Source organism: Aeromonas sp. ZOR0002, assembly GCF_963866995.1.
GTDB classification, from domain to species: Bacteria; Pseudomonadota; Gammaproteobacteria; order Enterobacterales; family Aeromonadaceae; genus Aeromonas; species Aeromonas caviae.
This window is the reverse complement of sequence record NZ_CAWMFQ010000386.1, coordinates 31,870-73,916: the sequence shown is the minus strand read 5'-3', so window position 1 is coordinate 73,916 and position 42,047 is coordinate 31,870. Positions and strand designations below refer to the sequence as shown.

The 42,047-nt window shown below is 61.4% G+C and carries 38 protein-coding genes; 17 read left to right on the top strand and 21 right to left on the bottom strand.

Annotated features, from left to right (window positions below):
• Together AACR77_RS21335 and AACR77_RS21330 are read right to left on the bottom strand one after the other, a co-directional pair.
• On the bottom strand, window positions 1-947 hold a 947-nt coding region (locus AACR77_RS21335), incomplete at its 3' end, for a dihydroxy-acid dehydratase domain-containing protein (RefSeq protein ID WP_231563240.1).
• Between the two features lie 60 nt (window positions 948-1,007).
• The gene (locus AACR77_RS21330; protein ID WP_039039504.1) at window positions 1,008-1,517 is read right to left on the bottom strand and encodes a gluconokinase; all 510 of its coding nucleotides are present in this window, start codon (window positions 1,515-1,517) and stop codon (window positions 1,008-1,010) included.
• Between the two features lie 165 nt (window positions 1,518-1,682).
• Between AACR77_RS21330 and AACR77_RS21325 the strand changes: the two genes are divergently transcribed.
• The 4 genes from AACR77_RS21325 (at window position 1,683) to AACR77_RS21310 (ending at window position 9,107) form a co-directional block, all read left to right on the top strand.
• Window positions 1,683-3,044, top strand: coding sequence for a GntP family permease (locus AACR77_RS21325; RefSeq protein ID WP_223918078.1), 1,362 nt, complete (start codon window positions 1,683-1,685; stop codon window positions 3,042-3,044).
• A 152-nt stretch (window positions 3,045-3,196) separates the two neighbouring features.
• Window positions 3,197-4,546 carry a CDP-diacylglycerol--serine O-phosphatidyltransferase gene (gene pssA / locus AACR77_RS21320; RefSeq protein ID WP_042864592.1) on the top strand — a complete coding sequence of 450 codons (1,350 nt, stop codon included), beginning with the start codon at window positions 3,197-3,199 and terminating at the stop codon, window positions 4,544-4,546.
• A 176-nt stretch (window positions 4,547-4,722) separates the two neighbouring features.
• Complete coding sequence (recG, locus tag AACR77_RS21315; protein WP_042015251.1) at window positions 4,723-6,792, top strand: ATP-dependent DNA helicase RecG; 2,070 nt, start codon at window positions 4,723-4,725, stop codon at window positions 6,790-6,792.
• Between the two features lie 254 nt (window positions 6,793-7,046).
• Window positions 7,047-9,107: an AsmA-like C-terminal region-containing protein gene (locus tag AACR77_RS21310; RefSeq protein WP_042882267.1), complete on the top strand. Its 2,061-nt coding sequence runs from the start codon at window positions 7,047-7,049 to the stop codon at window positions 9,105-9,107.
• Between the two features lie 46 nt (window positions 9,108-9,153).
• Here the strand turns inward: AACR77_RS21310 and AACR77_RS21305 are convergent, their stop codons facing one another.
• Window positions 9,154-10,062, bottom strand: a complete 909-nt coding sequence (locus tag AACR77_RS21305; protein ID WP_010672532.1) for a bifunctional GNAT family N-acetyltransferase/hotdog fold thioesterase — start codon at window positions 10,060-10,062, stop codon at window positions 9,154-9,156.
• A gap of 173 nt (window positions 10,063-10,235) precedes the next feature.
• Here AACR77_RS21305 and AACR77_RS21300 point away from each other — a divergent pair, with 173 nt between their 5' ends.
• Window positions 10,236-10,916, top strand: a complete 681-nt coding sequence (locus AACR77_RS21300) for a methyltransferase domain-containing protein (RefSeq protein ID WP_010672530.1) — start codon at window positions 10,236-10,238, stop codon at window positions 10,914-10,916.
• Window positions 10,917-10,964: 48 nt separating this feature from the next.
• Here AACR77_RS21300 and dtd read toward each other — a convergent pair whose 3' ends face one another.
• The 3 genes from dtd to typA form a co-directional block, all read right to left on the bottom strand.
• On the bottom strand, window positions 10,965-11,402 hold the full coding sequence (gene dtd, locus AACR77_RS21295) for a D-aminoacyl-tRNA deacylase (protein WP_010672529.1): 438 nt from the start codon (window positions 11,400-11,402) through the stop codon (window positions 10,965-10,967).
• Between the two features lie 126 nt (window positions 11,403-11,528).
• Window positions 11,529-12,401, bottom strand: coding sequence for a virulence factor BrkB family protein (locus tag AACR77_RS21290; protein ID WP_039039511.1), 873 nt, complete (start codon window positions 12,399-12,401; stop codon window positions 11,529-11,531).
• 177 nt (window positions 12,402-12,578) lie between these two features.
• The gene (gene typA, locus AACR77_RS21285; protein WP_042882265.1) at window positions 12,579-14,390 is read right to left on the bottom strand and encodes a translational GTPase TypA; all 1,812 of its coding nucleotides are present in this window, start codon (window positions 14,388-14,390) and stop codon (window positions 12,579-12,581) included.
• Between the two features lie 350 nt (window positions 14,391-14,740).
• On the opposite strand from typA, the gene glnA reads away from it, so the two are divergent.
• The 5 genes from glnA (at window position 14,741) to add (ending at window position 20,624) form a co-directional block, all read left to right on the top strand.
• The gene (gene glnA / locus AACR77_RS21280; protein ID WP_010672526.1) at window positions 14,741-16,150 is read left to right on the top strand and encodes a glutamate--ammonia ligase; all 1,410 of its coding nucleotides are present in this window, start codon (window positions 14,741-14,743) and stop codon (window positions 16,148-16,150) included.
• 191 nt (window positions 16,151-16,341) lie between these two features.
• Complete coding sequence (locus AACR77_RS21275) at window positions 16,342-16,911, top strand: DUF4124 domain-containing protein (protein ID WP_010672525.1); 570 nt, start codon at window positions 16,342-16,344, stop codon at window positions 16,909-16,911.
• 86 nt (window positions 16,912-16,997) lie between these two features.
• Complete coding sequence (gene glnL, locus AACR77_RS21270; RefSeq protein ID WP_010672524.1) at window positions 16,998-18,053, top strand: nitrogen regulation protein NR(II); 1,056 nt, start codon at window positions 16,998-17,000, stop codon at window positions 18,051-18,053.
• Between the two features lie 9 nt (window positions 18,054-18,062).
• Window positions 18,063-19,481 carry a nitrogen regulation protein NR(I) gene (gene glnG / locus AACR77_RS21265; protein WP_010672523.1) on the top strand — a complete coding sequence of 473 codons (1,419 nt, stop codon included), beginning with the start codon at window positions 18,063-18,065 and terminating at the stop codon, window positions 19,479-19,481.
• 141 nt (window positions 19,482-19,622) lie between these two features.
• Complete coding sequence (gene add, locus AACR77_RS21260; protein ID WP_041212164.1) at window positions 19,623-20,624, top strand: adenosine deaminase; 1,002 nt, start codon at window positions 19,623-19,625, stop codon at window positions 20,622-20,624.
• A gap of 67 nt (window positions 20,625-20,691) precedes the next feature.
• On the opposite strand, the gene hemN is transcribed toward add, so the two are convergent.
• From hemN to AACR77_RS21240, 4 genes are all read right to left on the bottom strand, one after another.
• Complete coding sequence (gene hemN, locus AACR77_RS21255; protein WP_042882262.1) at window positions 20,692-22,065, bottom strand: oxygen-independent coproporphyrinogen III oxidase; 1,374 nt, start codon at window positions 22,063-22,065, stop codon at window positions 20,692-20,694.
• A gap of 28 nt (window positions 22,066-22,093) precedes the next feature.
• Window positions 22,094-22,534, bottom strand: a complete 441-nt coding sequence (locus AACR77_RS21250; RefSeq protein ID WP_042882260.1) for a DUF2489 domain-containing protein — start codon at window positions 22,532-22,534, stop codon at window positions 22,094-22,096.
• Between the two features lie 11 nt (window positions 22,535-22,545).
• The gene (gene yihI, locus AACR77_RS21245; protein WP_042882258.1) at window positions 22,546-23,127 is read right to left on the bottom strand and encodes a Der GTPase-activating protein YihI; all 582 of its coding nucleotides are present in this window, start codon (window positions 23,125-23,127) and stop codon (window positions 22,546-22,548) included.
• Window positions 23,128-23,927: 800 nt separating this feature from the next.
• Window positions 23,928-24,545, bottom strand: a complete 618-nt coding sequence (locus tag AACR77_RS21240; protein ID WP_042882257.1) for a c-type cytochrome — start codon at window positions 24,543-24,545, stop codon at window positions 23,928-23,930.
• Between the two features lie 143 nt (window positions 24,546-24,688).
• Between AACR77_RS21240 and yihA the strand changes: the two genes are divergently transcribed.
• Complete coding sequence (gene yihA, locus AACR77_RS21235) at window positions 24,689-25,342, top strand: ribosome biogenesis GTP-binding protein YihA/YsxC (RefSeq protein WP_042882255.1); 654 nt, start codon at window positions 24,689-24,691, stop codon at window positions 25,340-25,342.
• Window positions 25,343-26,322: 980 nt separating this feature from the next.
• On the opposite strand, the gene aroE is transcribed toward yihA, so the two are convergent.
• From aroE to AACR77_RS21200, 7 genes are all read right to left on the bottom strand, one after another.
• Window positions 26,323-27,144 carry a shikimate dehydrogenase gene (gene aroE, locus AACR77_RS21230; RefSeq protein WP_042882253.1) on the bottom strand — a complete coding sequence of 274 codons (822 nt, stop codon included), beginning with the start codon at window positions 27,142-27,144 and terminating at the stop codon, window positions 26,323-26,325.
• 103 nt (window positions 27,145-27,247) lie between these two features.
• Window positions 27,248-28,156, bottom strand: a complete 909-nt coding sequence (hemF, locus tag AACR77_RS21225; protein WP_041214091.1) for an oxygen-dependent coproporphyrinogen oxidase — start codon at window positions 28,154-28,156, stop codon at window positions 27,248-27,250.
• A gap of 100 nt (window positions 28,157-28,256) precedes the next feature.
• The gene (locus AACR77_RS21220; RefSeq protein ID WP_042882251.1) at window positions 28,257-28,817 is read right to left on the bottom strand and encodes a Sua5/YciO/YrdC/YwlC family protein; all 561 of its coding nucleotides are present in this window, start codon (window positions 28,815-28,817) and stop codon (window positions 28,257-28,259) included.
• Window positions 28,818-29,095: 278 nt separating this feature from the next.
• The gene (locus tag AACR77_RS21215) at window positions 29,096-29,653 is read right to left on the bottom strand and encodes a DNA topoisomerase family protein (protein WP_042882250.1); all 558 of its coding nucleotides are present in this window, start codon (window positions 29,651-29,653) and stop codon (window positions 29,096-29,098) included.
• Between the two features lie 55 nt (window positions 29,654-29,708).
• The gene (locus AACR77_RS21210) at window positions 29,709-30,182 is read right to left on the bottom strand and encodes a DUF494 family protein (RefSeq protein WP_010672510.1); all 474 of its coding nucleotides are present in this window, start codon (window positions 30,180-30,182) and stop codon (window positions 29,709-29,711) included.
• Window positions 30,175-31,290 (bottom strand): DNA-processing protein DprA, encoded by a 1,116-nt coding sequence (gene dprA, locus AACR77_RS21205; protein ID WP_042882248.1) that lies wholly within the window; start codon window positions 31,288-31,290, stop codon window positions 30,175-30,177. Before dprA ends, AACR77_RS21210 begins: the two co-directional genes overlap by 8 nt.
• 1 nt (window position 31,291) lies before the next feature.
• A complete protein-coding gene (locus AACR77_RS21200; RefSeq protein ID WP_042882247.1) occupies window positions 31,292-32,380 on the bottom strand; it encodes a LysM peptidoglycan-binding domain-containing protein in 1,089 nt (362 codons plus the stop codon).
• A gap of 108 nt (window positions 32,381-32,488) precedes the next feature.
• Between AACR77_RS21200 and def the strand changes: the two genes are divergently transcribed.
• From def to AACR77_RS21175, 5 genes are all read left to right on the top strand, one after another.
• A complete protein-coding gene (gene def, locus AACR77_RS21195; protein WP_010672507.1) occupies window positions 32,489-33,001 on the top strand; it encodes a peptide deformylase in 513 nt (170 codons plus the stop codon).
• Window positions 33,002-33,013: 12 nt separating this feature from the next.
• Window positions 33,014-33,958 carry a methionyl-tRNA formyltransferase gene (gene fmt / locus AACR77_RS21190; RefSeq protein WP_010672506.1) on the top strand — a complete coding sequence of 315 codons (945 nt, stop codon included), beginning with the start codon at window positions 33,014-33,016 and terminating at the stop codon, window positions 33,956-33,958.
• Window positions 33,959-34,018: 60 nt separating this feature from the next.
• On the top strand, window positions 34,019-35,311 hold the full coding sequence (gene rsmB / locus AACR77_RS21185; RefSeq protein WP_042882245.1) for a 16S rRNA (cytosine(967)-C(5))-methyltransferase RsmB: 1,293 nt from the start codon (window positions 34,019-34,021) through the stop codon (window positions 35,309-35,311).
• A gap of 74 nt (window positions 35,312-35,385) precedes the next feature.
• Window positions 35,386-36,762, top strand: a complete 1,377-nt coding sequence (gene trkA, locus AACR77_RS21180) for a Trk system potassium transporter TrkA (protein WP_010672504.1) — start codon at window positions 35,386-35,388, stop codon at window positions 36,760-36,762.
• Between the two features lie 93 nt (window positions 36,763-36,855).
• Window positions 36,856-38,298 (top strand): TrkH family potassium uptake protein, encoded by a 1,443-nt coding sequence (locus AACR77_RS21175; RefSeq protein WP_010672503.1) that lies wholly within the window; start codon window positions 36,856-36,858, stop codon window positions 38,296-38,298.
• A gap of 82 nt (window positions 38,299-38,380) precedes the next feature.
• On the opposite strand, the gene rmuC is transcribed toward AACR77_RS21175, so the two are convergent.
• Together rmuC and AACR77_RS21165 are read right to left on the bottom strand one after the other, a co-directional pair.
• Window positions 38,381-39,712 carry a DNA recombination protein RmuC gene (gene rmuC, locus AACR77_RS21170; RefSeq protein ID WP_052224814.1) on the bottom strand — a complete coding sequence of 444 codons (1,332 nt, stop codon included), beginning with the start codon at window positions 39,710-39,712 and terminating at the stop codon, window positions 38,381-38,383.
• Entirely contained in the window at window positions 39,709-39,924 is a 216-nt protein-coding gene (locus AACR77_RS21165) for a hypothetical protein (RefSeq protein WP_010672501.1), read from the bottom strand. The genes rmuC and AACR77_RS21165 overlap by 4 nt, the downstream gene beginning before the upstream one ends.
• Before the next feature lie 137 nt (window positions 39,925-40,061).
• Between AACR77_RS21165 and AACR77_RS21160 the strand changes: the two genes are divergently transcribed.
• On the top strand, window positions 40,062-40,574 hold the full coding sequence (locus AACR77_RS21160; protein WP_010672500.1) for a ferredoxin-type protein NapF: 513 nt from the start codon (window positions 40,062-40,064) through the stop codon (window positions 40,572-40,574).
• A gap of 52 nt (window positions 40,575-40,626) precedes the next feature.
• Here AACR77_RS21160 and AACR77_RS21155 read toward each other — a convergent pair whose 3' ends face one another.
• Window positions 40,627-41,079 (bottom strand): Rrf2 family transcriptional regulator, encoded by a 453-nt coding sequence (locus tag AACR77_RS21155; protein WP_010672499.1) that lies wholly within the window; start codon window positions 41,077-41,079, stop codon window positions 40,627-40,629.
• Window positions 41,080-41,354: 275 nt separating this feature from the next.
• On the bottom strand, window positions 41,355-42,047 hold a 693-nt coding region (locus AACR77_RS21150), incomplete at its 5' end, for a PfkB family carbohydrate kinase (protein ID WP_042882243.1).

Below are 42,047 nucleotides of genomic sequence, written 5' to 3'. Positions count from 1 at the left end.
CCGGCGGCGCGGGCCAGCACCACCATGTGGATGCTGTGGTTGGTGCTGCCGCCGGAGGCGAGCAGGGCCACCAGGCCGTTGACCAGGGCGCGCTCGTCGATCACCGCACTCAGGGGACGATAGGCCGGGGAGCCCGGGATCATGGCGCTGATGCGGCGGGCCGCTTCCTCGGTGAGGGCGTGGCGCAGCTCGCTGTGGGGATGCACGAAGGCGGAGCCCGGCAGCATCAGGCCCATGGCTTCGAACACCAGCTGGTTGGTGTTGGCGGTGCCGTAGAAGGTGCAGGTGCCCGCCGCGTGGTAGGCGCCGCACTCCATCTTGAGCAGGGCGTCGCGGCCCACTTCACCGGCAGCGTACTGCTGGCGCACCTTTACCTTCTCGTCGTTGCTGATGCCGCTCGCCATGGGGCCGGCAGGCACGAAGGCGGTGGGCAGGTGGGCGTGGGAAAGCGCCCCCATGATCTGGCCCGGGGCAATCTTGTCGCAGATACCGAGCAGCAGGGTGGCGTCGAAGGTGTTGTGGGAGAGGGAGACCGCGGTGGCCTGGGCGATGAGATCCCGGGAGAAGAGGGACATGTCCATCCCCGGCTGACCCTGGGTCACGCCGTCGCACATGGCGGGCACGCCGCCGGCGACCTGGGCGCTGTGGCCGAGCTCGGCCAGGGCGCCCTTGATGATGTCCGGGTAGCCCTGATAGGGCTGATGGGCACTCAGCATGTCGTTGTAGGCGGTGACGATGGCCACGTTGGCGCGGGTCATGTCGAGGATCCGCCCCTTCTCGTCACAGCTCGAGGCGGCCACGGCGTGGGCCAGGTTGCCGCAGGAGAGGGAGGCACGGGTCTTGCCCTGATCGGCCTGGCGCTGGATGCGGGCCAGGAAGCGGGCACGGCGGGCGGTGCTGCGCTCGCGGATGCGGTTGGTCACCTGGGTGATCACGGGATGGGTCATAGCTTTCTCTCCAACTCTATATACGGGCGCGGTCGGCTGCAGCCGGGCGCGCGACATGGCTCATTGCGCCTGCGTCAGCGCGGTGACGGCACGGTCGACCACCTGTTCGAAGGTCCCGTCGATATCGATGCGAAACACGCCGGGCTCGCCATCCGGTCGCTCCAGGGTATCAAACTGGCTTTGTACCATGGCTTCGCGCATGAAGTGGCCCTGCCGTGCCCGCATCCGTTCGAGAATGAGGGACTGGCTGCCATCCAGAAACAGGAAACTCACCGAGTCGTTGCCCTCGCGGATCTGGTCGCGGTACTGCTTCTTGAGGGCCGAGCAGACGATGACGCCGAGCTCGTTCTTGCGCTCCAGGCTGTAGGCCGCATCGCGGATCCGTTCCAGCCAGGGGGCCCTGTCTTCATCGTTGAGCGGGTTGCCCGCCGCCATCTTCTGGATGTTCGCGCGAGGGTGCAGATCATCGCCGTCGATGAACTTGGCCCCCAGAGCATTGGCCACCTTGAGGCCGATGCTGGACTTGCCGCTGCCACACACACCCATCACGATAATGCACTTGCCCGCCATTATTTGACCTCTCTCTCACTTTTCAAAAAACGTTCGCCTGATGGGTTCTAAGCTACCACGTTACCGGTAACATGTTACCGGTAACGTTTCGCAATGTGAAGTGCAGCACAGAAATGTGCAGAACAACAACTAGAACCATTTGAGGACAATTTTATGGACGGAGCAATGAACACACCCGATGTCGCCTATCTGCTCTCGGTAGCGGGCGGAGCCATTGTCATGTTGCTGGTGCTGATCATGCGATTCAAGGTACATGCCTTCGTGGCATTGACCCTGGTCAGCATGCTGACGGCCCTGGCCACCGGGGTCACCTATGACCAGGTGATCCCCACCATGCTGACCGGTTTCGGCGGCACCCTGGCCTCGGTCGCGCTGCTGGTCGGCCTCGGCGCCATGATAGGCAGGATCCTGGAGATGACGGGGGGCGCCAAGGTACTGGCCGATACCCTGATCAACCGCTTCGGCTCCCACCGCGCCCCCTTCGCGCTGGGTGTGGCCTCCCTGCTGTTCGGCTTCCCGATCTTCTTTGACGCCGGCCTCATCGTCATGCTGCCCATCATCTTCAGCGTGGCGAAGCAGTTCGGCGGCTCCGTCCTCAAGTATGCCCTGCCCTCCGCCGGTGCCTTTGCGGTGATGCACGCCTTCCTGCCGCCCCACCCGGGCCCGGTGGCCGCCAGCGAGCTGCTGGGTGCCAACATCGGTCTGCTCACCATCGTGGGCCTGCTGGTCGCGCTGCCCACCTGGTATCTGGGTGCTTACCTGTTCGGGCTCTGGTCCGGCAAGAAGTTTGAGCTGCCCCTGCCCCCGAGCTTCACTGCCAGTGCCGAGCAGCTCTCCGACAAGGCGCCGAGCTTCGGCCAGGTGATCTCCATCCTGCTGCTGCCGCTGGTGCTCATCTTCATGGATACCGGCCTCAATACCCTGAGCGTCATGGGCGTCATCGACAAGGGTGCGGACTGGGTCAACGTGCTGCGCATGGTCGGCAAGACTCCGGTCGCCCTGCTCATCACTGTGCTGTACGCCCTCTGGATGTTCCGCCAGAGCCAGGGCAAGGTGCAGCTCGAGAAGTTCTGCAACGACGCCCTGGCCCCGGTCTGCGCCGTCATCCTGGTCACCGGTGCCGGCGGCATGTTCGGCGGCGTATTGCGGGCGAGCGGCATCGGCACCGCGCTGGCCGACGTGCTCTCCGATACCGGCATGCCGGTGATCCTCGCGGCCTTCCTGGTGTCCGCCGCGCTGCGGGTGGCCCAGGGTTCCGCCACCGTGGCCCTGACCACCACCGCCGCCCTGATGGCGCCGACCGTGGCCGCCACCACCGGCCTGAGCGAGCTGGACCTGACCTTCATCGTCATCGCCATCGCCGGGGGCGCCACCGTGCTCTCCCACTTCAATGACTCCGGCTTCTGGCTGGTCAGCCGCTTCCTCAACATGGACGAGAAGACCACCCTCAAGACCTGGACCGTGATGGAGACCCTGCTCGGTACCATCGCCTTCCTCATCGTGGCCACGGCCAGCGCCATCCTCTGACGGAAACACATCGGGGCCGCATCCGTCGGCCCCGATGTGATATTGCACCGACTTTTTACGGATTCTTGCTTGGGCCCATCGCCACAGATTGCTAGAATTGCCTATTCTTCGCCCCGAGTGGAACGCTTCATCCCGTGATTTCAGGCTTCTCTATGCATTCATCGGCACATTATCGACAGTTGCTGACCCGCTTACCCCAGATCGCGGTTGCCGCGGATCAGTTCCAGATACTCAGCAGCGCCAAAGACTTCAAGAGCCGGATCCTGTCGCTCATCGCCCATGCGACCCAGCGCATCTATCTGATCGCGCTCTATCTGCAGGATGACGAGGCGGGACGGGAGATCCTCTCCGCCCTCTATGCCGCCAAGCAGCGCAATCCCTCTCTCGACATCAAGGTGTTCGTCGACTTCCACCGCGCCCAGCGCGGCCTGATCGGCAAGGGCAAGCAGGGGGGCAACCACCTGATGTACCAGGCCATGGCCGCCAGCCACCAACACCAGATCGAGATCTACGGCGTGCCGGTCAAGGGCCGCGAGCTGCTCGGGGTGCTGCACCTCAAGGGCTTCATCTTCGACGACACCCTGCTTTACTCCGGCGCCAGCCTCAACGACATCTACCTGCACCAGCAGGAGCGCTACCGCTTCGATCGCTATCACCAGATCCACAGCCCGGCACTGACCCGCAGCATGGTCAACTACGTGGATGACGTCTTCCTCGGCAGCGAGGCCGTCCAGCGGCTGGATCGCACCGGCATCCCCGGCGCCAAGCAGCTCAAGGGACCGATCCGCCGCTTCAAGCAGCGTCTGCGCCTCTGCCAGTACCGCTTCGAGAGCATCCAGCCCAACGATCGGGAGATCGCCGTGACCCCCATGGTGGGCCTGGGCAAGCGGGGCAACCAGCTCAACCGGATGATCCGCAACCTGGTGCGGGCCACCGAGCGGGAGATCTTCATCTGCACCCCCTACTTCAACCCCCCCAAGGAGTTGAACAAGGACGTGGAGGCGCTGCTCAAACGCGGCTGCAAGGTGACCATCGTCGTGGGCGACAAGACCGCCAACGACTTCTTCATCCCCCCGGAGGAGAAGTTCTCCACCATCGGCGGTCTGCCCTATCTCTACGAGACCAACCTGCGCAAGTTTGCCGAGCGCAACCAGCACCACATCGACAACGGCCGGCTCAACCTCATGCTCTGGTGCTGCGAGAAGAACTCCTATCACCTCAAGGGGATCTTCGTGGATGAGGAGTGGGCCCTGCTCACCGGCAACAACCTCAATCCCCGAGCCTGGGCGCTGGATCTGGAGAACGGCCTGCTGGTACACGACCAGCACCATCACCTGCGCGAGCAGTTCAGTGCGGAGCGGGAGAACATCCTGGCCCACACCCGCCGCATCCGTCACTTCGACCAGATAGAGCAGATCAAGGATTACCCGGATCAGGTGCGCAAGCTGCTGGCCCGGATCCACAGGGTCAAGGCTCACCTCCTGCTCAAGCGCATCATCTGACCGCCAGGGCGCCCCGTCAGTGAAAAGGCCTGCCGTTTCCGGCAGGCCTTTTTCATGGATGACCCTCCCCCCACTCCCTTGCCCACCAGCCCGGAACGGCACAACGCGGCTTGCATCGAGGCCGCAACAACCCCTATCATCTGGACATATTTACAGTGTTTTCGGGCATCTAATTGATGAAATTGGATAAAATCTCTCTCGATAGCCTCAAGGGTGTCGGCAGCAAGATGCTGGAGAAACTCGAGCGGCTGGGGCTGGCCACGGTGCAGGATCTGCTGTTCCACCTCCCCCTGCGCTACGAGGACCGCACCCAGGTGTGGCCCATCGGCGATCTGCCGCCCGGCCTGCACGGTGCCGTCGAGGGCGAGATCCAGGACACCCAGCTGGTGATGGGGCGCCGCCGCATGCTGGTGTGCCGTATCAGCGACGGCACCGGCAGCCTGACCCTGCGCTTCTTCAATTTCACCGCTGCCCAGAAAAACAGCCTGGCCCAGGGCCGCCTTATCCGCTGCTTCGGCGAGACCCGTCCCGGCAAGTACGGCCTGGAGATGGCCCACCCCGAGTACAAGCTGCTCGGCGAGGAGCAGGCCGGCCAGACCGAAGAGGCCCTCACCCCCGTCTACCCCACCACAGAGGGGCTGCGCCAGCTCACCCTGCGCAGCCTCACGGATCAGGCCCTGGCCCAGCTCGACCTCTACGGGGTCGAGGAGCTGCTGCCTGCCGGCCTCTATCCCCAGCAGATCGATCTGGCCGCGGCCCTGAAGCTGCTGCACCGCCCGCCTCCCTCGGTGGCGCTGGCCCTGCTCGAGAGCGGCCAGCACCCGGCACAGCAGCGGCTGGTACTGGAAGAGCTGCTGGCCCACAACCTCTCGGTCTTGAAGGTACGCGCCCAGGCTCAGAACCAGCTCGCCCGCGCCCTCAAACCCGCACCCAAGCTGGTCGAACAGCTGCTCGGCGCCCTGCCGTTCACCCCCACCGGCGCCCAGAGCCGGGTGGTGGCGGAGATAGCCAGGGATCTGCAACAGAGCCACCCCATGATGCGGCTGGTGCAGGGGGACGTGGGCTCAGGTAAAACGCTGGTCGCGGCGCTGGCCGCCCTGCAGGCCATCGGCAACGGCTGCCAGGTGGGGCTGATGGCCCCGACCGAGCTGCTGGCGGAACAGCACGCCATCAACTTCGCCAGGTGGCTGGAGCCACTCGGCATCAAGGTGGGCTGGCTGGCGGGCAAGCAGAAGGGCAAGGCGCGGGAAGAGGCGCTGGCCGCCATCGCGGACGGCAGCGTCAAGATGGTGGTGGGCACCCACGCCATCTTCCAGGAGCAGGTGGTATTCCAGCGCCTCGCCCTGGTCATCATCGACGAACAGCACAGGTTCGGGGTGCATCAGCGCCTCGCCCTGCGAGAAAAAGGAGAGCGGGAAGGGGTGCATCCCCATCAGCTCATCATGACCGCCACTCCCATCCCCCGCACCCTGGCGATGACCGCCTATGCCGACCTCGACACCTCCATCATCGACGAGCTGCCGCCGGGCCGCACTCCCATCACCACGGTCGCCCTGCCGGACAGTCGCCGCCAGGACGTGATCGAGCGGGTGAGGCTCGCCTGCGAGGAGGGCAAACAGGCCTACTGGGTCTGCACCCTGATCGAGGAGTCGGAGGTGCTGGAGTGCCAGGCCGCCGAAGACACTGCCGCCGAGCTGCAAACCCTGCTGCCCGGCCTGCACATCGGCCTGGTACACGGCCGGATGCGCCCCGTCGAGAAACAGCGGGTGATGGAGGAGTTCAAGGCGGGCATACTGCAACTGCTGGTCGCCACCACCGTCATCGAGGTGGGGGTGGATGTGCCCAATGCCAGCCTGATGATCATCGAAAACCCGGAGCGGCTGGGGCTGGCCCAGTTGCACCAGCTCCGCGGCCGGGTCGGGCGGGGGTCGGTGGCCTCTCACTGCGTGCTGCTCTATCATGCCCCCTTGTCCAAGACCGCCCAGAGCCGCCTCGGGGTACTGCGGGAAACCAATGACGGCTTTCTCATCGCCCAGCGGGATCTGGAACTGCGCGGCCCAGGCGAGCTGCTCGGTACCCGCCAGACCGGCCTGGCCGATCTCAAGATCGCCGATCTGGTGCGCGACCAGCCGCTCATCCCTCAGGTGCAGAAGATGGCGCGCTTCCTGATGGACAAACACCCGGCGCATGTCGAGCCCCTGATCCGCCGCTGGCTGGGCCTGCGAGACCACTACTCCAATGCTTGACCAAGGCAGATGCAGAAGAGGGTCACCTTGCCTGATGGATAAACACCCGGCTCATGTCGAGCCTCTGATCCGCCGCTGGCTGGGCCTGCGAGACCACTACTCCAATGCTTGACCAAGGCAGATGCAGAAGAGGGTCACCTTGCCTGATGGATAAACACCCGAGCCATGTCGAACCCTTGATACGATGCAGGCTCGGTCTACGGGATCACTACTCGAATGCCTGACCAAGCAACAGAAACAGGAGGAAAGCACTGATGAATTCCTGGCTGCGCGGCCTGCTCTACACCCTTGCCTTCCTGCTGCTCTTTGTCTGGGTCGGTCTCGGCCTGTTCGATGCCGAGCGTGCCAAAGGCCCCATCGCCAACTGGCTCAGCCAGCAGACCGGGGTGCCCGTCACCATAGGCCGGCTGGTGTTCAATCCGCTGCACCCCTACACCCTGCTGGCGGAACAGGTGCGCTATGGGGATGCGGTACAGCTGGAAAAACTCTATCTGGAGATCGAGCACATCGACTGGTTGAACCGGGATGTGCGCATCGCCCACCTGGACCTCATCCGTCCCGTCATCAAGCTGCCGCTCCCCAACCAGTTACCAAGCCTGCCGGTTCACTCCCTCACCATCAGCGACAGCACCATCGACAACCTGAACCTGCAGAGCGAGGCCCTGACCCTGCGCGGCCTCAGTGCGTCCCTGAGTGACTGGGAACTGATCGACCCAAGACGCCAGCCCCAGGCCAACCTCACCCTGGGCATCAACCAGCTGGAGACCCCCATGTTCACCCTGGCCCGTCTCAGCCTAAAGGGGCGGCTGGAGGGGCAGGTGCTCAGCACCGACAGACTGGCCACCAACCTGTTCGACGGCCTGCTCGAGACCGGCATGGTGCTGAACTGGCCAGAGCGCAGCCTGCAACTGCACGATCTCAAGGCCCGCGCCATGCGCCTCGAGCTTGGTGACATCCCCACTGGCGAGTTCCCCCTGCGCCGCATCACCCTGGACAGGGGTCAGCTTGCCCAGGTGAGCATCAATGCCATCGATCAGGAGCTCTCCCTCAACAACTTCAACGGCCAGCTCACCGCCTTCGACTGGCAGACGGGCAGCCAGCCCAGCGGCTATCTGGCGGGCACCCTGGGCGACATGGGCCGCGGCCTGTTCCAGCTTGAGGCCGTCGAGGGCAAGCTCGCCTTCTCCCCCCGGCAGCTGGATGCCGAGCTGCGGGGCAAGGCATACGAAGGGGAGTTCAACGTCGAGCTGGCCCTCGACACCCAGCAGCAGAAGCTCGTCCTGAAGGATCTGGCCCTGAGCGGCATGGACATCAGCTTGCCCCAGGGGTGGTGGCAGGATTGGCAGGGCTGGCGCCCGCAACAGATCGACATCCGCAAACTGGCCTTCGACAAGCTCAAGGTGCTCTCTTTCGACGACACCCTGCCCCTCTCCCTGACCGGCTGGCAACTCTACCTGAACGATCTCGCCCTGCGGGGCAACCAGCCAGGCCCCCTGCTGGGACGTGCCCGCATCGAGAGCAAGTGGTTCGAGCTGGTGTGGGACGGTCTCAGTGCCCGCAACGGCACCCTGGATGGCGAGCTGACCCCCAGCTCCTGGCAGCTCAACACCCTCGTCACCTCCCTGCCCGACGAGGGCTCCCTCAACCTGAGCGGCCAGTGGGGCAGGACGCCCGGGCAGGAGAGCCGCCTGCAGTTGCATGGCAAGCAGCTGGATCTGGAGCAGTGGGGCAAGTTGCTGCACTCCCCCGTCTCCTTCGCGGGCAAGGTGGATCTGGCGGCAGATCTGCAGGCCGACCTCAACGGGCAGCCCGGCGAGCAGACGGCCAACTGGCGCCGGACCCTTCAGGGCAGCCTGAGCCTGGAGAGCAAGGATCCCTTCTGGGACAAGGTCGGCATCGACCCCCTGCTGGATGACTGGTTCAGGGAGCAGACCCCCCCCGATCTGACACCGCAGACGCTGTGGCTGGCGATGCAACGCGGAGACACCCCCTTCTATCAGATCAGGCTGGATGCCAGGGCGGAGCAGGGCAAGGTGCGGATCGAGCAAGGTGGCGCCTCCACCATCACCCACCTGCTGGCGCTGCAAGGGGGTGTCGACCTGGCCGCAGACCAGTGGCAGCTCGACCTCGGGGTCCTGAACAAGGGGCGCTGCGCCGAGCTGCTCGCCCGCTGGCGCGGCCCCCTCAATGCGCCCGACCTGGGCTGGAGTTTCCCCACGGGACAGGACGCCTGTGGCTGGGAGGCGGGTGTGCGCTACCCCGCCCAGGGACGAAGCGGCCCGCTCTGGCGCCCACGGCCACCCGCCGCCCAATAACGAACAAGGCCTCGCGAAGAGGCCTTGTTGCTGTGAACATCAGGGATCAGCGTGCGCCGCGCTTGATGGGCAGCACCACGTACTGACCGACAAACTCCACCGCCAGCTTGCGGCCGCTGAACAGCTGCACCCGCAGGCTGAATTTGGCGGACTCTCCGCCCCTCAGCGGCTCGAGCACGGCGGGCATGCCCTCCCGGGCCACCCGCGCCTCCGGTTCTTCGCTCACCGGCCGGTAATACTTGATGTTGCCCTCGGCCAGCACGGTATCCCCTCCCAGCCCTGCCTCCTTGAGCTGCAACCAGATGAGACCCCAGCCCGCCAGCACGCACTGGCTGTAGATGCTGCCGGCGAACATGGTGTCGTGGACGTTGAGATTGGCCGCCAGGTTGGCCTTGAGGTGGAAGGTCTGGCCATCGTAGTGGGTGATGTGCACCCCCATCTTCTCGCTGATGGGAATACCCCGCGACCAGCGGGTGGTGAGATCCTGGCACCACTCCGGACGGTACTGGATGGTCTGCATGGGACTCAGGGACTTGATCATCTGGCGGTGAGGGATGCGGCCGAAGGAGACGGGGCCTTCCCCTACCTCAAGGAAGCCGCAGCGGCGATAGAACTCCACCGCCTCCTGGCGGGCGTTCATCACCAGCCGTTTCACCTTCTCGTCGCGGGCAAGCTGCTCGAGATCCTCCACCATGCGGGCGCCCAGCCCCTGGCCGCGAAATTCGGGTCGCAGCGCCATAAAGCGGATTTGGGCTTCATCGCCGCCCACAAAGAGGCGACCCACGGCGATGGGCGTTCCGTCGGGTGAGAGCATCAGCCGGTGAATGGCGACGGTATCGTACTCGTCACGCTCGGAGCCAAGGGGCAGATTGAAGGGTTTGCGCAGTAGTTCCCAGCGCAACTGATAGTAAGCATCCAGCTCCGCTGGTGTTTCTGGGGTGACTACCCGGTACATAAAGCGATCCTTGAGTGTGCGCCGACTGGCAGATGGAAGGACTGACGCAACCATTTCTCCCGGCGCAGCCTGTAGTAGGTATCCAGCTCGGCTGCCGTTTGGGGGGTGACCACCCGGTACATAACAACATCCTTGAGTTACACTGGTCGAAAGCCATCTTGCCGTGCAAATTCATGGACTTCAATCTGCAAGCGTACCAAGCCGATCACTTATTGCACCTCAGCGCCAAACCCGAACGCCGCGTTTCGGTGCTTGAAAATGCCCGTCATCGCTGGCTGGAAATGGACGGCGTGGTGCAATCCGCCATGAGCCTCCACCAACCGGCCCGCCTCTGTCTGCCTCATCAACGGAGCATCGCGGAGCAGTTGCCAAAGCAGGCAAGCAGGATCCTGGAGCTGGGGCTGGGCGGAGGGGATCTCACCCGTCACCTGGCGGCACGCTGGCCCGATGCCCACCACGACTGCGTGGATCTGGATGCCGAGATACTCACCCTGTTCCAGCAGTTCTTTCTCCCCTCATCAGGGGGCTCGCCTCGGCTGCATCACGCCGATGCGCTGCACTTCCTGCACCAGAGCCAGGAGAGCTACGATCTGGTGCTGCTGGATTTGTTCAGCCAGGACGGCAACCCCCTGCTGCTGTTCCAGGCCCCGCTCTATCAGGCGCTGGCCAGCCGCCTGAGCGGAACCCTCATCATCAATCTGCTGCCCCGCACCCGGCTCGAACAGGCACAGGCTCTGCGACTGGCAGAGGAGTGGATAGGCCCGACCCACGTCCACGACGTGCCCGGCTACCGCAACGTCATCCTGCACGCGACCCGTCAGCATGGCCAGGGCGGGCGAGCACCGGCAGGGTGAAGAACCTGCGAAGTGTGCAGGCATCGCGTCCTGCCCTGCCTGCCACCCTTATACCTGCAGCCAGAAGGTGACGGGGCCGTCGTTGAGCAACCTGACCTTCATGTCGGCGGCGAAGCGGCCGGTTTCGGTCGGCACGCCGCTCTCCCTGGCGCGGGCCACGAAGTACTCATAGAGTCGCTCGGCATCTGCGGGATGGGCGCCACCGGAGAAGCTGGGTCTCATCCCCTTGCCGGTATCCGCCGCCAGGGTGAACTGGGAGACCACCAGCAGGCTGCCGCTCACCTGGCTCACGTTGAGGTTCATCTTGCCGTTCTCGTCCGAGAAGATGCGATAACCGCTCACCTTGTGCAGCAGCTTGTCGGCCTTGGCCTCGTCATCCCCCTGCTCCACCCCGAGCAGCACCAGCAACCCCTGGCCGATGGCCCCGGTCACCTCTCCCTCTACCGTTACGCTGGCCTCGCTGACCCGCTGAATCAGTGCAATCACATCCCTCTCCTCTCAAAACAGCACGACCGCCCATCCTGCGGGATGAGCGGTCGTCGATGCTACCAATAAATGCCCTGCCCGGGCCAACGCCTTTGTGTCGGGATCCGGTGTGATGGCCGGCCGGCGTCAGGCCAGTTCCTCTGCACCGGGCTTCTCGTACTCCCCGAGGCAGGCGGTGGTCTCGGCCCCCAGCAACACCACCAGCCAGCTCAGATACACCCAGACGAACAGGATGGGAATGGTCGCCAGGGCGCCATAGATGGCCTGGTAGGAGGGGAAGTTGGTGATGTAGATGGCAAAGCCACGCTTGGCCAGCTCGAACAGGGTGGCCGCCACCAGGGCACCGATGAAGGCGTGGGTCAGCCGCACGCGGCAGTTGGGCACCACGGTATAGATCAGCAGGAAGGTGAGCACGGAGAAGAGGAACGGCAGGCTGCGCAGCAGCAGATAGCCGATACCGAACAGGCTGTCAGCCGCGAACAACCTGAGCGAGAGAATGTAGGAGGAGATGGCGATGCTGGCACCGATGAGCACGGGGCCCAGGGTCAGGATCATCCAATACATGGCGAATGCCTGGGCCAAGGGCCGGCTTCGGGTGGACCGCCAGATGTAGTTGAGATTCTTGTCGATGGCCGAGATGAGCATCAGGGCCACCACGATCAGGGCACCGATACCGACGGCCGTGGTGTTGGTGGCGTTGGCCACGAAACCGTCGATGTACTCCTTGAGCATCTCGCCGGCGGTGGGGACGAAGTTGTGATAGACGAACTGCTCCATCGCCTGCTTCAGGCTCTGGAACACCGGAAAGGCCGACATCATGCCGAACACCACGGCGATCATGGGCACCAGGGAGAGCAGGGTGACATAGGCCAGGTAACCGGCGGTCACCGTCAATCTGTCCTGCTGGAAACGGCCCCAGACAAACTGGGCGAAGTGGGCACCATCGTGGCGCAAGAAGGAGAGTGCATGGGCCAGACGGCCGCGGATCTGCTGCTGCATCTTGTTTCTCGTAAGCGTGATCATGCAGACATTGTGTCAGATAGGGTGGTCATTTGGCCACCCGCAGACCGGCCGGATGCGCCTCCATCGAGCTCAGGCCCCATGCGCCCTCATGTCGAGCCCATAAAAAAAGAGGCCATAAGGCCTCTCTTTGGTCTGTCGATGAACAGCTATCGATCAAGCACGACCGGCGCGCTTGCGATCCAGTTCGGTCAGCAGCTTTTTACGGATACGGATGGCCTTGGGGGTGATCTCCACCAGCTCATCGTTGTCGATGAACTCCAGAGCTTGCTCCAGGGTCATGCGGATCGGCGGAGTCAGCACCTGGGCTTCGTCGGTACCGGAGGCACGCATGTTGGTCAGCTGCTTGCCTTTCAGGCAGTTGACGGTCAGGTCGTTGGAGCGGGAGTGGATCCCGATCACCTGGCCTTCGTACACTTCGGTCGCGTGACCGATGAACAGACGACCACGGTCTTGCAGACCGAACAGGGCGAAGGTCAGAGCCTTGCCGGTGGCGTTGGAGATCAGCACGCCGTTCTGACGCTCACCGATGCTGCCACCCTTGTGCGGACCGTAGTGGTCGAAGGTGTGGTACAGCAGACCGGTACCAGAGGTCATGGTCAGGAACTCGGTCTGGAAGCCGATCAGACCACGGCTCGGGATGATGAAGTCCAGACGGACGCGACCCTTGCCATCCGGGGTCATGTTGGTCATCTCGCCTTTACGCAGGCCGAGCTGCTCCATCACGGAACCCTGATGCGCTTCTTCCACGTCCACAGTGACGGTTTCGAACGGTTCTTGCAGTTCGCCATTCACGGTACGCAGGATTACTTCCGGGCGGGATACCGCCAGTTCGTAACCTTCGCGACGCATGTTTTCGATCAGGATGGAGAGGTGCAGTTCACCACGGCCGGAGACGCGGAACTTGTCCGGATCTTCGGTCTCTTCCACGCGCAGGGCCACGTTGTGGACCAGTTCCTGGTTCAGACGCTCCAGAATGTTGCGGGAGGTGACGAACTTGCCTTCTTTACCGGCGAACGGCGAGGTGTTGACCTGGAAGGTCATGTTCACGGTCGGCTCGTCAACGGAGAGCGGCGGCAGGGCTTCGACGGCACTGTTGTCACAGATGGTGTCGGAGATCTTCAGCTCGCCCAGACCGGTGATGGCGATGATGTCGCCCGCTTGCGCGTCGGTCACTTCGGTACGGGACAGGCCCAGGTAGCCCAGCACCTGACCGACCTTGCCGGTACGCGGTTTGCCGTTGGCACCGACGATGGTGACCTGCTGGTTGGTCTTGACGCGACCACGGGTGATGCGGCCGATACCGATGACGCCCACGTAGGAGTTGTAGTCCAGCTGGGAGATTTGCATCTGGAAGGCACCGTCAACGTCGCCCTTCGGGGCTTCCACGTTGTCGACGATGGCCTGGAACAGGGGTTCCATGTTCTCGGACGGGACGTCCTGATCCAGGGTGGCCCAACCGTTCAGTGCAGAGGCGTAAACAACCTTGAAGTCCAGTTGCTCATCGGTGGCACCCAGGTTGTCGAACAGATCGAAGACCTGATCCATTACCCAGTCAGGACGAGCACCCGGACGGTCGATCTTGTTGATGACCACGATGGGCTTCAGACCCTGGGCGAACGCCTTCTGGGTCACGAAACGGGTCTGCGGCATCGGGCCGTCAACGGCGTCGACCAGCAGCAGCACGGAGTCAACCATGGAGAGCACGCGCTCAACTTCACCACCGAAGTCGGCGTGACCCGGGGTATCCACGATGTTGATGCGGTAGTCGTTCCAACGGATCGCAGTGTTCTTGGCGAGAATGGTGATGCCACGTTCCCGTTCCAGATCATTGGAGTCCATGATCCGTTCCTGACCTTCGCTGGTGCGATCCAGAGTGCCGGATTGCTGCAGCAGCTTATCAACCAGAGTCGTTTTGCCGTGGTCAACGTGCGCAATAATCGCAATATTGCGTAAATTCTCTAACATTCTCGCCTCAAATCACCGGGTAAAATTGGGCGCTAATTGTACTCTCGCCTTTGTGATCTGCCTAGCAGAATTGCAACACATTCACGCACAACAAAGGATCAGGATCATGGACCCCGCAGCAAAAGGCTGCTTAGATGGCCTGGATACGCTGGCGCACCATCTCGGTGCACCAAAACGATCCAAGGTTGCACCACTTTAATGCAGCAACCGGCATGAGAACGGGTTTCTCGACAGCCTGAAACGGTGCAAGTGCCCTGAAATCAAGCTGTCACAAACTTGGCACGATACTGGCTTATGTGAATGTGACGACGCATTCACCCAAAGAGTTTTAACACCGGAGGTTACTTAGCATGTCAGCCCAGAACGTTTTGGCCCTGATCCAGGAACACGAAGTCAAGTTTGTTGATCTGCGTTTTACCGACACCAAGGGTAAAGAGCAGCACGTATCCATCCCTTCCCACCAGGTTGACGAAGACTTCTTCGAAGACGGCAAGATGTTCGATGGTTCCTCCATCGGCGGCTGGAAGGGCATCAACGAGTCTGACATGGTGCTGATGCCGGACCCGGCTTCCGCCAAACTGGACCCGTTCACCGAAGAGACCACTCTGAACATCGTCTGTGACGTGCTTGAACCCGCCACCATGCAAGGCTATGACCGCGATCCGCGCTCCATCGCCAAGCGTGCCGAAGATTTCCTGAAGTCCAGCGGCATCGCTGACACCGTGCTGTTCGGGCCGGAGCCGGAATTCTTCATGTTCGACAACATCACCTTCTCCAACACCATGGGCCACAGCTTCGTGAAGATCGAATCCGAAGAAGCTGCCTGGAACTCCGGTACCGACTACGAGCACGGCAACAAGGGTCACCGTCCATTCGTCAAGGGTGGTTACTTCCCGGTTGCCCCGGTTGACTCCTCCCAGGACATCCGTGCCGCCATGTGCCTGGTGCTGGAAGAGATGGGCCAGGTCGTCGAAGCTCACCACCACGAAGTGGCGACCGCCGGTCAGAACGAGATCGCAACCCGCTTCAACACCCTCACTCTGAAGGCTGACGAAGTACAGGTCCTGAAGTACGTGATCCACAACGTGGCCCACGCCTACAACAAGACCGTCACCTTCATGCCGAAACCCATGTTCGGTGACAACGGCTCCGGCATGCACTGCCACCAGTCCCTGGCCAAAGACGGCGTCAACCTGTTCGCAGGCGACCTGTATGGCGGTCTGTCCGAGATGGCACTGCACTACATCGGCGGCATCATCAAGCACGCCAAGGCCATCAACGCCTTCGCCAACCCGACCACCAACTCCTACAAGCGTCTGGTGCCGGGCTATGAAGCACCGGTCATGCTGGCCTACTCCGCCCGCAACCGTTCTGCCTCCATCCGTATCCCGGTCGTGCCGAGCCCGAAAGCCCGCCGCATCGAAGTACGCTTCCCGGATCCGGCTGCCAACCCGTACCTGGCCTTCGCTGCCCAGCTGATGGCCGGTCTGGACGGCATCATCAACAAGATCCATCCGGGCGATGCCATGGACAAGAACCTGTACGATCTGCCGCCGGAAGAAGCCGCTGAAGTGCCGACCGTTGCCGGTTCCCTGGACGAAGCGCTGTCCGCACTGGATGCAGACCGTGAGTTCCTGACCCGTGGTGGTGTGTTCAGCGATGACTTCATCAACTCCTACCTGGAACTGAAACAGCAGGATGTTGACCGCGTGCGCATGACCCCGCACCCGCTGGAGTTCGAGCTGTACTACTCCGTCTAATCCGCTTTCCCATGACAAACCCGCCATCTGGCGGGTTTTTTTCATTCTGGCAACGGAAATACCGCCGAACGGGCACGATCATGCAGAAAGATGATCCCGTTCACGGAGCCGTACCACTCTCGGCTGTTCACACCCCGACCCCGTGGTTTTTCTCTGATAGGATTAAGGTGAACCCCGTCAAGGAGAGATGGATGAACACTGTACCCTGGCTGCTGAGCCTCCTGCTGATGGCCTCCTGTTCCGCACAGGCCGCCCGCGTCTACTCCTGGGTCGATCCCCAGGGGGTGACCCACTACACCGATGCCCCCCCTCCCGGCAAGAGCGCAAAAGAGGTGGACCTGCGGGTCTCGCCGCTCATCGGCACCGCCCCCCACTCGGTCCAGGTGGACAACTTCAACAGCCTGACCGGTGTCGATGCCAGGAAAGCCCTGGAAGCGGCTCCCCTGGAGATCGACCTCATCTCTCCGGAACCGGGCAGCACATTGCGCGACAATACCGGCAACATCGTCTTCCAGGGCGAGATCTCTCCCCAGGTCCCGGTGCAATACGATGTGCGCCTGATCCTGAACGGCAAGGCGGTGCCCCTGGTTCACAACAGCCTGGCCATAAGGGTGGAAAACCTCGATAGGGGCGCTTACGAGGCACGGCTCGAGTTGCTCGCCAAAGACGGTACGATCCTTGCTAAATCTAAGCCAACCACCTTTTACCTGCACAGGGCGTCGGTGAATCAGGCTCCCAGAGCCGCCCCCAAGGCCAATTAGGGGTGATGTGACGCACCGATGCGGGTAAACTTGATGCACTATATTGGTGCATTCTAGGTGTACAGCACCGTTTTAGGGAGAAACCTGTGCCAACCCGCTCGGACAACGCCAAGACACTCTTGGACAATCTGCTGACCGCCGTCATTCTCATGGATGAACGTCTCTGCATTCAATTCGTCAACCCGGCGGCAGAGCAGCTGCTTTCCCTCAGCGAGCGACGACTGATCGGCATCGAACTGCCCCACCTGCTGGAACACATCTCTCTCGATCTGCAGCGTTTCAAACAGTGCCTCATTTCGGGGCAGGGCTTCACCGACAGCGAAGTCACCCTGGTGGTGGAGGGGGAGCCCAGGCTGGTGGAGATCAGCGTCAGCCCCATGGCCGATCATGAACAGCGACTGATGGTGGTAGAACTGCGCAAGATCGATCAGCAGAAGAAGATCAGCCAGGAGCTGCAGCAACACGCCCAGCAGCAGGCCGCCAAGGAGCTGGTGCGCGGCCTGGCGCACGAAATCAAGAACCCCCTGGGGGGATTGCGCGGCGCGGCCCAACTGCTGCAAAAGGAGTTGCCCGACCCGGCCTTGCGTGAATACACCGGCATCATCATCGAGCAGGCCGATCGCCTGCGGGTGCTGGTCGACAGGTTGCTCGGCCCCCAGCGTCCCGGCCGTCACCAGATGCACAACGTTCACTCCGTGCTGGAACAAGTGCGCCGTCTGGTGGACCTGGAGCTGCCGCCGCAGATCCGCATCGAGCGGGACTACGACCCCAGCATCCCCGAATTCGAGATGGAATCGGACCAGCTGCAACAGGCGTTCCTGAACATAGTGCGCAACGCCGCCGAGGCCCTTGGGGATCAGGACGGCCTCATCCGCATCAAGACGCGCACCGCCTTCCAGATCACCATCCATGGCCAGCGCTATCGCCTGGCGGCCGAAATCAAGATCATCGACAACGGCCCCGGCATTCCCGACGCCATTCGCGACACCCTCTTCTACCCCATGATCACCGGCAAGGAAGGGGGAACGGGCCTGGGCCTCTCCATCGCCCAGAACCTGATCGATCAGCACAAGGGTCGCATCGACTGCATCAGCTGGCCGGGCCACACCGAATTCACCATTTATCTACCACTTCGCAAATAAGGGAACCTCATGACAGCAAAAGTGTGGATCGTCGATGACGACAGCTCCATCCGGTGGGTTCTGGAGCGCACCCTTGGCAGCGAAGGCTTCGAATGCGAAAGTTTCGCCGACGGCGAAGCCCTGCTGAGTTCACTGGAGATGCGCTCACCGGACGTGATCCTCTCGGATATCCGCATGCCGGGCATCGACGGCCTGAGCCTGCTGGAGCAGATCCATCGCCGCCAGGCCGATCTGCCCATCATCATCATGACGGCCCACTCGGACCTCGACAGCGCGGTCAACGCCTACCAGCGCGGTGCCTTCGAATACCTGCCCAAGCCGTTCGACATCGACGAGGCGGTCACCCTGGTACGCCGGGCCGAGAACCACCTCAAGGAGCAACGTACCAAGCGCAAGGCTCGCCAGCAGGAAGCCACCACCACCCCGGAGATCATCGGCGAAGCCCCTGCCATGCAGGAGGTGTTCCGCGCCATCGGCCGGCTGTCGCGCTCCAGCATCTCGGTGCTCATCAACGGTCAAAGCGGTACCGGCAAGGAGCTGGTTGCCCATGCCCTGCACAAGCACAGCCCCCGGGCCCACAAGAACTTCATCGCCCTCAACATGGCGGCCATCCCGAAAGATCTCATCGAATCCGAGCTGTTCGGTCATGAGAAGGGAGCCTTCACCGGCGCCAACAACATTCGTCACGGCCGCTTCGAACAGGCCGATGGCGGCACCCTGTTTCTCGACGAAATAGGCGACATGCCGCTGGACGTGCAGACCCGGTTGCTGCGGGTACTGGCGGACGGGCAGTTCTACCGGGTTGGCGGCCACCAACCGGTGCAGGTGGATGTGCGGATCATTGCCGCCACCCACCAGAATCTGGAGAAGCGGGTCGCCGACGGCGAGTTTCGGGAAGACCTGTTCCACCGCCTCAACGTCATCCGCATCCATATTCCAGCCCTCAAGGAGCGCCGGGAGGACATCCCCCAGCTGGCCCAGCACTTCCTGCTGCGAGCCGCCAAGGAGCTGAACGTGGAGGCCAAGAGCCTGCACCCGGATACCCAGACCTACATCAGCCGCCTGCCCTGGCCGGGCAACGTGCGCCAGCTGGAGAACGTCTGCCGCTGGCTGACGGTGATGGCCTCGGGCCAGGAGGTGCTGGTAGGCGATCTGCCCACTGAGCTGCTAACCCCCATCACCAGCACCGCCGAGCCGGGCCAGCCCGCCCTGACCGGTGGCTGGCAGCAGCAGTTGCAGGACTGGGTGGCCGCCAAGCTGGCCCTGGGGGAGACCGATATCCTGGCGGATGCCATGCCCCAGTTCGAACGGATCATGCTGGAGACGGCACTGGATCACACCCACGGTCACAAGCAGGAGGCTGCCCGCCTGCTCGGCTGGGGCCGCAATACCCTGACCCGCAAGCTCAAGGAGCTCGACATTCCCTGAGCCTGCGGGAAAAACGATTCCCATCACGCCTTGAGGGAAAGCCTGACCAATCACACCCCGTTTGCTTGCAAACGGGGTATCTTTTTCAGGTGCCCCGCCTAGAATGGCAGGCTTTCCAACCCGACTCGCAGAAGGTGCCCCATGATTGACAGATCCCTCCCCCTGACCGACCTGCATCGCCATCTGGATGGCAACATCCGCCCGCAGACCATTCTCGAGCTGGGACGTCAGCACAACATCCGACTGCCAGCCGATGAACTGGAGGCCCTGCGCCCACACGTGCAGATCGTCGAGAACGAGCCGAGTCTGGTGGCCTTCCTGAAGAAACTGGACTGGGGCGTGGCCGTGCTGGCCGACTACGATGCCTGCCGCCGGGTCGCCTACGAAAACGTGGAAGATCTGCTGCGTGCCGGGATCGACTATGCCGAGCTGCGTTTCAGCCCGGCCTACATGGCGATGACCCACAAACTGCACCCGCAGGGTGTGGTCGAAGCCATCATCGACGGCGTGGCCGCAGGCAGCCGTGACTTCGGCATCAAGACCAACCTCATCGGCATCATGAGCCGTACCTTCGGCACCGAGCAGTGCAAGCAGGAGCTGGATGCCTGTCTGGCTCATCGCGATCGCCTGGTCGCCATCGATCTGGCCGGCGACGAACTGGGCTTCCCGGGCGATCTCTTCACCGACCACTTCCGCCGGGTGCGGGATGCAGGAATGCGAGTCACCGTGCACGCCGGTGAAGCCGCCGGCCCCGAGAGCATGTGGCAGGCCATTCGCGAGCTGGGAGCCGAGCGCATCGGCCACGGTGTCAAGGCCATCCAGGATCCGGCCCTGATGGCCTATCTGGCCGAACACCGCATCGGCATCGAGTCCTGCCTCACCTCCAACCTCCAGACCACCACGGTGGCGAGTCTGGCCGATCACCCGATCCGCCAGTTCCTGGCAGCCGGCGTGCTGGCCTGCCTCAATACCGACGATCCGGCGGTGGAGGGGATCGACCTGCCCCATGAATACGAGGTGGCGGCACCGGCTGCCGGCATGACGGTGAGCGAGATCCGCACCGCCCAGCAGAACGGCCTGACCCTGGCCTTCCTGAGCGAAGCCGAGAAGGCCGAGCTGAGTGCCCGTGCGGCTCAACGTTGAGCAGGGGTAAAACCCAATAAAAAACCGCCGAAAGGCGGTTTTTTATTGTCCCACGACATTGCCCGGTCTAGATCACCCGGGAGAACTGCTGCTGGCGCGCCTTGCTGCGCAGGTAGACATCGAAGCACATGCAGATGTTGCGGATCAGCAGCTGACCGGTGGAGACCACCTCCAGCCCCTCTTCGGTCATGCGCACCAGACCGTCGTCGATGAAGGTCTGCAACAGCTTGAGATCCTCGGCAAAATACTCCTTGAACACCAGGCCGTGGGCCTGCTCCACAGCGGCGAAGTTCAGGGAAAAATCGCAGATGAGGCGCTTGATCACCTCACGACGGATCAGATCGTCCCGATTGAGGGAGCACCCCTTCCACTGGGCATGGCCCAGTGACTCGACCTGAGCGTAGTAGGTTTTGAGATCCTTCTGGTTCTGGGAATAGGCATCCCCCATCATGCTGATGGAAGAGACCCCCAGCCCCAGCAGATCGCAATCCCCCTGGGTGGTATAGCCCTGGAAGTTGCGATGCAGCTTGCCCTCGCGCTGGGCGACGGCCAGCTCGTCATCGGGCTTGGCAAAGTGGTCCATGCCGATGAACTGATAACCCTGGCCGGTCAGGAAGGCAATGGTGTCCTGCAGCATGGCCAGCTTCTCCTGCGGCGCCGGCATGTCCGCTTCTTTCAGCTTGTGCTGGGCGGCAAAACGGCTCGGCAGGTGGGCATAGTTGAAGATGGAGAGGCGGGCCGGGTCGGTCTTGAGCACCTCTTCCAGGGTGTGATGGAAGCTCTCCCGGTTCTGGTACGGCAGACCGTAGATGAGATCCAGATTGGTGGAGCGGAACCCCAGCTCGCGAGCACGAACCAGCATGGCGCGGATGAAGTCGTTGTCCTGCTCCCGATTGACCGCGACCTGGACCGCCTTGTTGAAGTCCTGAACGCCAAGGCTGATGCGGTTGAAACCGAGCTCCCGCAACACATCCAGCATGGACAATTCGATCTCGCGGGGATCCACCTCGATGCTGATCTCCCCCTCCTCGGCGAAGTGGAAGTGCTCCCGCAACATGGCCATCAGGCGACGAGTCTGGGGTTCGCTCAGATAGGTGGGTGTGCCGCCACCCCAGTGCAGCTGGGTGACCAGTCTCTCCTTGAACAGGGGGGCCTGGGCCTTGATCTCCTGTTCGAGGTAGTCGAGGTATTGATCTGCCTTGTGCTGGTGCCGGGTAATGACCTTGTTGCAGCCGCAGTAGTAGCAGAGCTTGTGACAGAAGGGGATATGCACGTAGAGCGACAGATTGCGTGCAGGGTACTGGCCCGCTGCCTGGACGAAGTCCGGATAGCCGAACCCCTCGTTGAACTCCAGCGCAGTGGGATAGGAGGTGTAACGCGGACCACTGTAGTTGTATTTTTCGATCAGAGCCTGATCCCACACAATCTGTTCTGCTTGCACGCTTGCTTCCTCTGTCTTTGTCATGGGCTCACCGGCTTAACTGAAAATCCTTCAGTCTGGCGACATCCTCAAGGATCAGCGCCTCCAGCTCGGCCTCGTAGCCGCTGCGTTCGAGATCCATCTTCATCACTTCATTGCGCTTGAGTGCCCGCCTCGCCTCATGGGTCGGCATCTCCTTCACCTTCTCATAGAGGCCGTAGAGCCCCGGGAACTCGGTGGCAAAGGCGCGGCCCCCCTTTATTTGCAAGGCATCCAGCAGATTGGTCAGCCGGATGGCACCTTCTGAGTAGTCGCACTGACCATCTCGTACCGCGTGGGCGATCACCCTGACACTCTCCAGGATCCGCTCGTTGCGGGCCGTAATGGCGTGCTGCTGCATCTCTTGCTGGCGTTTGAGACGCGCCATCAGGGTGCCGGCATAGACGGCCAGCCCCAGCAAAATCAGGCCACCCAACAGGGCGGCCAGCATCCATCCACTCATCACTTTTTCTTCGGCTCGGGTTTGGCTTCAGGCTGGTAGTCTGCCTGAGAGAAACGCTCCCACAGCTCCTCTTCGGAGGCAGGCTGACTCGGCTCGTCAAAATCGGCATCATCAAAATCCATGTCGCCATCTTCGTCATCGTCGCTGTCGATGATACCGAGCTCGTCCATCAGCTCCTGATAACGGTCAACCCGCTGATCGACCCATGCCTGCTCTGCGGCCTCCAGGGTTTCACCGGCATCCAGACGATCCAGCAAGGCATTGAGGCGATCATCATTCTCGATGGACGCCAACTCCTGCTCGGGGGTCATCACCACCCGCTTCTCTTTCGCAGGCTTGGTCGCCACCGGCTTGCTGCCCTTCTCGTCGGCAATCAGCGCGATGGGCTTGCGAGAGCCGATGCGTGGATCCTTGGCCTGCTTGGAGCCGCTCTTTTTGCCCGCCTGCTCGACCTGTTGGCGGGAGCCCGCCTTCAGGCCCTTGCGCTTGGCGGCGCGCTTGCGCTCACGACCTTCCTGGGCACTGGCATCTGATTCTTTGCGCTTGCCGGTAGGCTTGCGGTTGGGTTGTTTGGCCGACATGAATGACTCCGACAAATAACTGAATGGAAACCCCCGGAGCGTGTCGTCCGGGGAGGATGCTGAAGCGGGGAACAGTAAATATGGAACAAGAGTGGGATCCCGCACCAATTCGACCACTTTGGGTCGCTGAACACCGCAGGATCGGCATCCTCTGGGCATGTTGCTGGTATTTTGACACAGAATGTCTTGGCGGGTTAATGACCCAATAGAAAAAAGGCAGCCGAAGCTGCCTTTTTCCATCATGCGAGTGCCATTCCCTGGTAGCCAATCGCCTTATCCCTGGGCGAACCACGGCGCATCATTTCGTTGGATCATCCTGATCCTTATTGACCAGTCCTGAGTGTGCGTGTGTTTGTTTGTCTAACCCAAACCGGCGACATCCTGCCTCCCATCGGGGTGGTTGCCTCCCGCAGCCCCGCTCATCCCTGGCGGTCACCATCCTGGCTTTTTGCATCTATTGCTCATCGCATGCTCCGAGCCGACATCCTGTCAAACCGAAGACGGGTCTTGCACCCTCTCTCCGGCCAATCCTGATTGCCTACTGTAACTTCTTCGCTGGATGACTCAATCAACCAAAGCACATTTCGAACTGGTACAAAGTAATGTTCTATTTCTTAATTCATTGAAAAACAAAAAATAAAATAATATACGTGAGCAATCTTTCAGACACGACCAGCCCCGTATATAGAAGATCTCTTACAGCAATGCAGGCTGTTTACGGGCGATCGCTACAACCTCAAAAAAGAACAGGGAACACAATGGTTCCCTGTTCTTTTCAACAAGATAACTAACAGTCTATATCAGTGAAGCCCCGCCACATACTTGGAGAGCGCCTCGATGTCCTGATCCGTCAGCTTCTTGGCCACATCCCGCATCATGCCATTGGGATCGTTGTCGCGGGTCGCCGAACGAAAAGCGGTGAGCTGGGCCTTGATATAGGCGGGATGCTGCCCTGACAGGCTGGGATACTTCGCTTGCTCGACGCCGGAACCCCGTGGGCCATGACAGGCGGTACAGGCGGCCAGGCCTCGCTCCATGTCTCCCCCCATATAAAGCGCCTTGCCTGCGGCAACTACATCATCGGGCACGGCAACCGGCGTCACCTTCTGGCTGGAGAAATAGGCGGCAAGATCGTCCATATCCTGCTCGGACAACGGCAACGCCATAGGTCCCATGACGGGCGCAACCCGACCAGTTTGGCCAGAAGCTGCAGCCTTCAGTTCAACTAATTGTTTTTTGATATATGATGCGTGCTGACCAGCAATCTTGGGATACATGTCGACTGGGCTGTTGCCGTCCGGTCCATGACAGGCCGCACAGACGGCAGCCTTGGTTTGTCCCGCAGCGGCATCGCCCTTGGCTTGTGCCATCCCAGTTACGCCAACCATCAGAGCAAGTGTAATGACTAGGTTCTTCATGGCGTTCCAACTTTCTCGTTATTAGGCTTCCAGATCCCATGCCGCTGAAGGCATGTTAAAATAAACGCGTTCAAGCGACGCCATTTTACACTATTTCACAAAAAAGTAACTCTATAACCCTCTATCTCTATGGGGAATTTACGTTGGAAACACAAACTCTGAATTTCAATAAGGTGCATTTTGTGACCAGCGCACCCGACATCCGCCACCTGCCAAATGATGGGGGTGTCGAGATTGCGTTTGCCGGTCGTTCCAACGCTGGCAAGTCGTCTGCATTGAATACCTTGACCAAACACAAGAACCTGGCACGTACCAGTAAGACCCCTGGCCGTACTCAGCTGATCAACCTGTTTGAGCTGGAACCGGGCAAACGCCTGGTCGACTTGCCCGGCTATGGATATGCCCAGGTTCCGTTGGAAATGAAGCTCAAGTGGCAAAAGTCACTGGCTGAATACCTGCAACGACGGGAGTCCCTGAAAGGGCTGGTGATCCTGATGGACATCCGCCATCCGCTCAAGGAAACCGACATGAACATGCTGGAATGGAGTTCACACCGTGAACTGCCGGTGATGCTGTTGCTGACCAAGGCGGACAAGTTAAGCCCGGGGCCCCGCAACAACCAGGTGATCAAGGTTCGTCAGGCGGTGGCAGAACTGGGCCCGCAGATCCAGGTTGAAGCATTCTCTTCTCTGACCAATATCGGCGTCGAGAAGCTGGCCCAGACCCTGAGCGGCTGGTACCTGTCCGAAGCAGACAACGCCCAGGTAGACGACGAAGATAATCAGAACGAGGAGTAAACGACTCCTCTCCCTGGCTGCAATTGGCGGAGTTGGACCTCCGCTGATTGAAAGGCTTTCATGATCCCCCCATCTCCGAGCCCTCCCTCCCCGCCTTCGCCACCTCTGAAGAAAAACCTCAAAAAATATATTTAAATCATACTGATAGCATGTTTAGACGCGAAAAGAATTAACTAATCATCAACCTGATACCGTTTTCATGGATATCGAGTAAAAAATCAGAATTGAAGGCTGTAACAAACGAAACTGAAATTTAATTACACGGTGAGGCAATATAGGGATAAAAATGAGGCCGGTCTTGCCATTGCAAACCGGCCTGAAGAAATGAGTTCAAAAATTTGGGAAAAAGCGAGTTCTCGAGAACAAAGACGATTGGTTTTCCTCAAGAAACGCCTTCATTCTAACAAAGAACGGCAACAATTAAAGCATTTACTCTAAATGTTGTGCATAAAAAAACGCCCCGACGATGACTCATCGGGGCTGCTATTCAGCCACATTCAATTACGTGAAATAAAAGGTCTGAAAGATAGAACATCTTACCTCTGTACCCTACGCCGACAACTGTACAGCAAAGCAGCAGAAAGTGAAAGTAATTTATGTAATTTAGTTTCAATGGTAGGAAAAAGAAAAAATATTCATAATTTTCATGCAGATAAAAAAATCCCCAGTACGAATACCGGGGAGTTATAAAGGTGACTAGCTAGCACTTCCTCAACTATCCAGTTAGTCAGCAGTCCGTTACAGAAGTTCCGCTGCTTTGAGAAAAAACTCAAAAAATTCTGCGAGTGACGGCAAAGTAAAAGTAACTTATTGTTACGCAATGGTTTTATAAAAATGGCACCTGTTCTGCCACACACCCACCGCAGAACGACCGTTTCACATCACACGTGCCGTGCCGCATCACGAGGGATGCCCTTATCCAGCGATGCAAAATCTCTACATCAGATCTGCCGACCGCCCAATAGAGCGCACTAGCTGGTTCACACGACGCCCAGATTGCGCTGCAACTCTCTCAATACCTGCTTGGTGCCGGGCCGGATCCCTCGCCATACGGTAAAGGCCTCAGCAGCCTGCTCGACCAGCATGCCCAATCCATCCATGGTATGGCGCGCGCCATGTTGCTTGGCCCAGCCGATGAAGGCTGTATCCGTTGCGCCATACATCATGTCGTAGATCGCGATGTCCGAGTGGATGAGGGTTGGCGCCAAAGGTGGCAACTCACCTTGCAGACTCGCTGAGGTGGAATTGATGATGAGATCGAACGGCCCCACCAGCTGTTCATAGGATTGAGCAGTGATGCTGCCCAGATCCCTGAACTCCACAGCCAGCTGTTCCGCCTTGGCATGGGTACGGTTGACCACGACGATCTCGCCCGGCGCTTCCGCCAGCAGGGGGGCCAGGGCGCCACGAGCTGCGCCACCGGCCCCCAGAAGCAGGATCCTGCTACCGGCAAGGTTCACTCCGTGAGCCTTGAGATCTGCGACCAGCCCGGCGCCATCGGTATTGTCACCCAGCAGCACACCATCATCAGTCAGTTTGATGGTGTTGACCGCTCCCGCCCGCTTGGCCCTGGGGCTCAGCCGCTCCACCAGCCCGAAGGCTTGCTCCTTGAAAGGTACGGTCACGTTGCACCCCTTCCCTCCTTCGGCGAAGAAGTGGTTCAGAGCGCTGGCAAACTCATCGACGGCAGGTTCTGCCAGACCATACTCCAGCTCTTGCTGGGTCTGCCTGGCAAACAGGGTATGAATGAAGGGAGATTTGCTGTGGCGCACGGGGTGGCCAAAAACCAGATAACGATCCATCAAGGCGTTCCTTTTGAGAGCAATATCCCGATTTAACGGGTTTTCTCATGAAGGAACAAGCCGAATATCGGCCAATAAGAAGAGGCCATCATGGCCCCTCTGGTCACAACCACTCGCGCGGTTTGAGGTAGTCGCTGTAGAGCAATGCCTCCGGGCTACCAGCCTCCGGCTGCCAGTCGTACTCCCAGCGCGCCAGCGGCGGCATCGACATCAGGATGGATTCGGTACGCCCCCCCGTCTGCAGTCCGAACAGGGTCCCGCGGTCGTAGACCAGATTGAACTCCACGTAGCGGCCACGGCGATAAAGCTGGAACGCCCGTTCCCGCTCCCCATAAGCAAGCTCCTTGCGTCGCTCGACAATCGGCAAGTAGGCCGCCAGGTAACCCTCACCCACTGCACGCATGAAGGCAAAGCAGTCGGCAAAGGGCCAGCGGTTCAGGTCATCGAAGAACAGGCCACCCACCCCGCGCGTCTCGCCCCGATGCTTGAGGAAGAAGTAACGATCGCACCAGGATTTGAACTCGGGATAAATGTCGGTGCCGAACGGCTGACAGAGCTCATGGGAGACCTGGTGCCAATGCCTCACGTCCTCTTCGAACGGATAGAAGGGCGTCAGGTCGAAGCCGCCACCAAACCACCAGATCGGCTCCTCCCCCTCTTTCTCGGCGATGAAGAACCGCACATTCGCATGGCTGGTCGGTACATAGGGATTATGCGGGTGGATCACCAGCGATACCCCCATGGCCTCAAACCTGCGGCCAGCCAGTTCGGGACGATGTGCGGTCGCGGATGCCGGCATGGCATCGCCATAGACATGGGAGAAGTTGACCCCACCTTGCTCGATCACCGCCCCCTGGCGCAGCACCCGTGTAATACCGCCACCACCACCTTCGCGACTCCAGGCATCTTCCACAAAGCGCCCGTATCCATCGGCCTGCTCCAGGCCACGGCAGATATCATCCTGCAATTGCAGCAGGAAGGCTTTTACCTGGGCCACATCCGGTTTGCTCATTTTATCTCCTGTCAGACAGGCATCATGCATGCACTGCCTGCACTTCTCGTATTGTCATGACCTCATCGCACAGCCTGCATGAAACCGGGCCGTGCCCAACTCAGGATGGGCGAATGATGGCCCCGGTGCGGGCGTCCTTGATTTCGGACGGGTTGGCTTGCCCCCCGACTTCGCCGGGCAGAATGTAAGCCAGCTGGCTTGCCAGCAGATCGCCAATATCAGCCACCCGGCGAGCGGGATCCTCACCGGTTAGATTGGCACTGGTGGACACCAGCGGTTTGCCAAATGCCCGGCAAAGCCCTTGCACCTGGGGATGGCCTGTGACCCGCACCGCCAGGGTCTCGAACTGACCGGTCAACCAGGACGGCGTCGTCGCGCGAGCGGGCATGATCCAGGTGAAGGGACCAGGCCAGCTCGCCTGCACGCGAGCAAGCTGCTCATCGCTGAGCTGGCTCAAGTCGATGTAGTCCTGCAATTGCGCCAGATCTGCCGCGATCAGGATCAATCCCTTCTCCACCGGCCGCTGCTTGATGGCCAGCAGCCGCTGCACGGCGGCTTCGGAATCAGGATCACACCCCAGACCAAACACGGCTTCGGTGGCATAGGCGATAACCCCTTCTCCTTGAAGGGCGGCAACCGCTTGTTCAAATTCATTTGGCATAGGCACATGCGACAGCCACGCTGCCGCCTCTCATCACTGGATTGTATGTTGAACCGACATGACGGCATCGGGGCCATCACTGCTGCGATATGGGCTATATCCCTGCTCCTCTTCAGTCATGCATTTCGGCTCAGACGCTTGAGTGCATCAGTGAACCGAGCAACCGCAGGGAGTTTGAGATGGCGATCAGGTCAGGATCAAGGCAAGTTGGGCGATGCGCATCGGCTCACAACCTCACGCTGACCAGCAATCCGCCTGCCTGATCATGGGCGGCGAGATTATACCCGCTCAATCTGGTGGGAGCATTTCTTTTGCGGGCAGACCCAGCGCAGGTTTCCCCGCACCTTCTTCTCGATCATGATGCCCCAGCCACACTCGGGACAGGGCATGGGAACCGGCTTGTCATTCACCACATACTTGCAGTGAGGATAGGCGTCACACGAGTAGAACTGTTTGCCATAACGGGACGTGCGGCTCACCAGATGACCTTTACCACACTCCGGGCAGAGGATTTGGGTATCGTCACTCTCCTGAAGGGATTCGATATGCTGACAGGCCGGGTACTGGGTACATCCCACAAACAGACCGTAACGACCCTTCTTGATGGCCAGTGAATGGCCACAATCCGGACAGGACGACCCCTCGAGCACTTTCTCTATATCGCGGCCAGAGGGGGTGAGGGAGCGAATGTAATCGCAAGCGGGATAGGCTGAACAACCAAGGAAGGGACCGTGTTTGCCCTGGCGGATCACCAGTTCAGCACCACACTGCGGGCACGGCTCGCGCTCGAAGGCATGTTCGTGGGCAGAGAAGAGGTGGTGATCGATCTTTGACATGGGCCGCGCCTTGAAATCCAGATGGCCTGAATTCTACCAGCGCGGCACCGGGCTGTCAGTGGATGACGCCGTCCGACTCGTCAAACACCAGCTCTTCCATCTGCTGGTAGGCGTTTTCGCTGCCTGGCACATTGAACAGCACCATCATGACGACCCACTTCAGATCGTCCAGCTCGATGTCCGGCTTGTCCAGCTCGAGCAACCGTTCGATGCAGATTTCACGGGTTTCGGCATTCAGCACTTGCGCCTGCTCCAGGAACAGCAGGAAACCGCGACATTCAGTACTGAGGCGAACAAGCTCCTGCGGCGCATAGATCCGCATAGAGCCCTGCTGGCTTGCGGTGACATAGACTTCCCGCTCGCTGTCGTGCAGGTTGGCCAGTCGCTCCAGCCAGTTGAGCGCTTTCTCGATCTCGTCCTTGTCGAAACCGGCCCGGCTCAGTTCGTCGGTGAGTTCATCCTGCTCGACCATCACATCTGCATCGCTGTGGATGTAGGTCTCGAAAAGGTACATCAATACATCAAACATGATTCGCCCTCCTCGCTCTGACGTATCCACCGGCTACCGCCATCACTGCACCAACCAGCTCCAGCTCTACCAACCTGCCCAGTACGACATCGACAGGAAGCCGGGCCCGTTCGGCAACGGTATCCACGCTCGTGGTCTCATAATCTACGTTATCCAACAAATCGGCATAAGGCAATTCGCTATTATGCTGCGCCTCGGAAGAACCGTTGGCGGGTCCGGGGGGCAAGACCAGCCTTGGAAACTCTTCCAGGATATCGGCGGCATTCAAGACCAGCTTGGCACCCTGTTGAAGCAGACGGTTGCACCCTGCTGCCTGTGCATTTTGCGGGGCGCCGGGAACGGCAAAGACCTCGCGGCCCTGCTCCAGCGCATAACGGGCCGTGATGAGCGAACCACTCTGTTCTGCCGCTTCCACCACCAGTGTCCCCAGCGACAGACCACTGATGATACGGTTGCGGCGAGGGAAGTGTTCAGCCAGGGGGCCTTGCTGGGGCGCCAACTCGGAGACAAGCAGACCTTCCTGCTCGAGGATCTGCATCGCCAACCCCTGATGACGCTTGGGGTAGAGACAATCCAGACCGGATCCCAGCACCGCCAGGGTGATTCCGCCCGATGCCAGCGCCTGCTGATGGCAGACGCCATCGATGCCCAACGCGAGGCCGGAGGTAATCGCAAGACCACAGCCCACCAACTCGGCACACAAGCGTGTCGCATTGTCTTTGCCGGCATAGGTGGGATGGCGGGTACCCACCATCGCCAACTGTGGCAGGGAGAGGGATGAGACGTTCCCGCGGCAGTAGAGCAAAAGCGGGGCGCCGGGGATCTCTTTGAGCAGGGCAGGATATGCGGGGTCATCGGGACAGAGGAGGTGATTGCCGGGCTCGGCGGCCCAGCTCAATCCCTGCTCCACGACAGGAAGAGGCCATCTCATCTGCTGAATCTGGGCACTCTGCAGACCAAGAGCTCGCAGGGCGCCATCGTCTGAGTCAAACAGAGTTGTGATGTCACCACCCACATGCGCCAACAGGCGAGCGGCGGTGACCGGGCCTATGCCTGTAACGGCATCCAGCGTCAGCCATAGCGACAACCGCTCCAGTGGCAAGGACACGTCAGAAATTACTGACCTGATAACCAGAGCCGACCAGATCCTGACTCTGCAGGATAAGACCGTAACTCAATTTGTCGTAGACCTTGAACAGCATGACTCTGGCAACGGCCTCGGCAGGCAGCGATGACTTGCCGGCAGAATAGAACGCCTTGTCATAGACGGATGAATATTCCCGGTATGACACCTTGCCATTCTTGTCCACCATCTCGGCTCCCGGGCGCAGGATCTCGAGCACATCGCCCGGGGCCACCTGATCACGCTCCCCCTTGTTGATGAGTACCACATCAAACTTGCCCCCACCATGTACCTTGCTCGGCAGCTCGATCACATAGCCGGGGGAAATGGAAGGTGCCGCCTTTGGCATGAACACGGCAGAGATGCTCTCCTGCGACGGCAGCGGCATCACCTTGTCGCCCTGATACACCTCACGCCGGTTATGGGTCAGCGTCACTTTGGTGGTGTCGTGGGCAAGGTACTCCTCTGCCCGCACCGTGCCGACAAAAATTGCCTCCTGACCGAGCGACTCGCCGGTATGCTTGTCCTTGTATGCCACCCCCGGGCGATAGAGGCCATAACTCTGGCCCGGGTTCAGGGCTCCTTTCACATAGATAATGTCGCCCTCCAGCATCCCGACATGCTTGTCATTGTTGCCGAGCACATAGGGCAGGTCCTTGCTCTGCTGGCTGTTGGCCAGAATGTGGTCGGTCTGCAGGAAGGGCGCTATCTCGCTCAGAGGCAGGGTCGGTATGGGATTGGCCTTGTTTTCATAGCGGTTCTTGGGCGAGAGACGGATGACCTGCTTGCCCCCCTGACTGGCTTTGCCGAGCCGAGGCTCACCATTGACCCAGCTCAGGTGCAGCACGTCACCGGGATAGATCCAGTGGGGATTGGCGATCTGCGGATTGATGTTCCAGAGGCGTGGCCAGAGCCAGGGTTCGGCCAGATACTGGCCCGAGATATCCCAGAGGGTGTCCCCTTTTTGCACCACATAAGTCTCGGGGTAACCGGATTTGAGCGTCAACTGCTGTGCCATGGCGCCACCGGCCAGGGCTGTCGCCAGGCAGGCGACGACGATTTGCTTCAGATACATAACACTCCCTGTTACTTCTGCACGCAAAGTGTTGCTGTTTTTTGTCGGCGTAAATGACTAGAATTACGTCAATATTGACTGCGTTTATATGAAACTAAAGAAAAAATTATGGCCATTCTAGATGTATTGCGTTTCCCCGATGAGCGTCTGCGCACAGTCGCGGCCCCTGTCGAAGCCTTTACACCCGAGTTACAACACATTGTAGATGATATGTTCGAAACCATGTACGCGGAGGAAGGCATCGGCCTGGCCGCGACCCAGGTCGACATTCATCAGCGCATCATCGTCATCGATGTCTCCGAGAACCGCGAAGAACAGCTGGTGTTGATCAACCCGGAGATCCTGGAGCAGTCCGGCAGCACCGGCATCGAAGAGGGCTGCCTCTCCGTGCCCGGCAACCGTGCTCTGGTTCCGCGCGCCGAGTGGGTCAAGGTCAGGGCGCAAGATCGTCACGGCAACACCTTCGAGCTGGAAGCGGACGATCTGCTCGCCATCTGCATACAACATGAGATGGATCATCTGGTCGGCAAGCTGTTTGTGGATTACTTGTCCCCGCTCAAGCGCCAGCGCATTCGTCAGAAGCTGGAAAAGATGGCCCGTGAAGATCGCAAAGTCCTCTGAGGATCCGCTCCATTGAACAAGCTGAAACTGATTTTTGCCGGTACCCCCGACTTCGCCGCCCGTCATCTGGCGGCGTTGTTGTCTTCCGGCCACGAGGTCGTCGCCGTTTATACCCAGCCGGACAAGCCCGCCGGTCGCGGCCAGAAGCTCACCGCCAGCCCGGTCAAGGAGCTGGCGCTGGCCCACGATCTGCCGGTCTACCAGCCTGCCTCCCTGCGCAATGAAGCGGCGCAGACCGAACTGGCCGCTCTGGGTGCCGATCTGATGGTCGTCGTGGCTTATGGCCTCATCCTCCCCAAGGCGGTGCTTGATACGCCGCGTCTGGGCTGCATCAACGTCCACGGCTCCCTGCTGCCGCGCTGGCGCGGTGCCGCCCCGATTCAACGCTCCATCTGGGCGGGGGATGCCGAAACCGGCGTCACCATCATGCAGATGGACGTGGGGCTGGATACCGGCGCCATGATCCGCAAGGTAACCTGCCCCATCGCCAGTGATGAGACCTCTGCCAGCCTCTATGACAAGCTGGCCGGTCTGGGCCCGCAGGCACTGGTCGATACCCTGGACGCCATGGCTGCCGGCGACACCGCTGCCGAGCCCCAGGACGATGCGCTGGCCAACTACGCCGAGAAGCTCTCCAAGGAAGAGGCCCGCATCGACTGGTCGATGGACGCCGTTGCCATCGAGCGCTGCATCCGTGCCTTCAACCCCTGGCCCATCAGCTGGTTCGACGTCGCCGGACAGACCGTCAAGGTGTGGCAGGCCGAGGTCGTCGCACAGGATCACGGCCAGGCAGCCGGCACCCTGCTCAAGGCCGACAAGCAGGGGATCGAGGTTGCCACCGGTCAGGGCGTGCTGCGCCTGCTGACCCTGCAACCTCCCGGCAAGAAGGCCATGTCCGTTTCGGATCTGCTCAACTCTCGCCGCGACTGGTTTGAACCTGGCACGCAACTGATTTGATCTGGATTGAATTGACACAAGCGGGGCCCTGGCCCCGACTTGTGCATCTAAGGTAACGCTATGAAAACACGCGCACAGGCTGCTCTCGTCATTCAACAGGTGCTGGATCAGGGTCAATCTCTCTCCGCCGTTCTGCCTGCTGCCCAGGAGAAGGTCGCCCCTCGCGATCGCGCCCTCCTGCAAGAACTCTGCTACGGCACCCTGCGCTGGCTGCCCCGTCTCGATGCGGCGGTCAGCGAGATGATGGACAAGCCGCTCAAGAACAAGAGCCGCATCTTCCACTACCTCATCCTGGTCGGCCTCTACCAGCTCATCTATACCCGCATTCCGGCTCACGCCGCCGTGGCCGAGACCGTCAACGCCGTCAAGCTGCTCAAGGGTTCTTCCCTGCGCGGCCTCATCAACGGCGTACTGCGCAACTTCCAGCGCAGCGCCGAAGTGATCCTGCTGCGCATCGACCGCGTCCCCAGCGTCCGCCTCGGCCACCCCGAATGGCTCACCAAGCGCCTGCGTCAGGCCTATCCCGATGACTGGGAGTTCATCATGGAGGCGAACAACCAGCGCCCGCCCATGTGGATCCGCAACAACAGCCAGCGCCAGAGCCGTGAGGCCATGCTGGCCCGCATGAGCGAGGCGGGCATCCCGGCCATGGCCGGTGTGGAAGGGGAAGATTGCATCCTGCTGGAGCGCCCCTGCGACGTGACCAAGCTGCCCGGCTTCGAGCAGGGTGACTGCTCGGTGCAGGACGGAGCAGCCCAGCAGGCCGCCGCCCTGCTCGATCCCCAGCCGGGCGAGTGGGTGCTGGACGCCTGCGCCGCCCCCGGCGGCAAAACCGCCCACCTGCTGGAACGCCAGCCAGCCCTTGCCGGCGTGGTTGCCGTCGACGCAGACGACAACCGCCTCAAGCGGGTGCAGGAGAACCTGGATCGCATCGGCCTTCAGGCCCAAGTGATCCACGGTGATGCCAGCACGCCGGAGCTGTGGTGGCCACAGGGGCAGTTCGACCGCATCCTGCTGGATGCCCCCTGCTCCGCCACCGGCGTCATCCGTCGTCACCCCGACATCAAGTGGTTGCGCCGGGATCAGGACATCCGCGAGCTGGCCGAGCTGCAACGCCGCATTCTCGACGCCCTCTGGGGCAAGCTGAAGCAGGGCGGCACCCTGCTCTACGCCACCTGTTCCGTGTTGCCGGAAGAGAACCGGGAGCAGATCCGCGCCTTCCTGGCCGATACCCCGGATGCCCGCCTGGTGCCGTTGCATGCAGAAGACACCCCGGCCTGTCCGGGTCGCCAGTTCCTGCCCGGCGAGGCGGAGATGGACGGCTTCTACTATGCCAAGCTCATCAAGCTGTAGGCCGAACCGGCGGATGGCAGGCCCGGTGACGGGCCGCCTCATTACGAAGCAACAACCTTGAGTAAGATGGCCTTATGAAAATCATCATTCTGGGCGCAGGTCAGGTGGGTGGCACCCTGGCCGAGAACCTCGCCGGCGAGAACAACGACATCACCATCGTCGACACCGACAGCGAGCGCCTGCGCGAACTGCAGGACAAATTCGACCTGCGGGTGGTGAACGGCCACGGCGCCCATCCCAGGGTGCTGCGCGAAGCCGGCGCCCAGGATGCCGACATGCTGGTCGCCGTCACCAACAGCGACGAGACCAACATGGTCGCCTGCCAGGTCGCCTACTCCCTGTTCAACACCCCGAACAAGGTGGCGCGCATTCGCTCCCCCGCCTATCTGGTGGAGCGGGATCGCCTGTTCCTGCCCGAATCCGTCCCCGTGGATCACCTGATCGCCCCCGAGCAGTTGGTGACCGACTACGTGCGTCGCCTGATCGAGTATCCGGGGGCGTTGCAGGTGGTGGATTTTGCCGACGGCAAGGTGGGCCTGGTGGCGGTCAAGGCCTATTACGGCGGCCCCCTGGTGGGCAATGCGCTCTCCACCCTGCGGGAACACATGCCCAACATCGAAACTCGGGTCGCCGCCATCTTCCGCCAGGGGCGCTCCATCCGCCCCCAGGGCACCACCATCATCGAAGCCGATGACGAGGTGTTCTTCGTGGCCGCAGCGGGCCATATCCGCGCCGTGATGTCGGAACTGCAACGCCTCGAGAGCCCCTACCGGCGCATCATGATCGTCGGCGGCGGCAACATAGGCGCCGGCCTCGCCCGCCAGCTCGAGAAGCGCTACAGCGTCAAGCTCATCGAGCGCAACCAGAAGCGGGCGGAGCAGCTCTCCGAACACCTGGAACACACCATCGTCTTCTGCGGCGATGCGGCGGATCAGGAGCTGCTGGCGGAGGAGCACATCGACCAGATCGACGTCTTCATCGCGGTGACCAACGAGGATGAGGCCAACATCATGTCGGCCCTGCTCGCCAAGAAGATGGGGGCCAAGAAGACCATGGTGCTGATCCAGCGCGGCGCCTACGTGGACCTGGTACAGGGCGGCTCCATCGACATCGCCATCTCCCCCCAGCAGGCCACCATCTCGGCCCTGCTGACCCATGTGCGCCGGGCCGACATCGCCAACGTCTACAGCCTGCGCCGCGGGGCGGCCGAAGCCATCGAGGCGATTGCCCACGGGGACGAGAACACCTCCAAGGTGGTGGGCAAGACGGTGGGCGAGCTCAAACTGCCCCCGGGCACCACCATAGGCGCAGTGGTGCGCGGTGATGAGGTGCTGATCGCCCACGATCGCACCCAGATACAGCAGGATGACCACGTGGTGATGTTCCTGGTGGACAAGAAGTACATCCCGGAAGTGGAGCGTCTGTTCCAGCCCAGTCCCTTCTTCCTGTAAGCCGGCCATGTCTCTGGCAACGGTATCCGGACCCGGCCCCTTTTCTCAGGAAAGGTCCGGGTCTTTTTTCAATCAACGACCAGGTTATCTTGCATGATCAAGCTGCATCCCATCGTCTTCACGCTCGGGCTGGTGCTCTCCAAGCTGGCGCTCTTCATGTGGCTGCCCACCCTGCTGGCCCTGCTGACCGGTTCGGAAGGTTTCGTCGAATTTCTCAAGTCGGTCTTGATCACCCATGGCGCCGCACTGCTCTGCCTCCATTACGGTCGCAAGGCAGAGTTTCACCTCGGGGTGCGGGAAATGTTCCTGCTCACCACCTCGGTCTGGGTGGTCGCTTGCGTCTTCGGGGCCCTGCCCTTCGTCTTCATCACCCATATCGACTTTGCCGACGCCTACTTCGAGACCATGTCGGGGGTCACCACCACGGGATCCACCGTGCTGTCGGGGCTGGACGGCATGGCCCACAGCATCCTGCTGTGGCGATCCATCCTGCAGTGGCTGGGCGGAGTCGGCTTCATCGTGATGGCGGTGGCGGTGCTGCCCTACCTCAACGTTGGGGGCATGAAGCTGTTCCAGACCGAGAGCTCGGATTGGTCCGACAAGAGCGCCCCCCGCGCCAAAACGGTGGCCAACAACATAGTGCTGGTCTATCTGGTGCTCTCCATGCTCTGCTTCCTCGCCTACTGGGTGAGTGGCATGAACCTGTTCGAAGCGGTCAACCACGCCATGACGACCCTCAGCACCGGCGGCTACTCCACCTCCGATCAATCCATGTCCCACTTCTCCCACGCGGCGCACTGGATAGGCACCCTCTTCATGTTCCTCGGTGGCCTGCCCTTCCTGCTCTATGTGCAGGCTCTCTCCCGCCGTGACAACAGCCTGTTCAAGGATGCCCAGGTGCAGGGCTTCTTCTGGCTGATCGTCTGGGTGACCCTGGTCGTCACCTTCTATCTCTGGGTGAGAGACATCTACGGCTTCATGGATGCCTTGCGCATCAGCAGCTTCAATATCGTCTCCGTGCTCACCACCACGGGTTTCGGACTCGGTGACTTCGGCACCTGGGGCCCGCTCACCACCATTATCTTCATCATCCTGCTGGCACTCGGCGCCTGCTCCGGCTCCACCTCGGGCGGGCTCAAGATCTTTCGGGTCCAGGTGGCCTTCGCCCTGTTCAAGAAACAGATGCGCCAGCTGATGCACCCCTCCGCCGTGTTTCCCCAGAAGTACAACGGCCGTCCGGTCAACGACGCCATCATCCGCTCCCTGATCTCCTTCGTGCTGGTCTACTTCGCCATCATCCTGCTGATCGCCGCCCTGCTCGCCGCCATCGGGCTGGACCCCCTGACCGCCATCTCGGGCTCCATCACCGCCGTGGCCAACGTGGGCCCGGGCATGGGGCCTGTCATCGGTCCCAGCACCAACTTCGCCAGTCTGCCGGATGCGGCCAAGTGGATACTGTCGTTCGGCATGCTGCTGGGACGCCTCGAGATCCTGACGGTGGCGGTGCTCTTCTTCCCCTCTTTCTGGAAGCAATAAGCAGCCGTCCAGGCTGTTGCATGAAACGAAAAGGGCAGCCAATGGCTGCCCTTTTCGTCGTCCCGGCGAATGACGACTCCCCTCAGTCCGCCGACTCCTCCCGCTCCAACGCCCTGTCCACCAGCGCGTCCGGCAAGGGCTTGGTCACCTCGACCCCCAGCTCGCGAAAGCGCTCGGCCTGGGCGATCAGGTTGCCACGACCGTTGACCAGTCGGCCCATCGCCTTGTCGTAGCTCTCCTGCGCCTTGTGCAGGCTGCCCCCCATCTGCTGCATCTCCTCCACAAACAGCCGCAGCTTCTCGTAGAGGCGGCCGGCCCGCTCCGCTATCTGGCGCGAGTTCTGGTTCTGCCGCTCGTAGCGCCACAGGTTCTCTATGGTCCGCAGCGCCACCATCAGGTTGGTGGGGCTCACCAGCAGGATGTTGTGTTCCAGCCCATAGCGCACCAGGGAAGGGTCCGCTTCCAGGGCAGCGAGGAAGGCAGGCTCCACCGCCACAAACATCAGCACATAGTCCAGGGTGCGCACCCCGGGCAACTGCTGGTAATCCTTGCGGCCCAGCTCGCGGATATGGTTGCGCACCGAGGCGACGTGCTCCTTGAGCGCCACCGCCTTCTCCAGATCGTCAGCGGCGTTGTACCAGCGCTCATAGGCGGTCAGCGACACCTTGGCGTCGATGATGATGTCCTTTTCCTGGGGCAGGTGGACGATGACGTCGGGCTGGTAGCGCTTGCCCTTGTCCACCTCGATGTTGACCTGGGTGTGGTACTCATGCCCCTCGCGCAGGCCGCACTCGGAGAGGATCCGCGCCAGCACCACCTCCCCCCAGTTGCCCTGCTGCTTGCTGTCGCCCTTGAGGGCCCGGGTCAGCGCCGCCGCCTCTTCGGTCATGCGGGCGTTGAGCTCGGCAAGGCGCTCCAGCTCGAACTTGAGGTTGTGGCGCTGGGCCGTCTCCTGGGCGTGGGTCTCTCCCACCTGGCGGCGAAAGCCCTCGAGCTGCTCCTTGAGTGGAGTGAGCAGGAGATCCATGCTGTTCTGATTCAGTTCGCGGAAGTTGCCGGCATTTTGTTCAAAGATACGATTGGCGAGGTTCTCGAACTGCTGGCTGAGGCGCTGTTCAGCCTCTTGCTGCAACTGCAACTTCTCGGCGCTGGCGATGCGCTCGCTGCGCAGGGTCGCCTCGGCTTCCTTGAGACGGGCGGTGAGCTTGAGCAGCAGGGTCTGCTGCTGATCCAGCTTCTGCTGAGCCAGCATCTTCTCGTCCTGCAGCGCGTCCCAGCGGTCCTGCAACCCCTGATAACGCTCCTCCAGCAGCAGCGCCTCTTCACGGCCGCTGCGTCGCCCCCACCACCAGCCGAACAGCAGCGCCAGCCCGCCAACCAGCATGGCAGGCCACCAGGTCAGCAGCGGGGTCATCGGCGCCCCCGCTGGCGCAGGAAGAGTTCGAGATAGCGGTTGAGCAGCAACCAGATCAGCACATAGAGCAGATAGGCCGCCAGCACCACCCACTTGTGGCTGTTGACCCCGGTATCCAGTTCACTGAACTCGATACCCTTGAGATGGCAGTAGGCCCACATCAGCAGGGGGAAGACATAGAGCAGAGAAGCACGCCACAGAAATAGCCACATGAGTTCATTCAATCCCGCAAAAAGACCCGCCTAGCTTACACAAGGGCAACCCGGCTTGCGATCCTGCCCGCCGCTATTCTCTGGCTTGCCGGCCTAAAACTGGATAAAATTAACCCCTAATAGGTATAGAGGTGGGCATGACGCATTTTTTCTGTCGCTGGCTGGCACACGCATGGGGGAGCCCCCGCAGACCCGAGGTGGTCTGCCATGAGGCACGCCCGCCCTGGGCCATCGACGAGTCCCAGTTCCTCACCCTCTGCACCCGTTGTGGCGACTGCTTCAAGGCGTGTCCCAACGGCCTCATCAAGCCCGCCGATCGCCCCGAATATGACGGCAGCCCCATCGCCGGTACCCCAGTGCTGGATCTCGCCTGTGGCCAGTGCAGCTATTGCGGCAGCTGCGCCAGAGCCTGCCCCACGGGCGCACTCGATCTCTGCCTCGGCCGCCAGGTGCAGACCCGGGTCAGGATAGAGGCGAGCTGCCAGGCCCGTCAGGGCTACTACTGCCTGCTGTGCGAAGATGCCTGCCCCCAGCAGGCGATCAAGGTCGGCAGCGAGGGAGTGACCGTCAACATGGCCGCCTGCGATGGCTGCGGCGCTTGCGGCCTCGCCTGTCTGCACGGAGCCATCACCCTTGTGCCCCAGCTCTGACCGCTGGCAATGACAGAGGGGCCCGCAGGCCCCTCTGTCATTCACCGTGGCATCATGCCATGGTCAGGATATTATCCTGCTCTATGCCGAGAAGGTGGCACAGACGAGTGGGATCCCGCACCGCATCCGCCAAAGTGTACTCCCCCAGTACCTCGAGGAAGGCGTGCATGGCGCGGCGCAGAATGCCCTGGATGCGGCAGCCCCCGGAGAGACGGCAGTTTTCGCGCTTGCAGTCCACCGGGCAGAGCACGTGCTCCATGTCCATCACCACATCGCGCAGGTTGATGGAGACGGCGGCACGGCCGAGGCGGATGCCCCCATGCTTGCCACGCACCGTCTCGATGTAACCCTTGATGCCGAGCTGATGCACTATCTTGACCACGTGATTGCGGGAGATGGCGAAGGTGTCGGCCACTTCCGTGATGGTCGACAGGCGATCACCGGGCTGGATGGCCAGGAAGGTCAGGGTACGCAGGGCGTAGTCGGTAAATCGTGTCAGTTGCATGGTCGCACTTGCCTCTTACTACAAGCCAGAAATCAGGACGACAGCCGGTGGCCAAAGAGGGGGTCTGCACATGCGTGTGCACGGGATGGGCTTCTTCGACCGAGTCGTGAAGTCACAAGGGTAAGAGCAGCCCGGGCGGGTGTCGACGAAGATGTACATAAATCGACACTTTCTTTGATTGATCGCAAACTTGCCGCCTCAGCGAGGGGTTTTGGCGGTTTCCGTCGACAAACCCCCACCTCCTCTGCCATCGCCGGAGCCGTTGTCCGGCGAGTTCAGTGGGGCTGTTTCAGCCAGTTGCGCAGCGCCTGGGAGGGGATGGAGCTCTCGGAAGCCACCGCGAAGGCGCCCCAGTCCACGGCGCACTGCAACGCATCGGCCATGGCCATACCCCGCGCAAGACCGTGGATGAGGCCGCCCGCGAAGGCATCCCCCGCCCCCGTGGTATCCACCACGGAGACCGGTCGCGCCGCCACCCTGACCTGCTCCTCCCCGTGAATGGCCACAGCGCCCGCCTTGCCCTCGGTCAGCACCAGCCATTCCAGCTGCTCCCCCGCGAGCTGGCGGGCATGCTGCCAGGGGTCGCTCACCTCGCCGAGATCGGAGCGGGAGGCCACCAGCACGTGGCAAGGGCGGCGGGCCTGCCCCCCCTTGGGATATTGGGCCACCACGAAACTCTTGGCGAGCATCTGGCGCATGTAGCCCACGATGGCGGTGCCCGGATAGTTCACATAGAGGCAGTCCACCCCTTCGGTCGGCAGGTCGCCGGGCAGATCCGGGCGACGTGGGCGCCTGAGGATGGTGCGCTCACCGGTGGCGTCCACCAGCACCAGCAGCTCGCCGGTCTCGCCGCCAAAGCGTTCCACATGGCTGCAATCCAGGCCGTATGAGGCCGCCTGCTCCAGCAGCCAGTCACCGGTGTCGTCCAGCCCGACCCGGGAGGCGATGATCACCTCGTGCCCCGCCCA

Excerpts from the sequence above, each read along its gene's own strand:
- AACR77_RS21330 (WP_039039504.1), bottom strand. The coding sequence starts at position 1,517 with ATGGCGGGCAAGTGCATTATCGTGATGGGTGTGTGTGGCAGCGGCAAG.
- AACR77_RS21325 (WP_223918078.1), top strand. The coding sequence starts at position 1,683 with ATGAACACACCCGATGTCGCCTATCTGCTCTCGGTAGCGGGCGGAGCC.
- pssA (WP_042864592.1), top strand. The coding sequence starts at position 3,197 with ATGCATTCATCGGCACATTATCGACAGTTGCTGACCCGCTTACCCCAG.
- recG (WP_042015251.1), top strand. The coding sequence starts at position 4,723 with ATGAAATTGGATAAAATCTCTCTCGATAGCCTCAAGGGTGTCGGCAGC.
- AACR77_RS21310 (WP_042882267.1), top strand. The coding sequence starts at position 7,047 with ATGAATTCCTGGCTGCGCGGCCTGCTCTACACCCTTGCCTTCCTGCTG.
- AACR77_RS21305 (WP_010672532.1), bottom strand. The coding sequence starts at position 10,062 with ATGTACCGGGTAGTCACCCCAGAAACACCAGCGGAGCTGGATGCTTAC.
- AACR77_RS21300 (WP_010672530.1), top strand. The coding sequence starts at position 10,236 with ATGGACTTCAATCTGCAAGCGTACCAAGCCGATCACTTATTGCACCTC.
- AACR77_RS21290 (WP_039039511.1), bottom strand. The coding sequence starts at position 12,401 with ATGCAGCAGCAGATCCGCGGCCGTCTGGCCCATGCACTCTCCTTCTTG.
- typA (WP_042882265.1), bottom strand. The coding sequence starts at position 14,390 with ATGTTAGAGAATTTACGCAATATTGCGATTATTGCGCACGTTGACCAC.
- glnA (WP_010672526.1), top strand. The coding sequence starts at position 14,741 with ATGTCAGCCCAGAACGTTTTGGCCCTGATCCAGGAACACGAAGTCAAG.
- AACR77_RS21275 (WP_010672525.1), top strand. The coding sequence starts at position 16,342 with ATGAACACTGTACCCTGGCTGCTGAGCCTCCTGCTGATGGCCTCCTGT.
- glnG (WP_010672523.1), top strand. The coding sequence starts at position 18,063 with ATGACAGCAAAAGTGTGGATCGTCGATGACGACAGCTCCATCCGGTGG.
- add (WP_041212164.1), top strand. The coding sequence starts at position 19,623 with ATGATTGACAGATCCCTCCCCCTGACCGACCTGCATCGCCATCTGGAT.
- AACR77_RS21250 (WP_042882260.1), bottom strand. The coding sequence starts at position 22,534 with ATGCTGGCCGCCCTGTTGGGTGGCCTGATTTTGCTGGGGCTGGCCGTC.
- yihI (WP_042882258.1), bottom strand. The coding sequence starts at position 23,127 with ATGTCGGCCAAACAACCCAACCGCAAGCCTACCGGCAAGCGCAAAGAA.
- AACR77_RS21240 (WP_042882257.1), bottom strand. The coding sequence starts at position 24,545 with ATGAAGAACCTAGTCATTACACTTGCTCTGATGGTTGGCGTAACTGGG.
- aroE (WP_042882253.1), bottom strand. The coding sequence starts at position 27,144 with ATGGATCGTTATCTGGTTTTTGGCCACCCCGTGCGCCACAGCAAATCT.
- hemF (WP_041214091.1), bottom strand. The coding sequence starts at position 28,156 with ATGAGCAAACCGGATGTGGCCCAGGTAAAAGCCTTCCTGCTGCAATTG.
- AACR77_RS21220 (WP_042882251.1), bottom strand. The coding sequence starts at position 28,817 with ATGCCAAATGAATTTGAACAAGCGGTTGCCGCCCTTCAAGGAGAAGGG.
- AACR77_RS21215 (WP_042882250.1), bottom strand. The coding sequence starts at position 29,653 with ATGTCAAAGATCGATCACCACCTCTTCTCTGCCCACGAACATGCCTTC.
- AACR77_RS21210 (WP_010672510.1), bottom strand. The coding sequence starts at position 30,182 with ATGTTTGATGTATTGATGTACCTTTTCGAGACCTACATCCACAGCGAT.
- AACR77_RS21200 (WP_042882247.1), bottom strand. The coding sequence starts at position 32,380 with ATGTATCTGAAGCAAATCGTCGTCGCCTGCCTGGCGACAGCCCTGGCC.
- def (WP_010672507.1), top strand. The coding sequence starts at position 32,489 with ATGGCCATTCTAGATGTATTGCGTTTCCCCGATGAGCGTCTGCGCACA.
- rsmB (WP_042882245.1), top strand. The coding sequence starts at position 34,019 with ATGAAAACACGCGCACAGGCTGCTCTCGTCATTCAACAGGTGCTGGAT.
- trkA (WP_010672504.1), top strand. The coding sequence starts at position 35,386 with ATGAAAATCATCATTCTGGGCGCAGGTCAGGTGGGTGGCACCCTGGCC.
- AACR77_RS21175 (WP_010672503.1), top strand. The coding sequence starts at position 36,856 with ATGATCAAGCTGCATCCCATCGTCTTCACGCTCGGGCTGGTGCTCTCC.
- rmuC (WP_052224814.1), bottom strand. The coding sequence starts at position 39,712 with ATGACCCCGCTGCTGACCTGGTGGCCTGCCATGCTGGTTGGCGGGCTG.
- AACR77_RS21165 (WP_010672501.1), bottom strand. The coding sequence starts at position 39,924 with ATGTGGCTATTTCTGTGGCGTGCTTCTCTGCTCTATGTCTTCCCCCTG.
- AACR77_RS21160 (WP_010672500.1), top strand. The coding sequence starts at position 40,062 with ATGACGCATTTTTTCTGTCGCTGGCTGGCACACGCATGGGGGAGCCCC.
- AACR77_RS21155 (WP_010672499.1), bottom strand. The coding sequence starts at position 41,079 with ATGCAACTGACACGATTTACCGACTACGCCCTGCGTACCCTGACCTTC.